General features: G+C 72.0%; 47 protein-coding genes and 1 pseudogene (2 of these 48 cut by a window edge). 23 read left to right on the forward strand and 25 right to left on the reverse strand.

The window, feature by feature from the left end; genetic code table 11:
* Positions 1-69, forward strand: the final stretch of a protein-coding gene (locus tag WMF17_RS43835; protein ID WP_437599512.1) for an amylo-alpha-1,6-glucosidase. Its footprint begins 1989 nt before the window's first position; 69 of the gene's 2058 nt are visible here — the last part of the coding sequence; the start codon falls outside the window, past its left edge; the stop codon is at positions 67-69.
* 66 nt (positions 70-135) lie between these two features.
* Here the strand turns inward: WMF17_RS43835 and WMF17_RS43840 are convergent, their stop codons facing one another.
* From WMF17_RS43840 to WMF17_RS43855, 4 genes are all read right to left on the reverse strand, one after another.
* Positions 136-1131, reverse strand: a complete 996-nt coding sequence (locus WMF17_RS43840; RefSeq protein ID WP_437599513.1) for a C-terminal binding protein — start codon at positions 1129-1131, stop codon at positions 136-138.
* Between the two features lie 27 nt (positions 1132-1158).
* Positions 1159-2937 (reverse strand): IlvD/Edd family dehydratase, encoded by a 1779-nt coding sequence (locus tag WMF17_RS43845; RefSeq protein ID WP_437646839.1) that lies wholly within the window; start codon positions 2935-2937, stop codon positions 1159-1161.
* A gap of 7 nt (positions 2938-2944) precedes the next feature.
* Positions 2945-4090: a glucose 1-dehydrogenase gene (locus tag WMF17_RS43850; RefSeq protein WP_437604373.1), complete on the reverse strand. Its 1146-nt coding sequence runs from the start codon at positions 4088-4090 to the stop codon at positions 2945-2947.
* A 319-nt stretch (positions 4091-4409) separates the two neighbouring features.
* Positions 4410-5021, reverse strand: a complete 612-nt coding sequence (locus tag WMF17_RS43855; RefSeq protein WP_437646841.1) for an NADPH-dependent FMN reductase — start codon at positions 5019-5021, stop codon at positions 4410-4412.
* Between the two features lie 530 nt (positions 5022-5551).
* Between WMF17_RS43855 and WMF17_RS43860 the strand changes: the two genes are divergently transcribed.
* On the forward strand, positions 5552-7486 hold the full coding sequence (locus WMF17_RS43860; RefSeq protein WP_437646843.1) for a hybrid sensor histidine kinase/response regulator: 1935 nt from the start codon (positions 5552-5554) through the stop codon (positions 7484-7486).
* 37 nt (positions 7487-7523) lie between these two features.
* On the opposite strand, the gene WMF17_RS43865 is transcribed toward WMF17_RS43860, so the two are convergent.
* Positions 7524-8237: an HAD family hydrolase gene (locus tag WMF17_RS43865; protein ID WP_437646845.1), complete on the reverse strand. Its 714-nt coding sequence runs from the start codon at positions 8235-8237 to the stop codon at positions 7524-7526.
* A 382-nt stretch (positions 8238-8619) separates the two neighbouring features.
* Here WMF17_RS43865 and tam point away from each other — a divergent pair, with 382 nt between their 5' ends.
* Positions 8620-9390 (forward strand): trans-aconitate 2-methyltransferase, encoded by a 771-nt coding sequence (tam, locus tag WMF17_RS43870; protein ID WP_437646847.1) that lies wholly within the window; start codon positions 8620-8622, stop codon positions 9388-9390.
* 40 nt (positions 9391-9430) lie between these two features.
* Here the strand turns inward: tam and WMF17_RS43875 are convergent, their stop codons facing one another.
* Positions 9431-9808 carry a hypothetical protein gene (locus WMF17_RS43875; protein WP_437646849.1) on the reverse strand — a complete coding sequence of 126 codons (378 nt, stop codon included), beginning with the start codon at positions 9806-9808 and terminating at the stop codon, positions 9431-9433.
* Between the two features lie 278 nt (positions 9809-10086).
* On the opposite strand from WMF17_RS43875, the gene WMF17_RS43880 reads away from it, so the two are divergent.
* Positions 10087-11016, forward strand: coding sequence for a hypothetical protein (locus WMF17_RS43880; protein WP_437646851.1), 930 nt, complete (start codon positions 10087-10089; stop codon positions 11014-11016).
* Between the two features lie 215 nt (positions 11017-11231).
* Here WMF17_RS43880 and WMF17_RS43885 read toward each other — a convergent pair whose 3' ends face one another.
* On the reverse strand, positions 11232-11726 hold the full coding sequence (locus WMF17_RS43885) for a MarR family winged helix-turn-helix transcriptional regulator (protein WP_437599521.1): 495 nt from the start codon (positions 11724-11726) through the stop codon (positions 11232-11234).
* 50 nt (positions 11727-11776) lie between these two features.
* On the opposite strand from WMF17_RS43885, the gene WMF17_RS43890 reads away from it, so the two are divergent.
* Positions 11777-12460, forward strand: a complete 684-nt coding sequence (locus tag WMF17_RS43890; RefSeq protein ID WP_437599522.1) for a DUF4336 domain-containing protein — start codon at positions 11777-11779, stop codon at positions 12458-12460.
* Between the two features lie 608 nt (positions 12461-13068).
* Here the strand turns inward: WMF17_RS43890 and hisC are convergent.
* A complete protein-coding gene (gene hisC / locus WMF17_RS43895) occupies positions 13069-14169 on the reverse strand; it encodes a histidinol-phosphate transaminase (protein ID WP_437599523.1) in 1101 nt (366 codons plus the stop codon).
* Between the two features lie 203 nt (positions 14170-14372).
* On the opposite strand from hisC, the gene WMF17_RS43900 reads away from it, so the two are divergent.
* Both WMF17_RS43900 and WMF17_RS43905 read left to right on the forward strand, forming a co-directional pair.
* Complete coding sequence (locus WMF17_RS43900) at positions 14373-14930, forward strand: glycine cleavage system protein R (protein WP_437646853.1); 558 nt, start codon at positions 14373-14375, stop codon at positions 14928-14930.
* Between the two features lie 34 nt (positions 14931-14964).
* Positions 14965-15903, forward strand: a complete 939-nt coding sequence (locus tag WMF17_RS43905; RefSeq protein WP_437646854.1) for a hypothetical protein — start codon at positions 14965-14967, stop codon at positions 15901-15903.
* A gap of 71 nt (positions 15904-15974) precedes the next feature.
* On the opposite strand, the gene WMF17_RS43910 is transcribed toward WMF17_RS43905, so the two are convergent.
* Positions 15975-16757 (reverse strand): HAD family hydrolase, encoded by a 783-nt coding sequence (locus tag WMF17_RS43910; protein ID WP_437646856.1) that lies wholly within the window; start codon positions 16755-16757, stop codon positions 15975-15977.
* A 185-nt stretch (positions 16758-16942) separates the two neighbouring features.
* Between WMF17_RS43910 and WMF17_RS43915 the strand changes: the two genes are divergently transcribed.
* The 5 genes from WMF17_RS43915 to WMF17_RS43935 all read left to right on the forward strand — a co-directional run bounded on the left by WMF17_RS43915 (position 16943) and on the right by WMF17_RS43935 (position 20125).
* Positions 16943-17731, forward strand: a complete 789-nt coding sequence (locus WMF17_RS43915) for a Uma2 family endonuclease (RefSeq protein ID WP_437646858.1) — start codon at positions 16943-16945, stop codon at positions 17729-17731.
* Positions 17732-17822: 91 nt separating this feature from the next.
* The gene (locus WMF17_RS43920) at positions 17823-18092 is read left to right on the forward strand and encodes a DUF2277 domain-containing protein (protein WP_437599528.1); all 270 of its coding nucleotides are present in this window, start codon (positions 17823-17825) and stop codon (positions 18090-18092) included.
* A gap of 88 nt (positions 18093-18180) precedes the next feature.
* Entirely contained in the window at positions 18181-18759 is a 579-nt protein-coding gene (locus tag WMF17_RS43925; RefSeq protein ID WP_437646860.1) for a Uma2 family endonuclease, read from the forward strand.
* 71 nt (positions 18760-18830) lie between these two features.
* On the forward strand, positions 18831-19784 hold the full coding sequence (locus tag WMF17_RS43930; protein WP_437646862.1) for an esterase/lipase family protein: 954 nt from the start codon (positions 18831-18833) through the stop codon (positions 19782-19784).
* Entirely contained in the window at positions 19784-20125 is a 342-nt protein-coding gene (locus tag WMF17_RS43935; protein ID WP_437646864.1) for a hypothetical protein, read from the forward strand. Before WMF17_RS43930 ends, WMF17_RS43935 begins: the two co-directional genes overlap by 1 nt.
* 13 nt (positions 20126-20138) lie before the next feature.
* Here the strand turns inward: WMF17_RS43935 and WMF17_RS43940 are convergent, their stop codons facing one another.
* Positions 20139-20864 carry a helix-turn-helix transcriptional regulator gene (locus tag WMF17_RS43940; RefSeq protein WP_437599532.1) on the reverse strand — a complete coding sequence of 242 codons (726 nt, stop codon included), beginning with the start codon at positions 20862-20864 and terminating at the stop codon, positions 20139-20141.
* 83 nt (positions 20865-20947) lie between these two features.
* On the opposite strand from WMF17_RS43940, the gene WMF17_RS43945 reads away from it, so the two are divergent.
* On the forward strand, positions 20948-21685 hold the full coding sequence (locus tag WMF17_RS43945; RefSeq protein WP_437646866.1) for a glutathione S-transferase family protein: 738 nt from the start codon (positions 20948-20950) through the stop codon (positions 21683-21685).
* Positions 21686-21744: 59 nt separating this feature from the next.
* On the opposite strand, the gene WMF17_RS43950 is transcribed toward WMF17_RS43945, so the two are convergent.
* The gene (locus tag WMF17_RS43950) at positions 21745-24057 is read right to left on the reverse strand and encodes a beta-propeller domain-containing protein (protein WP_437646868.1); all 2313 of its coding nucleotides are present in this window, start codon (positions 24055-24057) and stop codon (positions 21745-21747) included.
* Positions 24058-24420: 363 nt separating this feature from the next.
* Positions 24421-26256: a TolB family protein gene (locus WMF17_RS43955; RefSeq protein ID WP_437646869.1), complete on the reverse strand. Its 1836-nt coding sequence runs from the start codon at positions 26254-26256 to the stop codon at positions 24421-24423.
* Positions 26257-26636: 380 nt separating this feature from the next.
* On the opposite strand from WMF17_RS43955, the gene WMF17_RS43960 reads away from it, so the two are divergent.
* On the forward strand, positions 26637-27479 hold the full coding sequence (locus WMF17_RS43960) for a Uma2 family endonuclease (RefSeq protein WP_437599536.1): 843 nt from the start codon (positions 26637-26639) through the stop codon (positions 27477-27479).
* 27 nt (positions 27480-27506) lie between these two features.
* Here the strand turns inward: WMF17_RS43960 and WMF17_RS43965 are convergent, their stop codons facing one another.
* The 3 genes from WMF17_RS43965 to WMF17_RS43975 form a co-directional block, all read right to left on the reverse strand.
* Entirely contained in the window at positions 27507-28601 is a 1095-nt protein-coding gene (locus tag WMF17_RS43965; protein WP_437599537.1) for a hypothetical protein, read from the reverse strand.
* 196 nt (positions 28602-28797) lie between these two features.
* Positions 28798-29820, reverse strand: coding sequence for a tetratricopeptide repeat protein (locus WMF17_RS43970; protein ID WP_437646871.1), 1023 nt, complete (start codon positions 29818-29820; stop codon positions 28798-28800).
* Positions 29817-31058 (reverse strand): hypothetical protein, encoded by a 1242-nt coding sequence (locus WMF17_RS43975; RefSeq protein ID WP_437646873.1) that lies wholly within the window; start codon positions 31056-31058, stop codon positions 29817-29819. Before WMF17_RS43975 ends, WMF17_RS43970 begins: the two co-directional genes overlap by 4 nt.
* Positions 31059-31252: 194 nt before the next feature.
* Here WMF17_RS43975 and WMF17_RS43980 point away from each other — a divergent pair, with 194 nt between their 5' ends.
* Positions 31253-31921 (forward strand): hypothetical protein, encoded by a 669-nt coding sequence (locus WMF17_RS43980; protein WP_437599540.1) that lies wholly within the window; start codon positions 31253-31255, stop codon positions 31919-31921.
* A 173-nt stretch (positions 31922-32094) separates the two neighbouring features.
* On the opposite strand, the gene WMF17_RS43985 is transcribed toward WMF17_RS43980, so the two are convergent.
* Entirely contained in the window at positions 32095-32973 is an 879-nt protein-coding gene (locus WMF17_RS43985) for a DUF4142 domain-containing protein (RefSeq protein WP_437599541.1), read from the reverse strand.
* A gap of 400 nt (positions 32974-33373) precedes the next feature.
* Positions 33374-34177 (reverse strand): methyltransferase domain-containing protein, encoded by an 804-nt coding sequence (locus WMF17_RS43990; protein ID WP_437646875.1) that lies wholly within the window; start codon positions 34175-34177, stop codon positions 33374-33376.
* Between the two features lie 358 nt (positions 34178-34535).
* Here WMF17_RS43990 and WMF17_RS43995 point away from each other — a divergent pair, with 358 nt between their 5' ends.
* Complete coding sequence (locus WMF17_RS43995) at positions 34536-36092, forward strand: FAD-dependent oxidoreductase (RefSeq protein WP_437646877.1); 1557 nt, start codon at positions 34536-34538, stop codon at positions 36090-36092.
* Positions 36093-36181: 89 nt separating this feature from the next.
* On the opposite strand, the gene WMF17_RS44000 is transcribed toward WMF17_RS43995, so the two are convergent.
* Positions 36182-36919 (reverse strand): type 1 glutamine amidotransferase domain-containing protein, encoded by a 738-nt coding sequence (locus WMF17_RS44000; protein WP_437646879.1) that lies wholly within the window; start codon positions 36917-36919, stop codon positions 36182-36184.
* 258 nt (positions 36920-37177) lie between these two features.
* Positions 37178-38176 (reverse strand): SDR family oxidoreductase, encoded by a 999-nt coding sequence (locus WMF17_RS44005; RefSeq protein ID WP_437599545.1) that lies wholly within the window; start codon positions 38174-38176, stop codon positions 37178-37180.
* Between the two features lie 456 nt (positions 38177-38632).
* Here WMF17_RS44005 and WMF17_RS44010 point away from each other — a divergent pair, with 456 nt between their 5' ends.
* Positions 38633-39145, forward strand: a complete 513-nt coding sequence (locus WMF17_RS44010) for a hypothetical protein (protein ID WP_437646881.1) — start codon at positions 38633-38635, stop codon at positions 39143-39145.
* Positions 39146-39219: 74 nt separating this feature from the next.
* On the opposite strand, the pseudogene WMF17_RS44015 reads toward WMF17_RS44010, so the two are convergent.
* A pseudogene (locus tag WMF17_RS44015) lies at positions 39220-39951 on the reverse strand (adenylosuccinate synthetase); the annotation flags it as partial.
* A gap of 390 nt (positions 39952-40341) precedes the next feature.
* On the opposite strand from WMF17_RS44015, the gene WMF17_RS44020 reads away from it, so the two are divergent.
* A complete protein-coding gene (locus WMF17_RS44020; protein WP_437646883.1) occupies positions 40342-46905 on the forward strand; it encodes a DNRLRE domain-containing protein in 6564 nt (2187 codons plus the stop codon).
* Between the two features lie 21 nt (positions 46906-46926).
* Positions 46927-47316: a hypothetical protein gene (locus tag WMF17_RS44025; RefSeq protein ID WP_437646885.1), complete on the forward strand. Its 390-nt coding sequence runs from the start codon at positions 46927-46929 to the stop codon at positions 47314-47316.
* Positions 47317-47414: 98 nt separating this feature from the next.
* Here the strand turns inward: WMF17_RS44025 and WMF17_RS44030 are convergent, their stop codons facing one another.
* The gene (locus WMF17_RS44030; RefSeq protein ID WP_437646886.1) at positions 47415-48698 is read right to left on the reverse strand and encodes an adenylosuccinate synthase; all 1284 of its coding nucleotides are present in this window, start codon (positions 48696-48698) and stop codon (positions 47415-47417) included.
* Positions 48699-48810: 112 nt separating this feature from the next.
* Positions 48811-50232, reverse strand: coding sequence for an ATP phosphoribosyltransferase regulatory subunit (gene hisZ / locus WMF17_RS44035; RefSeq protein WP_437646888.1), 1422 nt, complete (start codon positions 50230-50232; stop codon positions 48811-48813).
* A gap of 150 nt (positions 50233-50382) precedes the next feature.
* Here hisZ and WMF17_RS44040 point away from each other — a divergent pair, with 150 nt between their 5' ends.
* Positions 50383-51102 (forward strand): RNA polymerase sigma factor, encoded by a 720-nt coding sequence (locus WMF17_RS44040; protein ID WP_437646890.1) that lies wholly within the window; start codon positions 50383-50385, stop codon positions 51100-51102.
* Between the two features lie 209 nt (positions 51103-51311).
* Here WMF17_RS44040 and WMF17_RS44045 read toward each other — a convergent pair whose 3' ends face one another.
* Positions 51312-52007, reverse strand: a complete 696-nt coding sequence (locus tag WMF17_RS44045; RefSeq protein WP_437599550.1) for an HAD family hydrolase — start codon at positions 52005-52007, stop codon at positions 51312-51314.
* 185 nt (positions 52008-52192) lie between these two features.
* Between WMF17_RS44045 and WMF17_RS44050 the strand changes: the two genes are divergently transcribed.
* Entirely contained in the window at positions 52193-53245 is a 1053-nt protein-coding gene (locus tag WMF17_RS44050; protein WP_437599551.1) for a hypothetical protein, read from the forward strand.
* A gap of 274 nt (positions 53246-53519) precedes the next feature.
* Here WMF17_RS44050 and WMF17_RS44055 read toward each other — a convergent pair whose 3' ends face one another.
* Both WMF17_RS44055 and WMF17_RS44060 read right to left on the reverse strand, forming a co-directional pair.
* A complete protein-coding gene (locus WMF17_RS44055) occupies positions 53520-54692 on the reverse strand; it encodes an aminotransferase class V-fold PLP-dependent enzyme (RefSeq protein WP_437646892.1) in 1173 nt (390 codons plus the stop codon).
* A 92-nt stretch (positions 54693-54784) separates the two neighbouring features.
* Positions 54785-55537, reverse strand: coding sequence for a helix-turn-helix domain-containing protein (locus WMF17_RS44060; protein WP_437599553.1), 753 nt, complete (start codon positions 55535-55537; stop codon positions 54785-54787).
* Positions 55538-55579: 42 nt separating this feature from the next.
* Here WMF17_RS44060 and WMF17_RS44065 point away from each other — a divergent pair, with 42 nt between their 5' ends.
* Both WMF17_RS44065 and WMF17_RS44070 read left to right on the forward strand, forming a co-directional pair.
* Complete coding sequence (locus WMF17_RS44065; RefSeq protein ID WP_437599554.1) at positions 55580-56773, forward strand: cytochrome P450; 1194 nt, start codon at positions 55580-55582, stop codon at positions 56771-56773.
* Positions 56774-57074: 301 nt separating this feature from the next.
* A protein-coding gene (locus tag WMF17_RS44070; RefSeq protein WP_437599555.1) for a hypothetical protein crosses the window boundary here: on the forward strand, positions 57075-57099 show its 5' portion. It continues 725 nt past the right edge of the window; the window shows 25 of its 750 coding nt (coding positions 1-25); its start codon is at positions 57075-57077; its stop codon lies off the right edge, out of view.

The following is a 57099-nucleotide window of genomic DNA, read 5'->3' on the forward strand; positions in this document are numbered from 1 at the left end:
GGGCGCTGGGGCAGGAGCGACGCCTTCGGCCGCGCGCGTCCGGAGCCGGGCGCTCACAATCGAATTTGACCACGAGTCTCATCGATCATCAAAAGGCATCCGCCATGCCCGCTTTCGCCGACGACGCCGGCGACCTCACGCGGCTTTCAGGTTCACGGGCGACATCGGCTCCTGCCCGGAGAGAACGCGAACGACCTCGTTCGCCGCGAACCGCCGGACGAACTCGAGCGCCTCCTCGGAGTAGTAGGCCGCGTGGGGCGACAGGACGACATTATCGAGCGAGAAGAGCGGGCTCGCCGGCGTCCAGTCGCGCCGCTTCGCCGGCTCCTCGGCGATGTCGTCGAGCCCGGCGCCTGCGATCCACCCCTCCCGGAGCGCCCTGTGCAGAGCGTCGTCGTCGATGATGGGCCCGCGGGCGGTGTTCACGAGGATGGCTGTCGGCTTCATGCGCCGGAGCTCGCGCTCCCCGAGGAGACCACGCGTCTCGGACGTGAGCGGCGCCTGGACGACGACGTAGTCGGAGCTCTCCAGGAGCTCGTCGAAGGACACGGGGATAGCGCCGGCGGCGCGGATCTCGTCCGGGTCGAGAAAGGGGTCGTGCGCCGTCACGCGCACGCCGAAGCTCGCCATCCGCGCGCCGATACCCCGGGCGATCGCGCCGAACGACAGGAGGCCCAGGGTCGCCCCCCGCATCCGGTGGATGGGCCGGCCATCTTGCCAGGACCAGGATCCACCGCGCGTGGCGCGATCGTAAGCGGGCAGCTTGCGGGCGAGCGTGAGCAGGAGCGCCACGGCGTGGTCGGCGACCTCGTCGGCGCACCAATCGTTCGGCGCATTGGTCACCCGGATCCCGCGCTTCGTCGCCGCCGCGACGTCGACGGTGTCGACGCCGGTGCCGTACCGAGCGATGACCCGGCAGCGCTGGAGCCCCGAGATGGCTCGCTCCTTGACCTCTGCGTACTGCGTGAGCACGCCGACCGCGTCGCGCGCGGCGGCCACGACGTCCTCCTCGGTCTTGCATTGCGCGGCGACCACCTCCAGGCCGGCCGGTTCCATGATGGAGCGCTCGATATCGATATCGCCGAAATCGTGGTCCAGCACGACGACCGGCCCCGTCTGTTTCATGCTCATGGTTCTCACCTCAGCTCCCCGAGCCGTTCAGTGCGAGTGGCGAGGCAGCCCGCGAAGCTGAACGAGGTGCTGGTACCGGATGGCCGGCTCGAAGCACGCGCCGGTCGACAGCGGGCCGACCGAGCTCCGGTAGAGCTCCTGCCATGGAGTCTGGTCCTCGCAGTGCGACGGCGTGATGGACTTGCGGCGCTGCTCGATCTCGTCGTCGGAGAGCAGCACGTCCACGCGGCGACGGCGCAGATCGATCTGGATGCGATCCCCGGTCCGGAGCAGCGCGAGGCCGCCTCCCGTCGCGGACTCGGGCGACGCGTTCAGGATCGAGGGGCTGTCCGACGTACCGCTCTGGCGGCCGTCGCCGAGCGTCGGCAGCGACGTCACCCCGCGCCGGACCAGCGCGTCGGGCGGCTGCTGGTTCACGACCTCCGCGGAGCCCGGATAACCAACCGGCCCCGTGCCGCGCATGACGAGGATGCAGCTCTCGTCGATTCCGAGCGACGGGTCGTTGATGCGCGCGTGGTAATCCTCCGGCCCGTCGAAGACGACGGCCCGCGCCGTGAAGACGTCGGGGTGCTCGGGGTCCGACAGGTAGCGGTTGCGAAAGGCCTCGCAGATCACGCTCGTCTTCATGACGGCCGAGTCGAAGAGGTTCCCGCTCATGACGAGCAAGCCTGCCGCGGGGAGCAGGGGCTCTTCGTACGGTCGGATCACGTCGCGGTCGGTGGCGGCGGCGTTCGCCACGTTCTCCCCCACCGTGCGTCCGGAGACCGTGAGGGCATCCGCGTGGAGGCGGCCCGCGCGGAGCAGCTCGTTCATGACGGCGGGCGCGCCTCCCGCGCGATGGAAGTCCTCGCCCAGGACGCGCCCGGCGGGCTGGCAATCGACGAGCAAGGGCACGTCTTGCCCCACCCTCTGCCAATCGTCGTTGGTCAAGTCGACCCCGATATGGCGCGCGATGGCATTCATATGGATCGGACAGTTGGTCGACGCGCCGATCGCAGAGGCGACGGCGATGGCGTTCTCGAACGCCGCCTTGGTCATGATCGCGCTCGGCTTCAGGTCCTCGTGGACCATCTCCACGATCCGGCGTCCGGTCGCGTACGCCATCTGCGCCCGCTCCCGGTGCGGCGCCGGGATCGCCGCGCATCCGGGCAACGACATCCCGACGGCCTCGGCGAGGACGTTCATCGACAGGGCCGTCCCCATGGTGTTGCAGTGTCCCGCGCTGGGCGCGGCCGCGGCGACCATGCCCATGAACTCCGCGTAATCGATCGCGCCGGCCGCCAGCAGCCTGCGCGCCTCCCAGATCACGAGCCCCGAGCCGGCGAGCCTCCCCTGGTAGTATCCGTTCAACATCGGCCCGCCCGAGAGCACGATCGCGGGCAGGTCGACCGTCGCTGCCGCCATCAGGCAGGACGGCGTCGTCTTGTCGCAGCCCGTCGTGAGCACCACGCCGTCGATCGGGTATCCGAAGAGCACCTCCACCAGCCCGAGGTACGCGAGGTTCCTGTCGAGGGCTGCGGTGGGCCTCTTGCCTGTCTCCTGGAGGGGGTGCGCCGGAAATTCCAGCGGGATCCCGCCGGCGTCGCGCACGCCCTCCTTGACCCGGACGGCCAGGCTCACATGGTGTCGGTTGCATGGCACGAGATCGCTCCCCGTCTGGGCGATCCCGATGATGGGGCGGCCGGCCTGGAGCTCTCCCAGGGTCAGCCCGAAGTTCAGGTAGCGCTCGACGTACAGCGCCGTCATCTCCGGATTGGTCTCGTCGTCCCACCACGCCTGGCTTCGCAGCTTTCGCCTCTGGCTCATCGCTCGTTCACTTTCTGCGATCCTGTGGCGCCGCGGCCCGCCCGGGAGCCGGGAGCCCTTCGTCGCGCGTCGCCGTGCCGGCCTCTGCGATCCGGATCACCGTCTTCACGCCGCCCCCTGGCTCTCGCAGCAAGGCCGGCACCTCGTCGAGCGCTACACGTCGCGTGATCACGCGTCGCACGGCGTCTGGAAACAGCATCAGGAACCGCTCGAGCATGCGAACGGCTTGCTCGTAGGACTCGCGGTCAGCGTTCACGGTCCCGAGCATCACCTGGTTCTGCAGGACGAGATCGCGCATCAAACCGGCTGCGTCGAAGCCGATCGCGGGCCTCGGGGCGGGGACGCCCGTGAGGATGAACACGCCGTTGGGCGCCAGCGCGGCAACGGTCTGGAACGCGAATTCGGGCACGCCGACCGCTTCGATGATCACATCGAACCGCCCGGCGCGGCGCACGAGCCCGTGGACGTCGGTGGAGGCGCTCGACACGTAGTCGGCGCCGATGCTGCGCACGAGCTGCGCCCGGTCGTCGTCATCCGGCTCCCTCGAGAAGACGACCGTTCGAGCTCCCCTCGCAACCAGGCCCATCGCCGTGAGCACGCCGATCGGTCCAGCGCCGAGGACCAGGCCCCGCGCCCGGCCATGATCCCATGGCAGGCGCGTCAGGATGGCGTCGAGCTGGGCGAACGCTTTGGCCGTGATGCTCAGCGGCTCGACGAGGGCGCCGAGCTCGCCGACCGCCGGTGGGACGGGAACGAGGTAGCATTCCTCCTCGACGACGAGCTCGGTCATGAAGCCGCCCGCCCCGCAGATACCGCGCTCGATGAACTCGCCCGTCGTGCAAAAGTCCTGACGCCCGGCGCGACAGGCAGGACACTCGACGCGGTGGCAGGGCCGGCGCACGGTCGGCACCACGAGATCTCCGGGACGAACGCGCTCCACGCCCTCACCCGTTCGCACGGCTTCCGCAACTGCCTCGTGTCCCAGCACGAGCCGGTCCGTCCCTGGAGGCGCGGATCCGTAGGCGAATCCCGCGATCTCTCGGTCCGTTCCGCACACGCCGACTTCGAGCATGCGAAGCAGCACGTGCCCGCGCGCCAGCGGCAGGGCATCGGGTCCGTCTTCCTCCACGAGACGCACCACCCTCTCGGCCATGAAGGCAGCAACTGATCTCACGCGTTCCCCTCCCCTGCGAGCATTTGCCCGCGCGCCGCCGCGCGATTGGCTCCATGGGTCGCCCGTACGAACGCGGCAAGCCCCCTCTGGGCAGACGGGTCCGCGACTCCCGGGCGACCGAGCGAATCGGCGACTCGGTCGCTCCGTGCGCGCTCAGCCGCGCCGAGCCGCTCGGCATCGAGACGCGGTCGCTGCTCCTCGCCGCGACCGAGCGCGACGGTCCGAGCCTCGCGTCCCGCGACGAGCACGCGGCCGCGGTCCGGTCTCTCTCCCGGGTTGGAGGCGGACAGTCGGCCGGCTACATTCCGAAAGGATATCGGGTCAGGTTGACTGTGCCGCTTTCGCGGACCTGCTGCAGGGCTTTCCCGTACTGGAGGAGGATGCCCAGCGCGTAGTGGAGCCGCTCGCGGATGCGCCCGTCGTCGGGCGATTGCGGCTCCGCCGGGTCGTTGAGGAGGTCGCGGACGTGGCGCACGATCACGTGGTCCGGGATGTAGCAGAGGTACGTGTTCTTGTAGCTGCTCATGCGCAGCTCGGCGATCGGGTAGGAGCCGCCCAGGCTCGCCGAGACCGCGACGATGAGCGCGGGCTTGTGCGCGAGCTCGCCCTTGGAGCAGAGGAGGAAGAAGTTCTTCAGCGCCGCGGGGACCATGCCGCTCCACTCCGGCGTCACGATCACGAAGGCGTCGGACGCGGTGAGCTCGGCGGAGATGGGGGACCAGAGGCGCTCCCATTTCTCCGAGGGCTGCCATGCCTCCGGGTCCCAGAGCGGCAGCGGGTTGTCGGCGAGATCGAGCACGTAGGTGGAGGAGACCTCCGCCGCCGACGTCAGCTGCTGCTGCACGTAGCGGGCGACCTTCCCCGATTCGGAACCATTGCGGTGACTACCTGAGATGACAGCGAGCTTCATGGGGCGTTGCATGCGGCGGGCGAGGGATCGCGCGGCGCTCCTGGCTATCGGTGGATTGAGGCGCGGGATGCTACCCCGGCCTCGCGCGTCGCGTCGAGTCGAGGATTCCGTCGGCGCGCGAGCTTTCGCCCCGCCGCCGCGCGCCGTCCACCGAGCGGCGGCGGTCGCGCTGGCCGGAGGGCGCCTCCGTGAAGGTGAGAAGATGGGAAGATCATTGAGCTTTCCCCCGCCTCCCCGCTCCCTGCGCGGCGCCGATCACCGCTGTCGAGAGGCGCTGTATCGAGCGGAAGTGGACGCGCGCGCAGGCGAGAGGCGACTCCGACCCACGGGGAGCCGCCGCCGCGCCGGCGCTGCCGAGGCGGACCGCGCCGGCTCGTTTCGGCAGCTGTCAGCGGCGCGCCGTTTGGTCTACGATGGCCGCGAAGCGCGCCGGACCGCCGGCACGCCGTTCGGCGGTCCGGCGGGGCGTCGCCGGGGGAGGGCGGGTGACAGCGACTCGAGATGAGCGGAAAGGCGCAGAGAATCCATCGATGTCCGGGGCAGGGAGCTCCGGCGAAGGCGGACCTCGACGCGAGCTCGACCGGGCTTCCGCGGAGCTGTTGGGCGAGCGCGACCTTCACCGCACGCTCGAGCTCGCGGGCGTGGCCGTCGCCACCGGGGAGCCGCCGACGGCGAGGATCCTCGCCGTCAGCCCGGAGTTTTGCGCGCTGACGGGCTACTCCGAGGCGGAGCTCCTCGAGCGCACCTTCGTCGACCTCACGCACCCCGATGATCGCTCGCGGGATCTCGCCATCTACCGCCGGGCGGTCGGCGGCGCGGATCGCGAGTGGCGCAGCGAGAAGCGGTTCGTCCGGAAGGACGGCGGCGTCCGGTGGGTCGTGGTTCGCGGCGTGGTGTTCAGGGACGAGCGCGGCAACGCGGTGCGCGCGGTCGGCGTGATCGACGACATCACCGAGCGCAAGCAGGCGGAGGAAGCGCTGCGCCGCAGCGAGGAGCGCTTCCGCGCGGCCCAGGAGCTCTCGCTCGACGCGTTCTTCGTGCTGCGCGCGGCGCGCGACGAGGGGGGCCGGGTCGCCGACTTCGTGTTCGAGTTCGCGAACCCGGCCGCCGGCCGGCTCCTCCGCAGGCCCGTGGAGGCGTTCGTCGGCCGGCGGCTCCTCGACGTGCTGCCCGACCAGCGGACGGAGCTGTTCCCGCTCTACGTGCGGGTGGTCGAGACCGGCGAGCCGCACGACATCGAGGTCGGGTACACGGCCGACGGGCACCGCATGTGGGTCCGCAACATGGCCGTGAAGGTCGGCGACGGCGTGGCGGTCTCCTGCAACGACATCAGCGCGCGCAAGCAGGCCGAGCAGGCGCTCCTGGACGCCGACCGCCGCAAGGACGAGTTCCTCGCGATGCTGGCGCACGAGCTCCGGAACCCGCTCTCGGCCATCCAGTTCGCGCTCCGCGTCTCGCAGATGCCCTCGTTGCCCGAGCCGCGGCGGGCGTGGGCGCAGGCGGTCATGCAGCGGCAGCTGGGCCAGCTCGGCCGCATCGTCGACGATCTGCTCGACGTCTCGCGGATCACCCGCGGCAAGATCACGCTGAAGCAGGAGCCGCTCGATCTCGGCCATGTCGTTCACCAGGCGGTGGCGGCGGTCGCGCCGCTGATCGACGCCTCCAAGCACGAGCTCACGCTCGACGTGGGGCCGCGGCCGCTCTCGGTGTTCGGCGACACCGCGCGCCTGGAGCAGGTGATCGTCAACCTGCTCACGAACGCCGCGAAGTACACCCGCGAGGGCGGGCGGATCTGGCTCGCCGCGCGCCCGGAGGGGGCGGAGGTCGTCGTCCGGGTGAAGGACACGGGCTACGGCATTCCGGAGGAGATGCTGCCGCGCGTGTTCGACCTGTTCGAGCAGGCGCACCCGACGCTCGAGCGCGCGCGCGGTGGGCTCGGCATCGGGCTCACGCTGGTGAGGCGGCTCGTCGAGATGCACAGCGGCTCGGTGTCGGCCGCGAGCGAGGGCGAGGGCCGCGGCAGCGAGTTCACGGTGCGCCTGCCCGCCGCGGAGCCGCTGGGCGAGCCCGTGGGGGCGCTCGGGCCGGCCGCGAGCGCGCTCGCCCGCCGGATCCTCGTCGTGGACGACAACCGCGACCATGCGCTCGCCCTCGCCCTCCTCCTGGAGCAGGCGGGCCACGTGACCGCGCTGGCCCACGACGGTCCTGAAGCGCTGGAGGCGGCGCGCCGCTTCGCGCCCGAGGTGGTCCTGCTCGACATCGGCCTGCCGAAGATGGACGGCTACGAGGTCGCCCGGAGGATGCGGGGCGAGGCGGGCGCCGGGGCCCTGAGGATCGTCGCGTTCACGGGGTACGGGCAGCAGGACGATCTGCGCAGATCCAGGGAGGCCGGGTGCGATGCCCACCTGATCAAGCCGATCGCTCCCGAGGTGCTGTTCGCGCACATCGCGGGCGGCGAGCGATAGCGGGCCGCGGCGGGGTCGAGCGCGGCCGGGCGCCTCGCTACACGGTGCGCTGCAGCGGGGTCTCCTCGGCCTGGGGAGCGGCGCTCGCGCCCCCGGCGAGGGGCGACGTCTCCAGGTGCGCCAGGAGGTCGGCCGGGCCGTCGTACACGGCGATGGCTCCCGCGAGCGCGCTGTCGGTCCAGCCGCCCGAGCGGAAGCCGATCGTGCGCAGGCCGGCCCGCGCTGCCGCCTCGACGTCGTAGGGCGTGTCGCCGATCATCACGACCTCCCCGGGCGGCAGCCTCAGGTCGCCGAGCGCCGCCTGCACGATGTCGGGATCCGGCTTGGATTGCTCGGCGTCGCTCGACGACGTGGCGCTCTCGATGACCCCGTCGGCGCCGGTGAGCTTGAGGAGCTCGCGGAGCTTCTCCTCCTTGGCCGAGCTCGCGATGACGATCCTGATGCCGCGGCGGTGGAGCTCCTCGAGCAGCTCCTTCGTGCCGGGGAAGGCCCGGAGCTCGGGCAGGAGCTGCTTCATGAAGATCTCCGAGCAGCGCCCGCTGATCCTCTTCCCTTCCGGGCTGTCGCTGGAGATCCCCGTCACCCTGGGGAGGAGCTTGTCGCCGCCCATCCCGATGAGCCGCCGCACCTCCTCGAAATGGACCTTGTGCCCGAACTCCTCCAGCGCATCGATCCAGGCGCGCGCATGCGCGTCGTTGCTGTCGATCAGGGTGCCGTCGACATCGAAAATTACGCCGCGAATGGATGCCATGACCCGGGACCTTTCCTGTTCGCGGCGTGACGGCGGCCGGGTTCCCGGACAGCGCTGCCAGGGGGCCGCTGGACTCCGGGCGGGCATCGAGCAATGCACATGCCGGGCGCGGCGGCGCGGCGCGGGCGCGCGCCGCTCACGTCGCCGCCGTGGCGACCTGGCAGGCTTGTGGCAGATCGCCCCGCGGCAGGCCGGCGGCCGCCGCGGGGACGCGATTGGGAAGCAGCGGTGCGAGCACGGAGCGGGGCGCCGGCGGGCGAGGGGAGTCGAGAGCCGGTTTCGGCGTCGACAGGCGCGACGGGATCTGATGGAAGTAGACGAGTTCGTAAGAGGGGCCGCGGGGGAGCTCACGTGCTGCTGTGCTGGTCCGGTGGAGAGCGCAATGGCGGATTGGGATCCTGCTCAGTACCTGAAGTTCGAGGACCAGAGGGCGCGTCCGGCGGTCGACCTGCTCGGCAGGGTCGACGTCGACGTGCCGGGCGAGATCGTCGATCTCGGCTGCGGGGCGGGCAACATCACCCGTCTCCTGGCGCAGCGCTTCCCGGACCGGGGGATCGTCGGGGTCGACAGCTCGCCGGAGATGCTGGCGAAGGCGCGCGCCGCGCTGCCGGGGGCGCGGTTCATCGAGGGCGATATCGCGCGCTTCGTGCCGCCCGCGCCGCCGGCGCTGATCTTCAGCAACGCCGCGCTCCACTGGCTGGATGACCACCCGGCGCTGTTTCCAGCGCTCCTCGGGCGGCTCGCGCGCGGCGGCGTGCTGGCGGTGCAGATGCCGAGGAACCACGGCGCGCCGTCGCACACGGCGATGGTGGAGGTGAGCAGGGGGCCGCGCTTCCGCGACAAGCTGGCGCCGGTGGTGCGGGAGAGCCCGGTCGCGGCGCCTGCGGTGTATTACAGCGTGCTGGCGCCGCACGCGGCGCGGGTCGACCTCTGGGAGACGGAGTACCTGCATGTCCTCGAGGGCGAGAGCCCGGTCGTCGAGTGGACCCTGGGGACGGCGCTGCGACCGCTGCTCACGGTGCTCGATGAGGACGAACGGGCCGAGTTCCTGGAGGCGTACGGGAGGCGCCTGGCTGCGGCTTATCCGAAGGCCGCGGACGGGAAGACGCCATTTCCGTTCCGGAGGTTGTTCCTCGTCGCCAGGGCGAGGTGAGCGCCGGATTGCGCTGGTGCGGCGCGGGCGCTGCGATGGATCAGCGCGTGTACTCGATGGCGCCGACGCCCTCGGCCTGGGGGAGCACGGTCACGAGCGCCTGCGCCCCGAAGGAGCTCGACGAGAGGGAGGAGCGGACGACGACGAGCCATGTCTTGTCGCCCCTGCGCGCGACGAGGATGGCGCACCGTTCGCCCTGAGGCGTGCCCGCGCGCGCGTCGGCCTCCGCTACGACGCGCGCCTCGGAGGCGGCGCAGCCGTGGACGTCGAACTTGCGGTGCGACAGCGCGGTGAGCGCGACGCTCGCCGCCTTCGTGGCGCTCTCGTCCGCCGCCGGAGCGGCCGGGGCCGGCGCCGGGGCGCATCCGGAGGAGAGCGCTGCGAGGAGGGGGACCCATCGGGCGATCGTGCGTGTCACGGGCGATGTCGTATCGCGGCGGCGGCTCCGGGGGAAGCCCTGGTCGCGAGGGGGCCGGTCGGCGTCGCGCGAGATCTCTGGAGGGGAGCGCCAGGGCATTGCGGCCGCCGGCCTGCGGCCGCGGCGGAAGCGCGCGCTGGGCCGGTGCGCGCGAGACCGGACAGGCTTTTACGTGGTCGAGCCGTGATTCGTTTCACTCATTCGCATTTACGGGAACCAGGGTTGGAAGCCCTGCGCGCAGCTTGCCCATCTCCATAGCTCGCAGTAGCGTGCCGCCCATGCCGACGCTCGAGCACAACGGTCTCGTCGACATGTTCCGCGAGAAACCGTCGCTTGCGCCTCACTTCCTCGAGATCCTCTTCCATCTGGATCTCCCACCGTACACAACGGTTGCGGTGGTCGAGGGCTCGCTGGATCAGCTCGTTCCGGTCGAGTTTCGCGCCGACCTGGTGCTCGAGCTCCGCGATGGCAGCGGGGCGGTGGTGCTCTCCATCGTCCTCGAGGTTCAGCGCGACATCGATCGGCGCAAGGGCTACTCGTGGCCCGTCTACGTTGCGGTCGTGCGGGCGCAGAAGGAGTGCCAGGCCATCGTCCTGGTCGTAGCACCCGACGCCGAGGTGGCCGCCTGGGCCGCGCAGAAGATCGATCTGGGCCTGGGGCTTGGAACGGTCCAGCCGCTGGTGCTGGGGCCGGCGATCGTTCCTGAGGTGACGGATCAGGACGAGGCGGAAAAGGAGACGGAACTCGCCATCCTCTCGGCTGCGGCGCACGGCAACGGAGCGAACGGGCTCGCCGTGGTTCAGGCTGCGCTCGGCGCGCTCGGACGGTTCGACCACGAGCACGCGGCGGTGTACTTCCAGATCGTCTACAATGCGTTGCGTGAGCCCATGCGGAGGGCCCTGGAGGCGCTGATCATGGAACGGCAGACAGAAGGCAAGGCAACTTTCCCCCCGTTCGCCCAGCAGCTCATCGAGCGCGGCCGGATCGAGGGCATCCGCGAGGGCATCCGCGAGGGCAAGCTCGAGGGCATCCGCGAGGGGGAGCTCAACGGGAAGCGCGACACCTTGCTCAGGCTGGTCGCTCGTGCAGGCATTGCGCTCACCGACGACGACCGCGCGCGCATCGAGGCTTGCACGGATCCGGCGACCTTCGATCGCTGGGTCGATAACGTCCTCGGGGCAAAGAAGGCTTCGGACGTGCTCTCCTGACGCACCGGGGAGCCTCGCGGGTACCCGGACCTCTCCGTGCGTTCCCGCGCCGCGCGCTGGCTCGCCTGCTCCCGCTCCCCGCGCCGGCTGCAGAGAAAGGCCTCCAGGAGCGCCATTTCGAGAGCTCCAGTGTTTCGTGCGCCCGGTCCGAAATCCGCGCCTGACCCCGTTCTGCACGCGCCTGACGAGCATCCGCCAGGCCGACGTCGACGCGCTCACCCGCCCTCGGGTGGCTCCGGCGACTCCAGCGCCGCGAGCAGCGCGGTGAGCCCCTTCTTCAGCGAGGTCATCTGCTTCTGGCCCAGCGACCGCGTGAGCTCCTCCTCCAGCTCCTGCAGCACCCCGAGCCCGTGGAGCAGCGCCTTGAGCCCGTACGGCGTGAACCGCACCCGCTTCGCCCTCCGGTCCTCCGGATCGGGCGTCCGCTCCACGACGCCCATCGCCTCGAGCTCCTCCACGAGCTGACCCACCGCCTGCTTCGTCACCCGGGCGCGCTCCGCCAGATCGGTCAGCCGCGTGCCCTCGAGATCGATGTACGGCATGAGCGCGGTGTGCGCCCGGCGCACCCCGGGCGCGCCCCGCCGGGCGACGCGCGCCACCGCCCGCTCGTCGAGCAGCCGCGCCGAGCGAAGGAGGAGCTGGCCGAGGCTCGAGCGCTTGCGCTGGGCGAGCTCGGCGAGATCGCTGGGATCGAGGTCGTGCTTGGTCATAATGGTAAAGTTGCTTGACTAAATGGTCAAGCAACTTTACCAATTGGAGCATGCTGCGACAACTCGATCAAGCCCTCTGGGCCGCGGAAGACACGTTGAAGCTGCCAGGCCTCGGCATCCATTTCCCGGTGCGGTCTCCGGTCGTGCGCCTCGGGGACGGCGGGCTGATCCTCTTCTCGCCGCTCCCGGGCGTGGAGCAGGTGGCGGGCGAGATCCGCGCGCTCGGGGAGGTGCGGGCGATCGTGGCGCCGAACCTGATGCACCACCTCGGCCTCGCGCCGGCGGCCCGGGCGTTCCCGGGGGCGCGGCTGTACGGCCCCCGGGGGCTCCGCGAGAAGTGCCCGGACGTGACGTTCACGGGCGTGCTCGACGGCGCGCCGGACCCGCTCTGGTCGGCGGAGATCGACCAGGTGGCGGTCGGCGGGGTGCCCAGGCTCGACGAGGTGGTCTTCTTCCACCGGCCCAGCAGGACGCTGTTTCTCTGGGATCTCTGCTTTCACATCACGCAGAGCGGGCACTTCCCGACGCGCCTCTTCATGCGCCTGAACGGGGCGTACGGGCGGTTCGGTCCGTCGCGCGTCGCGCGCTCGATGATGCGCGATCGCGCGGCGGTGGGCGCGGCGGTGAAGCAGATGCTCGCGTGGGCGCCGGAGCGCATCGTGGTGGCGCACGGCGACGTGATCGAGCGCGGCGGGCGGGCCGCGCTGGAGAGCGCGTTCGAGCGGATGCTGTGAGCTCCAGGGGCACGGGAGGCCACGGGGAAGCCACGCCGCGAATGCTCGCTGGCAGCGCACCCGGACACCGGCGCGTGGCCACCCCTCGGATGTCCGGGCCTACGCGGCCGTGAAGCGGCTTCGGGCCGAGGGGCGCGACACGTTCGCGGGGTCGATGACGGCGTTCTGGGTGCGTGAGCTGGTCGGGCCGAGGGGCGGCTCGGGGCCGCTCGCAGGCGCCCTGGTCGCGGCGCATCTTAGTCCGATCCGCGCAGCCAGCGCGACCGGCGCAGGCCGCCGCGGGCGCGCGTCCGGGACGACGGGCGCCAGGGCAGCGCCGCCTGCGGTCGCCGGTGACCCGATGAGCTTCCCTCAGTGTACCGGTCGCGGTCCGGCACGGGTAGCCGAGCTTTCCTCCGGCGTCGGAGGCGGTCCGGAAGCGGCTCCCGGCAAGCCCGCGGCCCCGCCCCAGGCGGCGGCGTTCGACAGGATCCTCCTCGAGATCGAAGTACTGAGCCCGGATCGGCTCATCTCCATCAAGATCGACATTCCTCGCGCCGGCTCCCAGCTGCTCGGCGTCCTGCCAGGCCTGCTCGCGCTGCGCCCCGCCATCGCCGGGGCCGCTCAGCTCATGATCCTCGCGCGGCCCCGGCCGCCGCGCGAGACACCTCGGCGATCGCCCCGAGCAGCGCGTCGCTCTGCTCCGGTGTGCCCACCGTGATCCGCAGCTTGTCGTGGAGGCGCGGCGCGTCCCAGTACCGCACGAAGATCGCCCGGTCGTACAGCGCCCGGTACATCGCCTGCGCCGACAGCCCCCCCGCCGGCGGCGTCGCCAGGACGAAGTTGCTCTGGCTCGGCGCCACCGTGAACCCCTGCGCGCGAAGCGCCGCGGTGAGCCGGGCGCGCTCCGCGATCACCCTCTCCCAGCTCGTCCTCGCCTCGTCCCGCGCGGACAGCGCCGCGATCGCCGCGGCCTGCGAGAGGATATCCGTGTTGTAGCTGTCGCGCGCCTTGTCGAGCGTCTCGATGAGCCGCGGGTGCCCGAGCCCGTACCCGAAGCGGAGCCCCGCGAGCGAGTACCCTTTGCTCAGCGTCCGCAAGAGCAGCACGTTGTCGAGCCCCCGCGCCGGGTCGAGCAGCGGCGTCGCGTCGGCCTCCGCGAAGTCGACGTACGCCTCGTCGATCAGGAGCACGCCGCGGAACGCCCGCGCGACGCGCTCGAGCTTGTCCAGCGGCTCGCGCCGCCCCGACGGCGCGTGCGGGTTGACGAGGAGCGCGAGCCGGCAGCCGCTGTCGTTCAGGCGGCTCGCGAAATCCTCCGGGACCGACCAGTCCTCCTCGAGCGGGACCTGGGTGAACGCCGTGCCATGGATCTCCGCGAGCACGTCATAGAGCGAATAGGTCGGGTACGTCTCGCCGAGGCCGCGGCCGCCGGGCTCGCAGAACACCGTCACCGCCATGCGCAGCAGCTCGTCGCCGCCGTTCGTGGCGATCACCTGCTCGGGCGACAGGCCGTGGAGCCTCGCCGCCGCCTCGCGGAACTGCTGCGCCCGGGGCGGCGGGTACCGGCGGAGCTGATCGGCCGAGACGCCCCGGATCGCCTCGAGCACCGCGCTCGGCGGCGGGTACGGGTTCTCGTTTGTGTTCAGCTTGACCACGTCGGCCCGCTGCGGCTGCTCACCGGGCGTGTAGGGCGTGAGGCGGTGGATGTTGTCGCGTTCGTACAGCATGGGGATGGCCGTCCTCTCGCCCACCGTCTCGCCGGAGACAAGCGCCTCGTCGGGCGCGGCGCGCGGCCGCTCGATCCGGTCGTTCCCCGCGGAGCTCGCCGGCGGATGTGGACGGCGCTGCCCGGGTGCTCGTCGTCCCGGACGCGCGCGCGGCGGCCTGCGCCGGTCGCGCTGGCTGCGCGGATCGGACTAAGATGCGCCGCATGACCACGACGCCCGAGCCCGAAGCCTTCCTGGTCCTCTCCTGCCTCGGCCCTGACCGGACGGGCCTCGTCGCGGAGGTGACCCATTACCTGACCGAGCGCGGCGCCAACGTGGAGGACAGCCGCATGGCGGTGCTCGGCGGCGAGTTCGGCATCCTCCTGCTCGCGTCGGGGCCCCCCGCCGCGGTCGAGGCGGTCGAGCGCGACACCGGATCGCTCACCCGGGCGACGGGGCTCACGGTGCAGAGCCGCAGGACCAAGAGCCCCGAGTCGCACCGGCGCGCGGCGACGATCCCCTGCGTCATCTCCGTCGACGCGCTCGACCACGAGGGGATCGTCCGCGCCGTGTCGCGTGCGCTCCACGGCGCCGGCGTCAACATCGTCTCGCTCGAGACCTCCGCCTACGAGGCGCCCGTCACCGGCTCGCAGCTCTTCCGGATGGAGGCCCACGTCGACGTCCCCGTCGGGGTGTCGCTCGCCCAGCTCCGCAAGGCGATGGACGCCGTCGCGGAGTCCGAGAACCTCGACATCGAGGTTCGCTCGCTCATCAAGGGCTGACGCTGCCCCGTGAGAACCGGTATCTTCATCGGCCATGCCCTTCAGCAATCTGAGCTCCCCCCGCAAGGTGCACGGCCTCGACGCGGAGATCCGAGGCGCCGCGTTCCTCGCGAGCCCCGGCCTGGTCGCGATGGTCTCGACCGATCCCGTGCGCCTCGGCGTCTGCCCGATCGGCGGCGCCGGCGCGAAGACGACGAACCTGTCGCTGTCCTCGGCGCACGACGTGGCGCTGCTCTCGAAGGACGTGGCCGTCGTGCGGAGCGAGGACGCGGTCTGGGCGCTGCTCGGCATCACCCACGGCCCGAAGCTCGATCAGGTCGGCCGGGACGCGCGGCACCTCGCGACGCGCCCGTCCGGAGAGACGGCGCTGGCGCTGGGCTGGGACGGCGGCGCGACGGAGCTGAAGCTCGACCGGACCGAGGTGAACGGCCGCACGTTCGCGGTGCGCGGCTCGGCGCGGGCGTTCGACCTGACCGAGACCGAGACGCACGCGGTGATGGACGTCGCCGGGGAGGGGGGCGAGCTCCGCGTCCACCCCGGCGCGACGCCCGAGCCGGGCCCGACGCTGCGCGCCGCGCTGCCGCGCGCGGCCCAGAACCTCGACCGGGTGCGCGGCGGCCCGAAGCTGACGGCGGTGTACAAGCGCGGCGCGAGCGCGGTCTGCGCGATCGTGCGGTCGTCCGGCAAGCTCGCGGCGAAGATGCTCGCCTTCGCCGATCCGGTCGCCGACGTGGCCGTCCTCGAGTCCAGCCTGTTCGCGTGCTTCGCCGACGGCCGCGTCGCGCTGTTCGACGGCGCCGCCATCGAGGCCGCCTCCGGCGCGCCGCTCGCGCCGACGGCCAGCGTCACGCTCGGCGCCCGCGGCGAGCCCGCCGTGCTCGTGGTCGCCGGCAAGGGGTCGCCGACCCTGTGGGTGGGCACGAGCGCCGGGGAGATCTGGAGCCTCGCCGTCGTGCGCAAGCAAGGCGGCTGAGGCGCGGCGCGCGCCGACGCCGGGGCGTGCTGCGCTGTGATGCGCGCGGGGCTCACGAGGCGCGCCTCAGCTCACGCCGCGCGCGCCGCGATCCGCCCCTCGACAAGCGCGTCCGGATCGACCTCGTCGAGCGTCGTCACGACGCGATCGGCCCCCGCGGCGGCCAGCAGCGCGTCGTCGGCGAGCCGCGCCACGCCGAGCGCGGTCATCCCGGCCGCCTTGGCGGCCTGCACCCCGGAGGGGGCGTCCTCGACGACGAGGCAGCGCGCCGGCGGCACGCCGAGCGCGCCCGCGGCGGCCAGGAACAGGTCCGGCGCCGGCTTTCCGTGCGCCACCGCAGCGCCGCAGAGGTCGGCGTCGAACAGGTCGAGCAGCGTCGCGCCCGGCGCGACGGGCGGGCGGCGGATGCGCTGCTGCTCGGCGAACGTGTCGGCGCGGATCCTCCGGAGGAGCTCGCTTGCGTTCCTGGACGACGACGCCGCCGCGATGGGCACGCCGCGCGCCTTGAGCCCCAGGATCAGCCGCATCGCGTCAGGGAAGACAACGAACTCCCCCGCCTCGATCTTCAGGAGCAGCATTGCCTGCTTGCGCTCGGCGTAGACCCGCGCGCGCGCCTCGGTGTCGGGCACGCCGAAGTAGTCGAGCGCCGCGCGCGCGCCGCTCTCGCGCGCCTTGCCGGCGACCTCGCCCTGGTAGACGGCCGTCGTGAACCGCTCGGGCGCGTAGCGCGTCTCGGGCGCGATCGCGCGCCACTCGGTCGCCATCAGCGCCTCCAGCGCCTCGCGCCAGGCGCGCTCGTGCGGCGAGTCGACAACCACCCCGTCCACGTCGAAGAGGACCCCCTCGAAACGCATGCCGCCGACATGGCGCCGGCGCGCCGTACCGGGAGCCCCGGGGCGCCCTGGCGATCCGATCGATGCGCCGCCTGCGCCGCCCGCGCCCGATCGCGCCTGCCTGCGTCAGCGATGCGCCGGCCGACGCCGCCAGCGGCGCCCGCCCGCCTCCCGCCGCCGCGCCGGGGGTGCTACCTTGGAAGCTCGTGCCGCCTGTTCGCACCGGAGCCCACCCCCACGCGACGCGCCTGCCGCGCGCGCTCGTCGTCCGCGACCCGGAGCCCGAGGAGCTCCGCGCGACAGTCGACTGGTCGGACTGGTACCTCGACGACTCGGACGGCATCGGCGCGTGGGGCGAGCACGACGAGGTCTCCCGCCTGCTCCTGTCCTCGATCGCGCAGCTCGCGCGCGAGCGCGGCTGGACCGACCACCACGCCGGCTCGGAGCGGTTCTTCGCCTGGGTGCGCGAGGAGCCGCTCGTGCGCGTCTCGCCGGACGTCTACCTCCTCGATCACCGGCCCGCGCCGCCGCTGCCCAAGCAATGGCAGACCTGGCTGCCCGGCCACCGGCCGCCGCGCTTCGCGCTCGAGATCGTGACGAGCGACTGGCAGAAGGCCTACGAGGATATCCCGCTCAAGTACTGCCAGCTCGGCTGTCCCGAGCTCGCGATCTTCGATCCGCAGGCAGCCGCGCAGCGGCCGCCCGCCGGCAGGGTGGCGCTCCAGGCCTACCGGCGCGACCCCGACGGCGCGTACGTCCGCGTCTACGCGGGCGCCGGCCCCGCGTGGAGCCCGGCGCTCGACAGCTGGCTCTGCGTCGTCGGCAGCGCGGCCGAGGCGCGGCTCCGGCTCGCGCGCGCGGACGGCAAGGGCGAGCTCGTGTCCACCCAGGAAGAAGCCGCGGCGACCGACGCGCGCGCCCGGGAAGCGGCCGAGGCGCGGGTGCGCGAGCTCGAGGCGCGGGTGCGCGAGCTGGAGCAGCTGGATCCGCGATAACGCTCGTCGCGCGGAGCGCGGCGCCACAGCGCTGGACAGGAGCGCCGCGCCGGTTTTGGCGGCGCGCCGCGTTCGGCGGTAGGCTCGCGGCATGTGTCGAAACATCCGTCTTCTGTTCAACTTCGAGCCGCCGGCGACGGAGGAAGAGATCCGGGCGGCAGCCCTGCAGTACGTGCGCAAGGTGAGCGGGACCCGCAGCCCGAGCGGCAAGAACGTCGCCTGTTTCGAGCAAGCCGTCGACGACATCACCGCCGTCACGCGCCGGCTCGTCGAGTCGCTGGAGACAACGGCGCCGCCCAGGAACAAGGAAGTCGAGGCCGCAAAGGCCCGCGTCCGCAACGCGCGCCGCTTCGGCGCCTGACGCGCCGGTCCGCTCCCCTCGGGCGGCCGGCCGCAGCCCGGGCCGCCGAGCCTGGCTCTGGCCCTGCTGTTACGTTATGTTCGCGCGCATGGGCGACGCCGCCACCACCCGGCGCATGAGCGCTGCCGAGTATCTCGAGTGGGAGCGCGAGCAGGACGCGAAGCACGAGTATCACCTCGGCGAGGTCTTCGCGATGGCAGGCGGCAGCCCGCGGCACAACGTCCTCTCGAACGCTGTGGGCGCGGAGCTCCGCGCGGCCGTGCGCGGCAAGCCGTGCCATGTCCTGTCACCGGAACAGCGGATCTCCGCGAAGCAGGGGGAGCGCTACGTCTATGCGGATTCCGTCGTTGCGTGCGGCGGTGTACGGATGGAACCCGGCACCAGCGACGTGCTCGCGAATCCGAGCGTTGTCGTCGAGGTCCTGTCGCCCAGCGCCGAGGCGTACGACCGCGGTGAGAAGTGGGCAGCCTACCAGCGCATCCCGTCCCTCACGGACTACCTGCTCGTCTCGCAGCTCTCGGTACGCGTCGAGCACTTCCGGCGCGAGGCCGACGGGTCCTGGCGCTACCGCGTGATCGAGGCGGGAGGCGCGATCACGCTCGCGAACGGCGCCACGTTTCCGGTCGATGCCATCTACGAGGGCGCCTTCGAGCTCGACGCCGGCTGAAGGGTGAGCGCGGCGGGCGCCCGGCGTCGCACCCGCCGCCCATCCGTGCCAGGATGCGGCCGGATCGTCGCATGGGAAACAACCTGGAGCGGGTCGTCGGGGTGCTCAACGGGGTCCTCGGCGACTACCTGAAGCGGACCAGCAACGGCCTCGCGACCGAGATGCGGCTCGTCCCCGACGGACACCCCGTGTCGCTCGCCAGGGCGGTCGCCGCGGGCGTCTCTGCCCAGGCCACGTCGCGCGTCGTCGTGCTCGTGCACGGGCTGATGAGCACCGAGGAGATCTGGACGATGCCGGACGGCGAGACGTACGGATCGCTCCTTGCGCGCGACCTCGGGTACACGCCGTTTTACGTGCGGTACAACAGCGGCCTCCGCGTCTCCGAGAACGGCGAAGCCCTGGATGTCCTCCTCGAGCAGCTCGTCTGCGCCCATCCTGCTCCCGTGGAGGAGCTGGTCCTCATCGGCCACAGCATGGGCGGCCTCGTCGCGCGCAGCGCCGCGCACGCGGCGAGCGACAGGGATCGAAGGTGGCTGCCCCTCGTCAAGCGCGCCTTCTATCTCGGCACACCGCACCTCGGCGCCCCGCTGGAGCGCTTTGGCAACGTGGTCACGTGGGCGCTCGCGAGCATCGACAATCCGTATACGAAGCTCATCGCCGACATCGTGAACCTCCGCAGCGGCGGGATGAAGGACCTGGCTCATGCCAACCTCCGCCGCGAGGACTGGGAGGGCGCCGGCGCGGACGCGTTGCTCCAGAATCGCCGCCATCCGGTGCCCCTGCTCCCCCACATTCGCCATCACCTCATCGCCGGCGCGCTCACGGCCGACCCGAGGCTCTCTCTCCTGTTCGGGGACGCGATGGTCTCGCTGCGGAGCGCCACGGGCCGGGCGGTCGCCGACGACCGGTGCTCGCCCTTCCCTCAAGAGCACGCGCGGGTCATGCCGTCGCTCGGACACCTGCGCCTGGCCCACGACCCGGACGTCTACGCGCAGATCCGCGCGTGGTGCGAGGAGGCGGTGTGATGGACCGGTGGCGCGGCCTGAAGGACCTCGTGCAGGACGCGGTCGACCACGGCTCCCGGAGCGTGGAGCGCCTGCAGAAGCACGCGGCGAAGCTGCCCTTCGACCTGCTGGAGCAGATTCCCCCGATCAAGACGCCCGTGAGGGGGATCCGCCTCATTCACGATATGACGGTGTCCGGCGTCCACGGGGCGATCCGCCTCGTCAACCGCGCCGTGGGGGGCACGGTGGATGTGGCCCTCTTCCTCGTGGAGCAGAGGACACGGCCGGCGGAGGCGCCGGACGGCAGCGCGGGCGCCGCGCCGGACGCGCCCTCCCGGAGCCCGGACGACGAGGTGACGTGAGCCCGGGCCGGGATCACCCCCTGCTCGACGGCGCGCGGATGCCCTTCGGCGGCTCGCCGCGCCTCGGCAGGGTCGCGCGCCACCGCGCGCGCAGGGCGCTCGGCTTCTCGCCGTAGCGCTCCTTCAGGAACGTGGCGCCAACCACGCGGTCCGTGCGGAAGGAGCGGAAGTCCTGGCGGAGCTCGCACCATGCCATGAGCATGCGCGTCGACTCGAGATACCCCACCACGACGGGCCACACGACGCGCTCGCTCTCGCGCCCCGCCTCGTCGCGGTAACGAAGCGCGATCTTCGTGCCGGCGCGGATCGACGCGCGCACCTCGGCCAGATCGAGCGCGTCGGGGGCCTGGTCCCACGCGGGGGGCGCGCCCGTCGCCGGCTCGAGCACGAACGGGCGCAGCCGCTCGGGGACCGTCGCGGCGATCTTCGCGATGAGGTCCTGCGCTGCCCGCTGCAGGGCGGCGTCCCCGCGGTGGGCGACCCACTGCGCGCCGAGGACCGCGACCTCGATCTCGTCGGGCGTCAGCATCAGCGGCGGCATGTCGAAGCCGCGCTCGAGCACGTAGCCGGTGCCCGCCTCGCCCCGGATCGGCACGCGCTGGGCGAGGAGATCCGCCACGTCGCGGTACACCGTGCGCTTCGACGTCTCGAGCTCCTCGGCGAGCGCCGCCGCGGTGACCGGCGACCGCTGCCGGCGCAGGATCTGAAGGATCTGGAACAGTCGATCGGCGCGTCGCACGAGGATGCTGACACAAGGTTGTCAGCAGGGCGGGGCTACATCAAGCGAGGTCCACGACGGACCCAAGCTCTCGGAGATTGCGCATGATCATCCTGTACGGTTTCGGCCCCCTGTTCGGCTTGCCGGAAGCCAGCCCCTACGTGACAAAGACAGAGGTCCAGCTCAAGCTCCTCGGCCTGCCTTACAGGAAGGAGCAGGCGCGGCTCGAGCAGTCGCCGAAGGGGCAGCTCCCCTTCATCGACGACGGCGGCGCGCGCATCGCCGACTCGCACTTCATCCGCGAGCACCTCGAGCGCAAGCACGGCAAGGATCTCGACGCCGGCCTCGACGCGCGGCAGCGCGCCGAGGCGTGGGCCATCGAGCGCATGCTCGAGGACCATTTCGCCGCGACCTCGGGGTACGCGCGCTGGCTCATCCCGGAGAACTTCGCGAAGGGCCCGGCGCACTTCGTCGACGGCGCGCCGGAGGAGCTGCGCCCGAAGCTGCGCGAGGAGCTCCTCGCGCGCGTCCGCGAGTCGTTCCGCGCGGTGGGCGTCGCACGGCACTCGGACGAGGAGGTCGTCGAGCTCGGCGCGCGCTCCCTGACCGCGCTCTCGGTGCTGCTCGGGGACAGGCCGTATCTCTTCGGCGGGCGCCCTGCGGGCGTCGACGCGACCGCCTTCGCGGTGCTGGCCGGCATTCTCACGCCGTTCTTCGACTCGCCGCTGCGGCGCAGGGCCGAGGGCTTCGCGAACCTCGTCGCGTACGCCGCGCGGCTGATGAGGGAGTTCTACCCGGATCACCCGTGGGAGGCGCCCCGGCCGGCGCGGCCGGGGGCCTGACCGCCGCGGCGCCCCGCGCGATGGGCGGGGCGCCGCGGCCTGCGTTCCGCCGCCCGGCGCTACTCCTCGGCGGGGGGAGCCGGCGCGGGCTCGGTCGGCGTGGGCGAGCCCACGGCGCCGCCGCCGCAGGCGGACCCCCACGAGGCCGGGGCAGGCAGGGGCAGCGACGCCACCGGCGTCGCGAGGTCGTCGAGCGCGTTCGCGATCACGCCGCCGAAGGAGATCGAGTAGACGTGGTCCTCGATGAACACGCCGCGCCGCACCCCGGCGCCGCCGTAGTAGCACCCCGACGTCGCGCTGAAGAAGCCGCTGTGGTCGACCGCGCCGAGGTGGCTGAAGCCGTCGGCGATATCGACGTCGAAGAGCTCCAGCGTGCTCGCGACAGCGCCGGTCTCCCGATCGTAGCTCACGACCGGGAAGGCGAGCACGTCGCGCTCGCCGTAGTACGTGAACGCCTTGTGGTTGTGCTCGGCCTCCGAGTACGTGTAATCCCCATCGAGCGTCTCCTTGTGCAGGAGCGCCGGCGCCGACGGGTCCGTGACGTCGAAGATCTGCAGCGCCAGGCCGGTCACCACGCCGTTGTCGTCTCCATCCCTGCCGATCGCGAGGAGGTGCCCGTCGCCGAGCGGGTGCATGTACTCGCTGAAGCCGGGGATCTTGAGCTCGCCCGCGACCGAGGGCGACGCCGGGTCGGAGAGGTCGAGCACGAACAGCGGGTCGACCCGGAGGAACGTCACGACGTAGCCGCGATCCCCGAAGAACCGGGTCGACTGGATTCGCTCGCCGGGGGCCAGGTCGGTGACGGCGCCGATGCGCGCGAGCTCGGTCCCTTGCGCCTCGAGGACGAACACGCTGTTGCTGGTCGTCCACTCGGTCGCTGACCGCATCCTCGCGGTCGTGGAGACGCGGAGCTTGCCGTTGTGCTCATCGAGCGAGAACTGGTTGAGGATGTGGCCGGGCACCGAGCCCGACGCGACGTAGCGGGGCTGGCTCGGGTCGGCGACCAGATCGAACTTGTGCAGGTGCGTGGAGTCCGGGCTAACGCTCTCGTCGCCCTCCGGCGACGTCGGCTCCTGCCAGCCGCGCGCGGCGACATAGAGGGCGTCGTGGCTCGAATACACCGTGTCGGTGGCGCCGATGATCGAGGTCGACTCCGGCGCCTCGTCGAGGTCGGCGAGGTCGATCGACTCGATCTGCGTCAGGCCGTACGACGTCGTGCCCGCCTCCGGGACGTAGAAGTCCGCGCAGCTCGCGCCGAGCTCGGTGACCGTCTCGCCCTGCTTCTCGAAGCGGTACGGCAGCCACGCCGACAGCGGAGCGTCCTCGATGAGCGCCGTGTTCTCGGCGCGGAGCTGCTCGAACGCCGCGGTCCACGCCTCGGCCGTCTCGGGGTAGACGGTCAGGTTGGAGGGCCAGTAGTTGAGCGCGGGCCCGTGGGCGCCGCCGGTCAGCACCGTGCGGACGTTCTCGCCCGTGCGCCGCGCCGAGGCGTGGCCGCCCTCGAAGTAGAGCTCCTTGACCACGCTGGGGGCGCCGCTCGCGAGGCTCAGGACGGTGAGCTTCGTGAGCGGGGCGTAGACGTCGGGCGGCGGGGCGAAGTCGGTCGCCGGGTCCTCGGGGCTCGCGTCGCCGTCCGGCGGCACGGGCTCGGTCGGCGTCTCGTCGCCGTCCGGCGGCGGGGGCGCCGGCTTGTCGTCGCCGTCCGGCGGCGGGGGCGCCGGCATGTCGGCGCTGTCCGGCGGCTCGGCGCCCCCCGGAGACGGCATCGAGCCGCCGCCCTCGGCGGGGACCGGCGCATCGTCGTTTCCCGTCCCGGCGTTCGGCGAACCGGCGTTTGCGGGCACGCCGGCCATGCCGATGTCGATGAGCCGGTAGTCGTAGTACCCCGGCCGCGGCTCGACGCCCGCTGCCTCGTAGATCGGTGTCCCGTTGACCGACGAGTAGACGACGACCTGGTCGCCCGCCACGAACATCTCGAGGGGGCTGCCCTCGATCGCCAGCGAGCTGCCCACCGCGAGCGACGACGCGGGCCACGCGGCCAGCGTGTAGAAGCTCTCGCCGTGGAGGATGTAGAGGTTGTTGCCGTCGGTCTTGACGATATCCGCCTCATCGACGCCGGCGACCTGGGTGTTCGTGTCGGAGTGGGCCGGGCCGGCGCTGTCGTCCGCCGCCGCGCCCTCCCCGCTGCTTGCCCCGCTGTCGGACTGGGGCGGCGCCGGGGAAGGCGCGTCGGTGGGCGCCTCCGCCCCCCCGGGCGTCGCGCCGACGCCGCCTGCGTCGAAGCCGCCGCCGCGGATGTCGCCATACACGGCATAGCTCGCGATCATGGCGTCGATCTGGCCGTTCATCTTGGCGAGCGCGTCCTGCTTCAACAGCGCTTCGAGGTCGTCGCACGACTGAGCGCGGTGGAGCGGCGCGCGCTGCGACGTGGTCTCAGGTTCGCCGGACGAGGACCCCGCATCGCATCCGGCGGCGAGGAGGCCTGTTGCGATGAGAAGCCAGAGGGAGGAGTGGGCGCGGTGTGTTCGCATGGTGCCCGGCACCATGGCAAGGCCCGCGCCATCCGCCCGCTCGCTCGGATGGCCGCGAATCGCGGCGATCCGCGCGCCTGCGGGCTTGCCGCGCCGCGGCAAGCACGACATGCATGCACTGGCGAGGTCCGTCTGGCACACGTGTGCCATGGGGAGGGTGTGACTGGTTACTTCCACCGGCACGCGATGAGGCGGCCAGCGCGCTCAGAGGGGAACGGGCGCGGGGGGGATCTTGAACACGTCCCATGCGGGCGTGTGGTTGCTCGTGCCCGTGGTCTGGTTCCAGAGGTAGATCGACGGGTACGTGCGCACCGTCGTGCCCTCCACGACGACGCCGGTCACGTAGAGCTGCGAAGCCTTCTTGTTCGAGTCCTTCTGGAGCGTGTAGCCGTCGCGGGACGACGAGAAGATGACCCAGTAATAGGTCTTGCCGTCGACGGTCGTGGCCTCCGGCGACCACCTGGGCCAGCTGTTGTGGATCCCCGGGCTCGAGACCCCGAGGCAGGCCGGCGGGTCGTTGGCCGCGAGCCGCGTCGCCGCGCCGCCGGCGGAGGGGATGACATGGATGTCGGACGCGGGGTTATAATACATCTCTCCCGGGCCCGGCGTCCGGTTGAACGCGACAAGCTGGTCGTCGGGCGAGAAGGCCGGGTAATACTCGTTGAACGCCGGCTCCGCGGCGCCCTGCAGGGGTGTCGCCGCGCCGCCCTGCCGGTTGTTGTAGGGCACCGTGTAGAGATCGCCTGAGCCGGCGGCGATCCGCCCGTCCTTGCCGGCGTCGGTGGACACGTAGACGAGGGTGTTGCCGTCGTGGCTCCAGTCCGGCATCAGCGCCCCGCGCGGATCGCCCTCGCGCGCGATGAACCCGTAAGCGGTCCCCTCCGCGGCGGCCATCTCTTGCTGGACCAGGTTGGGGTTGGCGTCGAGGGGATAGGTCGGGACGGGCGACTCCAGGTCGAACCACGCGAGGCGCGCGTTCGGCATGGTGCTGTACGACCCGCCGTCCCAGACCGTGCCGCGATCTCTGCCATAGGAGGTGACGACGATGCGGTCTCCGGGGGAGAAGTGCGCTTGGGACATCTTGGGCGCGCCGAGCCAGGCCTGGGCCATCGCCTCCGAGCCGCCCGGCGTCACGTACGGGGGGACCTCGCCCACGGTGTCCTTCTGCACGGAGGCGATGGCGAGGCCCCAGGGCCAGTGATCCGTGAAGATGACGGACTCGCCGTCCGGCGTCGACGTGTGGCACCCGATGCACTTCACCGCGCCCTGGTCCCGGAGGCCGCCGTTCTCGGTCCTGCGGCCGCCCTGCTGCACCTGCTCGACCTTGAGCGCGTTGACGACGCCCTCCTCGCCCACGCCGAACCCTTCCAGCCACGCGTCCGCGGGCCCTTCGCCGATCGCCGCCCAGTACACCATGCTGCCGCCGGCCGGGGCCGGGGCGATGGTGATCGGCCCGGAGGTGCCCATCAGCGGCGCGCCCGGCGCGCTCGTCGACACCGAGCGGATCGTGAGGGTGATCGGCTCGTTGCGGACATGCGCGGCGAGGTTCTCCCACATGTCCTTGGGCATCTTCCATTCTCTGTTCGTCGTGTAGACGACCAGGTCGTTCTTCTCCCGGTCGGCGTGCACGCGGATCTCGAACAGGTCCTGCCCCTGCGGCGCGGTCCACCGGAACCGCGGCCGCAGCCAGTTGCTCGGGAAGAGCGCCCCGATCTCCGGCTCGGCGAGGCACGGCCCGCCCGGCGCGCCGCTGGCTGGATCGCCGAACAGCTCGGGCGCGTTCGCCGGCGGCGGCGTCCCGCGGTCGTCGAGCACCGGGGCCGCGGGGAAGTCCTCGCACACGTCACAGGGGGGCGGCTCGACGGGGCCGCCGCTGCCCACGTCGAAGATGTTTCCCGTCCCTGTGCCGATGTCGTCCGGGATCCCGCCCGAGCCGCCGGTGCCCTGGGGCTGCGGGGAGCCCCCCGAGCCTGCCGCGCAGGCGACCGCGCAGACAGAGCCGACAAATAGAGTCCCGATCCGTTGCTGCAAGGTTCTCATTCAGGTTCCTCCGTGCGCGCGCCCAGGGCTCGGTCCGCCCGGACCAGCACACCGCCCTGCCGGAGCGGTGATGCCGTCGGGATCCGCGGGTGCTCGCCTCCTCGCGCGCCCGAAGCCGGGCTGACGCGATGGTCGCGTGGGTACCGTGGTGCTGCTGCTTCGCCGCCGAGCTCCAGGGTGGACCAGCAGCGGATCGCGAGATCGCTCAGCGCGAGGCGCCGCCCCTTCCCGGCATGGACGATATGAAGAAAGATCTGAGCAGGTAGGAAGACAGGAACCTTTGTCCCTGTCAAGCCTGTCGCAGGACCCTGTCGTCCGAGGAGGGGCGTCGCGTTGTGGGTCATCGCGCCGCGGGCCCGCCGGGGTGCTAGTTTCCTCGAGTGGCATCGTCGAATCGGATCGGGTTCCCGCTCAACCCCCGGCGGTCGCCCCGCGCGCTCGTGCTCCGCGATCTATCGCCGGAGGAGGCCAGCGCCGCGATCGACTGGTCCGGCTGGTACTTGCCCGACGACGCGGAGCGCCATGGCAAGGCCGAGCGGTCCGGGATCGTCCGCCTGCTGCTCTCGGTGCTCGCGCAGCTCGCGCGCGAGCGCGGCTGGGTGGACTGGTACGCCGGCACCGACCACGCCTTCGCCTGGGTGCGGGGCGAGCCGCTGGTGCGCGTCCTGCCCGACCTCTACGTCCTCGAGCACCGCCCGTTGCCGCCGCTGCCGCGGCAGTGGCAGACGTGGCTGCCGGGCCATCGCCCGCCGCGGTTCGCGCTGGAGATCGTCTCCGGCGACTGGCGCCGGGCGTACGAGATCACGCCGGCCAAGTACTGGCAGCTCGGCTGTCCCGAGCTCCTGCTCTTCGATCCCGAGGCGGCCTCTGTCCGCGTGCCGCTCGCGGAGGAGCGGGTGCCGCTGCAGCTCTACCGCCGCGATCCGGACGGCACCTACCTGCGCGTCCACGCCGGCGCCGATCCTCTCTGGGTCGAGGCGTTCGACGCGCACGTCGTCGTGCTGAAGGATGGCCAGCACCCGACGTTGCGCGTCGCGCGGACCTCCCGCGCGACGGATCTCGTGCCCGCCGAGGAGGAGGCCCTGCGCGCCGAGGGCGAGGTGCGCGCCCAGGAGCAGCGCGCCCGCGTCGCGGAGCAGCGCGCCCGCGCCGCCGCCGAGGCGCGCGTGCGCGAGCTCGAGGCGCGCGTGCGCGACCTGGAGGCCCGCGTCGCGCGCCGGTGAGCGGCGCTCGTCGGCGCGGACCGGGCGCTACGCCGGCCGCAGGATCTGGCGCACCGAGTCCACGTCCGCGACCCGGTGCAGCACCGGCTGGAGGCCGGCGCCCGAGGCCTCGCCGAAGGCGCCGCTCGCGGCGACGGCGCGGGCGCGGGGGCCGTCGAGCACGAGGAACACGTCCCGGAGGCCTCCGGCGCCCGGCGCGTCGATCACGTCGACGATGCGCGAACGATCGAGGTGCAGCTCCTCCTCGCCCCGCTGGATGAGCACGCGCCGATCGGTGATGAGGTACCGCGTCCGCGCCGCGAGCCGCGCGGGGCGCACAACCGACGCATAGAGCATCGCCGCCCCTGCGGCGACGAGCAGCACGATCGTGAGCGAGAGGGAGGCGACGAGCGCCACGAAGGACACGCTCTCCCGATCCATGCCCGCCGCGGTCACGATGCGGATGCTCCGCACCGCGTGCGCCGCCGTGACCACCGCGAAGCTGCCGAGGAGCACGCCGAGCAGCACCGAGCCGACGCCGCGCAGGCCGCTCGGGAGCCACTTGTGCCAGCCGTCGGCCGGGTGCGCCGACCAGAGCACCCGCTCGCCCTCGTCGAGGCGCTGCGAGAGCAGCCGGTGACCGTCGCCCGCGGGCGCCGACGGGACGACGCCCCGCAGGATCGCCCAGACGCGATCCGGGGCGGCGACGCCGTTCAGCACGATCGACAGGCGCCGGCGGAGCGCGCCCGTCGGCACCGCCCTCACGAGCTCGAGGTCGCCGACGCCAGGGTGCTTCGGATGCCAGTGGATGCGCGCGTAGCTGATCGACCGCCGCTCGATGGAGCGCCGGAGCTTCCCGCGCTGCACCACGATGTGCAGGTCGGTGAGCTGGTACTCGAGCTCCGAGCGCCACCAGCGCGGCAGGTAGCTGAACGCCACCGTGAGGCTCGCCATCCAGGCCGCGAAGGCGAGCAGGTGGGTCGGCGACGCGTCGAGCGCCTTGCTCACCACGATGGCGGACGCCGTGCTGATCGCGGAGGTGACGCCGCAGACCACCGCGCCCACGACGTAGAGGAGCGGCGTCGCGACGACCTTGGGACGTCCGGACCAGATCACCGTCTCATTGAACACCGAGTCGCGCATCTCGACGGTTCTCCGTTCGGGGTGAGCTGGCCGGCGCCGCCCCCGCGCGCGAGGGCGACCTCGGTAGGGTGAACCCGCCGGGCAGGGTCGTAAAGGGGCGTCCTCGCCTGCCGCTGCAGCGCGATCGGAGCGCGACCGGAGGCGATGTGCGGGAGCGACGTGCGGCGGCCCGTACGCAGCTGACCCGCGCCTCGGCTCAGCGCCGCTGCGGTGGGCCGTGCGCGGGCTTGCGCAGGCGCTTCAGCGTCTGCTCGCGCTCCCGCTCGCACTGCACGCGCCGCGCCTTGGCCAGCGGCAGCCAGTGATCGTTTCCCGGGGCGCGCGCGATGTACGACGCCCACGCATCCACGGCCCGCAGGTAGGCCTCCGCGCGCGCGGCGCCGAGCTCGGCGCTCCGCGCTGCGGCCCAGTGACCGACCGCGGCATACCAGGCCTCGTCGTACGGAGGCACGTAGAACCAGCCCGAGCCGTTGATCTGCTGGTCGTTCCGGTCGTAGGTCCTCGCGAGCCGGATGTGCTCGAGGGCGCCCTCCAGGTCGCCCGACCGGTCGAGCGCCACGGCGAGCCCCCAGAGCGTCGTCACGCCGTAGCGGAACATGTCGAGCGAGCCGAGCGCCGCCAGCGCGGCGCGGTAGCCCTCGACGGCGGAGGTGATGTCGCCGAGCGCCATGTACGCCTCGGCCTGGTTGGCCAGCAGCAGGGCCCGCGACGCCGCGTGCGGCTCGAGCGCGAGCGCCTCGTCGTACGCCTTGATCTCCTCCGTGTACCTGCCGAGCCGCGCATAGCAGACCGCGAGCGCGTGCCACGCGTCGGCCCGGGAGGGCGCCGGCGGGTGGGTGCGCAGGAGCCCCTCGAGCGTCGCGACCGCGCCCTGCACGTCGCCGAGGTGCTCCAGGATGTCGGCGTAGCGCAGCCGCACCGACGGAGCGCGCGAGGTCGCCGCGCCGGCGCGCTCGTACAGGGCGCGCGCCTCGCGCAGCCAGAGCGGGCCGATCTCCTCGACGCGCTCCAGGAGCGGCGAGCGCCGGAGCTGGTCGTACCGGGTGAGGAGCGCGTCGGCCTCGGAGATGAGCTCCGCGCGCTCGTCGGCCGCCGGATCCAGCGCGCGGGACCAGACGGTCGGCGCCGCGTGGAGGGGCGCCGCCGCGAGCGCGAACGAGAGGAGCGCCGCGAGGCCGGGCAGGCGCGGCCGCCCGGGCAAGCGCGGCCGCCGGCTCATCGCGCGCCCCCCGCGTTCGGCCCGGGCGGGGGAGCCGCGCCGCGCTCCCGCGGGGCGCGCGCGGCCGGTCCCCCCGCCGCAGCGCGCGCGGGCCGGTGGTCCCCTCCGCCGCCTCTCCGGAGCGCGTCGAGGCGCGCGCGCGCCGCCGTGGCCCACGCCCCCTGGCCACCGGCGCCCGACAGGTAGGCCTCCCAGCGCGCGATCGCCGCCGCCGTCATGGTCCGCTCCAGCGCGAGCGCCTCGAGGGCGAGCCTGTCCTCCGGGACCGCGAGGTAGTCGAGGGTGCGCAGGCGCGCCGCCGCGCTGGCGAGGTCGTCCGCGGCGTGCTCGCGCGCGGCGGCGCCGGCGTGCGGGTCGGCCGCGCGGGCGCGAGCCGCCGCCTGGGCGCGGTGGTCGGCCGCGCGGGCGCGGGCGGCCTCGGCGCGGGCGCGGGCGGCCGCCTGGGCGCGCTGATCGGCCCCGGCTGCCGCGTCGCCCGCGTCGCCTTCGAGCGCGGCGTCGGCCTGGGCCTTGTCGCCGGCGCGGTCGAGCGCGAGCGCGAGCGACAGCGTGACGTCGCGGGCGAGCTGCGTCTGCGTGCGCTGGCGCGCCTCGCGCAGGTAGGCGATCGCCTCGTCGAGGTCGCTGCGGGCGCCCTCGGCGGGCGCGCCGGCCGGCGGCTCCGTGGCCGCGGCGGCCATCGACAGGTGCGCCGCCTCGAGCAGCACGAGCGCGCGCTGGTCGGCGGTGCCGAGCAGGTCGATCCGCGGGACGAGCGCGCGGTAGATCGCGATCGCCTCGTCACGCTTGCCGGTGCGGGCGAGCGACCGGGCGAGATCGTGCAGCGTGTGCGGGTCCTCGACGCTGCGCGGGTCGATGCTCCGCGCGCGGTCGAAGGCGCGCGCGGCGTCCGCCGGCGAGCCGAGGGCGAGGGCGGCGCGCGCGAGCAGGACCTGCGGCGCGGCGCGCCCCGGCAGGATCTGGTCGGCGAGGCGCGCCGACGCGCGCGCCGCCTCGGCGTCGCCGCCGAGCTGCGCCTGACCGCGCGCGAGGAGGTCGCAGTAGCGCGGGAGCTCCGGAGCGCGCGCTCTCTCCCAGACGGTGGGTCCACGTGCGATGGCCCGGCGGGTCCGCGCCGAGCACTCGGGCGGCCGCCCTGCCGCCGCGGCGGCGGCGACGAGATCGCCGCTGCCCTGTCCGCCGTGCGCGGCGAGCGGGAGGGCCAGCAGGGCCGGGAGCAGCAGCGAACCGAGGTGCACGGCGGGAGTGTACCAGCGACGCCCACCGGAGGCCCACGTCGGACCCGAGGCGGCGGGCTGGGATCCGGTTGATCGGGCGGGCGATGGTCCGTTATGGTGCCCGGGGTGACAGCGCAACGGGGGGCGTTCGCGGGTCGTGTATCGCCGGACTCCGCAGCCTTGGTGCCTCGTGAGGCCAGAGGAGGATCGACATCATGGGCGAGGTGATTCGCAAGGATGCGCCTGCGGACGACATCATCGGTGACGTGCGCGCGACGCTCCAGAGCGCTTCGGCGAAGGGCGGGTCCCTCCGGGAGCTCGCCGAGCAGCGGCTCGTGCCCGTGCTGACGCTCTTCGACGGGGTGGAGGCCCAGCGCAACGCCGCGCGGTCCGAGGCGGAGCCGCTGCTCGCCAAGGTGGAGGCCGAGTCCGCGCGCGCCGACGACGCGCTCGGCAAGGTCGCCGACGACGTGTGGAACGCCGTGGGGCGCCCCTCCGCAGATCCTGCGCTGTCGATCCTGTTCCCCGGCGGCATGGCCTATTTCGCCGACCACGAGGACGGCGACATCACCGGGCAGCCGGATCGGCTGGAGGTGCTGGCGCAGCTGCTCGGCTCCGGGATTCACCCGAAGCTCAGCCTGGACAAGGCGCAGGCGGCGGCGGCCGAGGTGAAGTCGGCCGCCGCGGCGCTGCGCTCGACGGTCGAGGCGACCCGGCTCCCGCTCGAGCGGCTGAGCGTGCTCGATCGCATCCGCGCCGCGGTGGCGAAGAGCGCGCACATCGAGCTCGTGCACCTGAAGCGCCTCTACAAGGCCGCCGGCTTCAGCGAGCCGGAGATCCACGGCGTGATCCCGGATCGCGGCCGGGCGCGGCGCCGGCTGTAGTACCTCGTCGCTCACGCTCGTCCCTGGATCCGGGAGAAGGCAGGCCCGAGGAGCCCGTCATTCGTCGTGCGGCGCGGGGGGGGGCGCGCCGGCTCGACGGTTCGGCCGCGCCGCGGCCCGTCAGACAGCGCCAGGCGTGGGCGTGCGCGGCGTTCGCTCCCTGCTGGCCAGGCTCACGGGCGATGGCCGGAATACGGGGGATACGGGCTGGGCGCGCCGGAGCCGAGCGACGTGCTGCGCCCGTAGGGCCCGTAGGGCGTGCGTGTGGACGAGTAAGGCGAGCTGCCGCCGTAATAAGGCGAGCTGCCGCCGTAATAAGGCGAGCTGCCGCCGTAATAAGGCGAGCTGCCGCCGTAATAAGGCGAGCTGCCGCCGTAATAAGGCGAGCTGCCGCCGTAGTAAGGCGCGCGAGTCGAATTGCCGTGCTCCGAGACGTACGGGGTACCGAGGAGCGGGAGGAGCGATATGGCGAACGTGAGGTGCCGCGACGTGGCGCTCCGGATATCGGGGACGAGGTGAGAGATCCCCGGGTGCAGCTCGGGCCCGACGACGACGATCTGCTCCTTGAGATGGACGAGGAACTCCTCGTGTCGACGGATCTGGAGGTTGACGTACGTCCAGTCGAATTGGCCCCCTGTGAGCCCTTCGAGGAACTGTTGATCCGCCGTGCCCTGCTCGATGACCGCCCGGCTGATCGAGTTTTCCTGCGGCACCACGCCGGTCTGTCCGAGCGCGGCCAGCAGCTGCTGGCTTGCGGCGGTGTGGTGCTCGAGCAGCTCCTGGGCGAGCTCGATGACGTACGCGTCCGTCGCGTGGATCAGGGCGGTCTGCGCCTCCGCGATCTGGAGCGCATCGAAGGCGGCGATCACCGCGGCGAGCTCCGGGATCGAGAGCGTGAAGGCCTGCGAGGCGGACTCGACCGCCTCTTCCGCGCGATCCTCGTCCGCCGCTGCGAGGTTACCGTCTTCCACCGCGACGGAGCAGGCGCTGGCTCCTCCGAGCGCCAGGCCTGCGATCCATGCAAAACGAAGAGAATCGATTCGAATGCTCATACTTCCCCCATGTCATTGACGGAAGCGGTGCCGGCGCTGGAGCGCTTGGCGGTGATGCCTGGCCCGCCCCGTCATGTATCTTGAGCTGCTCTGGGGATATGCAAGCGCGAGCTCATCAAAACGATGATTCTCACCAGCGCACAGGATCGGTTGAACCCTCCGCACCGCGCGACGGACCGGCGCGCAGGTGCCACTTCTCGAGGTCGCTGAACGGACGCCGTCGCTGCGGGGGCGGCGGCGACGGCGTCGTCACGGGAGGGCTGGCAGGGGCCGGGGAGCGGCGCTGTCGGGGGATCGGCGTGATGCCGTGCCCGATCTCGACGGAGGCGGCAGGGCGGACATCAACGCTTTTCCTGGAGGAAGGGTCGGAGCTCGGGCTCCCGGCGACCCGGGCGGGACGTCAGTCCGCGGACCTGGCCGGTTTGCGCGCCACGACGCCGACGGCGCCGTAGTAGATGCCCCACGCCGCCGGGTCGGCCGCGAACCGGGCGTAGCCGGCGAGATCTGCCTCGCTGATCCGCCCGGTGGCGAGGTACCTGTCCTGGAGCTGGGCGGCCGAGAGGCTCATGATCTCGGACAGCGGGTGGCCGCCCGGGCACAGCGGCACCTCGTTCTCGACGGCCTCGATGGCGAGCCCTCGCGACGTCAGGATCGCGGGCAGGCGCAGGCCGAGCCCCGGGTCCTTGCCGTCCGCCTGGTACATCGCGAGGATCGACTGATTGACCCGATCGAAGGCCTCGATATCCTGGCCCGACGCGCCCCTGGCCGCGGTGAAATCGGGCTCCTCGAGCACGAGGCGGCCGCCGGGCTTCAGCGCCGCGAGCATGGCGTCGAGGAGATCCTGGAAATCGGCGTTGTGGATGAGCACGTAGCGGGCGTGCACAAGATCGAAGCGGGCTGCGTGGAAGTTGAGCTGGCGGATATCGCCCTCGATGATCCGGACGCCCGGCAGCCGAGAAGCATCCATGAACCCGACATCGAGGTCGACCGCGACCACCTCGCCCTCGTGGCCGACGCGCTCGGTCATCCAGGAGGCGATCGACCCGGCGCCGGCTCCCACCTCGAGGCAGCTCCAGCCGGGGCCCATCCCGGACGCCTTGAGCAGGCGCCAGGTGCCGGGGTCGAAGAACCCCTCGATCCGCCGCAGGCGCTCCAGCTCTCGCGCACGCTCCGAACCCGCAAACACGTAGCTGCTCTGGGCCATAGGAATGGACATAATAGTCGATTCCGTGAAGGAAGAAGCGAACTTCTCCCGGCGTGTCTCGTCCGGGTACCTTCCGGTCGATCTGTTGAGCGACACACAGAGGGTGAGCTGTTCGGCGCAGGCTGAGCAGCCGCGCTCGTCCCGGGAATACGTCCAGGCGAGGGCCTTCACGGGGCCTGGAGGGCCGCGGGGGTGGGCGCGGCCCGGCGGCGCGCCGTGCCCGTGCGCCTGCTGCACACGACGGCGTCGTCGCCCTCCGGTCGGCCGCGCTCGCCGGCGCCCGGGGCCGCGCGCGCCTGGTGACGAAGTCGCCCGTCGAGCACCCGTCATGCGGGCATCGCGCTTGCGAGGCGCCCGCATGATCGGCTGGAACATGATCCCGGACCAACCCTCCGCTCCTGACACAATCGGCCCGCGCAATCCCTGCGATGCGGATCGGCTGCCGGACGGGGCAGCCCGGCGCGTGCTCGTGATCGGCGGAGGCGTCGCCGGGCTATCGGCCGCGCTGGAGCTCGCCGAGCGTGGGTATCAGGTGACGCTGAAAGAGGCCGCGGCTGTCCTGGGCGGCCGGCTGCACACGCGCGACGAGCGGCTGCGCACGGGCGCGTTCCGCGTGGAGCACGGACTCCACATGTGGTTCTGGCAGTATTACAATTCCTTCGACATCATCCGGCGCCTCGGTCGCGAGCGCTATTTCCGTCCGCTCGTGGAGGTCTACTACCAGTTCAAGACGTACAAGCCGGAGATCGTCCGCAGCGTCGGGCCGTATCCCTTCAACGTCCTCAATGTCGTAAGGGAATCGCCGAACCTGAGCGTCCTCGACGTGGCCGGCGCGCGGGGCGCGCTCGGCGAGCTGGTCGGGTACAACCACGACCTGAACTACCGCCGGTTCGATGACGAGACGTTTGACGCGTGGGGGAGGCGCACCCGGGTGAACCGCAGGTTCTGGGACATCGTCATGGGCCCTGTCGCGTCCGTGACGCTGAACGATCCGGCGAGGATCAGCGCGGCCGAGATGCTGCTCTACATGCACCTCTTCTTCCTCGGCCATCCGAAGGCGTTCCGGCGTTCGGTCGCGACCGTCGATCACGGCACGGCGCTCATCGATCCGTGGGGCGCGCGGCTCCGCTCGCTGGGAGCTTGCGTGGAGGTGAGCGCCCCCGTGGCCGGGCTGCGCCTCGAAGCGGGCCGCGCTGTCGGCGAGGTCGGCTCGCCGGGGCGCTACGACGCGGTCGTGCTCGCGTCCGACGTCGGAGGCCTCCACCGGATCCTCGCTGGGTCCGTGCCCTTCGACGCTGCGAGCGCGGCGGCGCTCACCGCCCTCCGCGCCCGCCTTGGCCGGCTCGCCGTCGCGCCCGCGTACCACGTGCTCCGCGGCTGGTTCGACAAGCCCATCCGCCGGCGTCGGGTCGAGGCCGTGATCGAGACGCCGCAGCACCGCCCCATCAACCTGATCGCGATCTTCAGCATGCTGGAGGAGCAATCGGCCGCGTGGGCCCGCGAGCGAGGCGGCTCCGTCGTCGAGCTCCACCTCTACAACACTCCATGGCTCGGCGGCCTCGGCGCCGATGTCATTTACGAGTCCATCCGCGGCGAGGTGGAGGATGTCCTCCCCGAGCTCCGCGGAGCGCGCGCGCTCGACTTCTCGCTGGGCGCGTTCCAGAACTTCACCTCGCTCGAGGTGGGGCAGGGAAAGCAGCGCCCGACCAGCGACTTTGCGCTCCTCGCCGGCGTGCGAAACCTCGCGCTCGCCGGCGACTGGGTTCACACGAGGTACCCGTCCGCCCTCCTGGAGAGGGCTGTATCGACGGGGCGTGAAGCAGCGAATCACATCCTGTTCGCCGATCGCGTCCGGGAGGCGCCGCTCGCGACTGCCAGGAAGCACGGCCCTGGCCTCTTCCCGCGATTCGGATGAGCCAGGCCATTCAATGGTGGGCCGACGGTAGGCCCCCGGAGAGGGCGTTCGTCGGGCGGGGCGGGGAGGGTCGATGTCCGAGCTTCACGTCACGGGAGCACCCGGCGCAGCGCGAACACCGCCAGCCCGCCCACCGCGAGCGTGGCCGCGCCGCTCAGGATCTTCCGCGCCCTGGAAGGCGCCGGCAGGAACGCCGTGGCGCCGAGCGCCGCGAGCGGGGGCGACGTGCGCGCCGGCGACGACTCGGCGGCCAGCGGCGACGCGGCGGCGTGGATGGGCGAGGTCTCGGCGAACAGATCGAGCATCTCGCGCACGAACGCGGGCAGATCCTGCGGCCCGCGGCTCGACAGCCAGTTGCCGTCGCGCACCACCTCCTCGTCGCGCCAGACGCCGCCCGCGTGCACGATGTCGTCGCGGATGCCGGGCCAGGACGCGAGCTGCCGTCCGTTCACGAGCTCCGCCGACGCGAGCACCCAGGGGCCATGGCAGATCGTCGCGATCGGCTTCCGGAGGTCGTCGAACGCGCGCACGAACCGGCGCGCCTCCTCGCTCTGCCGGAGGAGATCCGGGTTGATGAACCCTCCCGGCAGGAGCAGCCCGTCGTACTCGGCCGGATCGGCCTCGGCGAGCGTCCGGTCCACGCGCACCCTCGCGCCGAGCTCGTGGAGGTTCATCCCGCGGATCTTGCCGTGACGGAGCGAGACGATGTCCACCGTCGCGCCCGCGGCGCGGAGCGCCTTCATCGGCACGGTCAGCTCGATCTGCTCGAACCCGTCCGCCACGAGCGCCGCGATGCGTTTGCCTGCAAGCTTCTTTCGTTCCCTCATGCTGCCCTCAACGGTTGGTCGATTGTGTCTTTGTGTCGTTCGGATCGCGCCAGGAGGTGCCTGATCGTACTGCCCTCTTTGCCCTTCGGACATGTCTCCTCCGACGCACCCTAGAGCCGGCGCCCCGCTCCGCAACCGAGGCCAGCGCAGATTTCGTGGCCTGTGCGAGCCCAGCTGCGGGTGTCGCCCGCGGCTGACACACACAGCGTGTGTCGCTTCGCGACAGGCGGCTCATGGGTCCAGGCGGCGGGGGCGCCGTCACCTCGACAGGATCAGCCTCGGGCGGAGCCACAGGAGGCCCAGCACGGCGGGCACGAGGGCCGAGAGGCCGACGATCGCGGCGCGCAGGAGCCGCTTCTTCCCGCGCGGCTTCCATCCGCCGCTCACGGTGGTCCCTTCCGGCAGCGGCGTGAACAGGTTGCCGTTCGTCGCGTAGGCCGCGCGGTCGTGCTTCAGGTGCAGCCGGTCGACGCTCCGCGCGAGCAGGCGCTCGGCGAGGTCCGGCGCCACGAGGGACAGCAAGGCCAGCTGCCGGGCCGTGCTGCCCACGAAGACCTCCCGCCGGGGTGTCCGTGCCGTACGCACGATGGCGCGCGCCACGCGCTCCGGTGGGTACACCGGGGGCATGGCTATCGGCGTGCGCCCCGTGTAGTTGCCCGCGTGCTGGAAGAACGGTGTGTCGATGGTCGCGGGCAGGACGGTGGAGACGTGGATATCGCGGGCACGGAGCACCTCGAGCTCCTGCCTCAGGCTCTGGGAGAGGCCGCGGATCGCGTGCTTCGAGGCGACGTAGGCGCTGACGTAAGGCTCGGAGAGCCTCGACACCATCGAGCCGACATTGATGAGCACGCCGCTGCCCTGCCGCCGGAACTGGGCCAGGGCGGCGCGGGCGCCGTGGATGGTGCCGAACAGGTTGGTCTCGATGACGCGCCGGTAGGGCTCGGAGGGGGTCTGTTCGAACAGCCCGAAGAGCGTCACCGCCGCGTTGTTGACCCACACGTCGATCCGGCCGAACGCCTCGGTGGTGCGCCGCGCGATCTCCTGGACGGCGGCCTCGCTCGTCACATCGGCGACAACGACGAGGGCCTTGCCCCCGGCCTGCTCGCACTCGGCGGCGAGCTCGCGCAGCGGCTGCTCTCGCCTGGCGGCCAGCGTCACCGCGGCTCCGCGCCTGGCGAACTCCAGCGCTGTTGCGCGGCCGATGCCGCTCGATGCGCCCGTGATCACGACGACCGTATTCCGGAACTTTTCGCGCATGCCTCACCCCCTCCTCTGCGCCGCGTTGCGACGTTGCGCCGCGCGGCGAGCGGCCGCGCGCGGGCGCGGCGTGCTTTGCGGTCACAGGTGGTCCTGGCTTCATGCAAGCGCCGGGCAAGCCGCGTCCAGCCGTGAGGGCGGTTTGCGCCGCGCGGGCATCGACTCGCCCGCTCCGTTCCGTGCGCGGGCCAGCGCCTGCCGTCGAGCGCGCCCGCTCACGCCGGCCGGCGTCCGGGGGTCAGTCTGCGTCTCGAGCGCGCAGCGGTGCTCGATCGGGCGTGGCCCGATGCGCCGTTCCGGCCGTGTCTCGATCCCGACGGCAGGATCCGGCTCCAGCATGTCGAGCGTGGGACGCTACGCGGCCGGGCCCTTGGGTGGCCCTCGCGCGCATGGACGCGTCCGCAACGACGGCGGCTCGGCACGGGCCGCAAACGCAGACGACCTGGGGGACACATCATGCGAAGCATGTTTCTGGTAGTCATGGCCGCGCTGCCGCTCATGGCCTGCGGAGGCAGCCATCGTGGCGGACAATCGACCTCGCCGGGGGCCGGGCAGACGGGCGGAGAGACGCCCGGCGGCACCGAAGGAATGGGAGCACCCGAGAGCGGAGCTCCCGGCACGGAGACGACGCCTGAAGGAGAGATGGGAGCGCCGGAGGGAGGCGCCCGGGGCGGTGCAGGCACCCAGGGCGGCACGCACGAGTGGGGCAGCGGAACCGGCACGCCGGGCGGGACGACCGGAGGCACGCCGGGCGGAACCGGCGCCACGCCGGGCGGGACGACCGGAGGCACGCCGGGCGGGACGGGCACCCAGGGCGGCGGCTCCCGTACACCGGGCAGCGGTACCCACGACGGCAGCGGCACCCACGACGGCAGCGGCACCCACGGCGGCAGCGGCACCCACGGCGGCAGCGGCACCCACGGCGGCAGCGGCACCAAGGGCGGTAGCCGCACGCCGGGCGGCGGATAACGTCGGTGAGCCGGCGCTCCCGTTAGCCCGCGATCCGCCGCGCCTGTCCCGGACCGAGATGCCGTAGCGCGCTGCTACGCGAATGCGTTGCGCCGCACGATGGTCGCCTCGCGGTCCGCGCCGACCGACACCACGTCGACCGGCACCCCCGTCTCCCTCTCGACCAACTCCACGTACTGCCGCGCCGCCGCCGGCAGCTCGGTCATCGACCGCGCGCCGTCGATCGACTCGCTCCACTCGGTCACCGGCTCGAGCACCGGCATCGCCGTCGCGATGTCGTCGATCGGGAACTCTCGCGTCCGCCCCGACGGCGTGTCGTAGGCGACGCACACCTTGAGCTCCGGCATGCCCGTCAGCACGTCCAGCTTCGTGAGCGCGATCCCGTCCAGGCCGTTCACCCGCGCCGCGTAGCGCAGCGCCGGCAGGTCGAGCCAGCCGGTCCGCCGCGGGCGACCGGTCACCGAGCCGTACTCCCCGCCGACCGACCGCAGCCGCTCGCCCAGCGCGCCGCCGAGCTCCGTCGGGAACGGGCCCTCGCCCACGCGCGTGCAGTACGCCTTCGCCAGGCCGAGCACCCGGCGGATGCGCGTCGGGCCGACCCCGGCCCCCACACACGCGCCCCCGGCGATCGCCGACGACGACGTGACGAACGGGAACGTGCCGTGATCGATGTCGAGCAGCGTCCCCTGCGCCCCCTCCAGCAGCACGCGCTCGCCGCGCCGGAGCGCCCCGTCGATGAGCTGCGACGTGTCGGCGAGCAGCGGCGTGATGCGCTTCGCCAGCGGCGTGAGCTCCTCGAGGATCGCGACATGCATGCGCTCACGGCGCAGGCGCATTCAATGGCGCCCGTGGACGCGGCATCGAGACATTGGGCTTCGCTTCGCATGATGAATCGCGGAACGCACTTTCTTGTTGAATGCGGAGCACCCCGAGCGATATGTAAGATGTGCTTCCTAGCGCGGTCGGCCTACTACGCGCCTACTACGGGCGCTCGCGAAAAACTCAGTGACGAGGCACAGGGGCAGACGACGCCTCGTTGGGGCTCTGCGGTTGAATGCGTCCACTTTCCTGCGTGACGCTCTGCAGCGCTTTCTTTCATAAGGAGCTCTTGGGTGAAACATCACGATCCATCATTCCTTCGCGCGCTGGGACTCTTCAGGCTCCCACGCGCGCCTTGGCGGAAATACTTCCTGCTGATGGGGGGCACACTCTTCAGCGCTATCGCAACCGGCGCCTCCTGCAGCTCGAACGCTCCGGACGAGGAGCTGCACGGCAAGGCGAAGCTCGCCGTGGAGGGCGAAGGCCCGACCTGCGTCACCATCCAGCGCGGGACAGCCGGCGCGGTGGAGGACGCGACGATCTGGGAGACGTTCCCGACCTGGAGCGATTCGACCGTGCTCTTCCGCACGGGCACCCTGGACGGATTCGGCGTACGGCACGCCGTCATCCGCTTCGACCTCTCACCGGTGCCCACCGCCGCGACGGTCGTCTCCGCGACGCTGCGGCTCGAGCAGATCTACCGGGACGACACCACCTCGAGCACCATCAACATTCACCGGCTGCTCTCGCCGTGGACCGAGTCGACGGTAACATGGCAGAACCTGGGAAACGGGAGCGACTTCGACCCGGCTATCGCGGCCTCGTTCCAGTCGATGCCCGGCGCCGGGATCCGCACGGCCGATCTGACCTCGCTCACCGCGGCGTGGCTCGCGGGCACCGTCCCGAACCACGGCATGCTGCTGGAGGAGCCGCCGGTTCTCACGACGAGCTTCCGGAGCAGCGACGATCCGCAGGTCGACGACCGGCCGAGCCTCGAGGTCTGTTACACGACTGCGACGACCTGCGCCGGCACGCTCGACGATAACGACGCGTGCACGACCGATACCTGCGATCCGGTGCTGGGCATTCTGCACACGCCCATCTCGACCGACGACAGTGATCCGAGCACGATCGATACGTGCGATCCGGGGACCGGCGCGGTGACGCACGTGGCCTGCCCGGCGCACGACCCGACCGTGGCCACGCGGCTCATCGACGCCGTGGGCTGCATCTACCAGGGGCTGAACGCGCCGCAGACGGGCGTGACAGCGGCGCTCGATCCGGCCTCGGTGGCGGTGGTCAAGGGCAAGGTCGCGACGCGCGCGGGCGTGCCCATCTCGGGCGTCAAGGTGAGCGTGCTGCACCACGGCGCAGGGGACGCGGAGAGCTACGGGCAGGTGCTCACGCGCGCGGACGGGGCGTTCGACCTGGTCGTGCGGGGCGGCAAGCCGCTCACGGTGAAGTACGAGAAGGCGGGCTATCTGCCGGTGCAGCGGCAGGTGGGGACGCAGTGGCAGCACTGGTCGGATGCGCCCGACGTGGTGATGATCGAGAGCGACCCCGTGGTGACGCCCGTCGCGCTCGGAAGCACGACGGAGGTGCAGGCGGCTCGCGGGAGCGTGCAGTCGGACGAGAGCGGCACGCGGCAGGCGACGCTGCTGTTCCCTCCGGGCACCACGGGGACGATGACCGTGCCGGACCCGAACGGCACGCCGGGCGCGACGACGACGGTGGCGCTTCCGGCCGAGGTGCACGTGCGCGCGACGGAATACACCGTCGGCCCGGCGGGACCGAAGGCCATGCCGGGGACGCTGCCGCCGACCAGCGGGTATACGTATGCGGTGGAGCTCGGGCTGGATGAGGCGGTGGCCGCCGGGGCGACGACGGTCGAGTTCAACCAGCCTGTTCCGTTCTATGTGGAGAACTTCCTCGACTTCCCTGTCGGTATGGCCGTGCCCCTCGGCTATTACAATGCGCAGAAGGGCGTGTGGATTCCAGAGGACGACGGCCGCATCATCGAGATCCTCGATGTGAGCGGCGGGGTCGCCTCGGTCGATGTCGACGGCGACGGCGTGGCCGACGACGCGAGCGCGCTGGGCGCGCTGGGGATCAGCGACGAAGAGCTGGAAGAGCTGGCCCTCTTGTATACGGCGGGGACGAGCCTCTGGCGGGTTCAGGTCACGCACTTCACCGCGTGGGATGCCAACTGGCCATTTGGCCCGCCCGCCGGCGCAGGCGGGCCTCCAGGCGGCCCTGGCGGCGGCGGCCCGGGCGGGGGCTCGGACGGCCCATGCGCGGAGTCTGGCTCGATCATCGAGTGCGAGAATCAGGTGCTCGGCGAACGATTGCCCGTGAGCGGCACGCCGTTCGAGCTGCGTTACCAGAGCGATCGAACCGTGGGGCGCAGAGAGGGCTATCGTCTCCCGATCCAGCTTACGGAGGGAACAGTGCCTTCGCCTCTCAAGAGGATCGAGCTCTCCGTGACCGTAGCGGGGCGAACATTCCCAACGAGCTTTGAGTGCCCCTGCGAGCCCAACCAGCAGCACCTTTTCGAGTGGGACGGCAAAGACGCGTTCGGGCGCGTGGTCGTCGGAAAACTGCCTGTTACGGTGGACATCGGGTATGTGTACGATGGGGCTTACGCGGTGCCGGCGTCAACGGCGAACGGGCGCTCGTTCGCTGTTGCTTCGGACGTGTTCATCACGGGGAGCATATCGCGGCAAGAAGTCACGCTGAATCGCCGCTGGGAGAGCTTCATCGGAGGAGCTGGCATCAACGGCTCCGACGCGCTCGGAGGCCTGAGCCTCAGCGCACACCATGCTTACGATCCCAATGCAGCCGTCCTCTATCGAGGCGACGGCGGACGGCGCACCGGTCGCACCTTGCCGAACAGCCTACACCGGGTGGCAGGCGAGATCCCCGCGAGCAGCGCCGCATCGGCGGACGGTATCAGCGCCGCGTCGGCGTACATCGGCATCCCGCACGGCGTCGCGGTCGGGCCAGATGGGAGCATCTACTTTTCTGATCGGTATAGCCAGCGCATCCGGAAGATCGGCCCCGATGGGCTCATCAGCACGGTCGCCGGCGTGTACAATCAGTTCGGGTACAACGGAGACAACCGGCCTGCCGTGGGAGCGACCTTGGATCACCCGAATCACCTCGCGATCGGGCCGAATGGAAGCATCTACTTCAACGACGGTTCGAACCACCGCATCCGGCGCGTCGCCCCCGACGGCATCATCTCTACCGTCGCCGGAAACGGCTCCAGCAACGCCCCCTCTCCGGACGGCGTGCTCGCGACGTCCGGCGGCCTCGGCGGCGGTGTCCATTCCATCTCCGTCGCTCCGGACGGCAGCCTGTACTTCGCCTCGTCCACCCGTGTTCGAAAGGTGGCCCCTGACGGGATCATCACCACGGTGGCAGGCGCGGGAGTGGTCGGCAACTCCGGCGATGGCATTCCAGCCGTCGAGGCTCAGTTCACCTGGATCACCTCCGTTGTCGCAGCGCGTGACGGGGGCTTCTTCCTCGCCGAATCCGTCGGTGTTCCAGGTGCCATTGGAAATCGCATCCGGCGCGTCGATCCCAACGGAATCCTGACCACGGTCGCGGGCGCTGGCGGCGGTACACAGCAGACGGGCGACGGGGGCCCGGCGACGTCGGCGCTCCTCGGATCCCCGCAGGCGCTCGCGCTCGGGCCCGACGGCAGCATCTACTTCACAACCCAGCAGCTGGGCGACCACGACTATCCGACTCTGCGCCGTATCGCGCCGGACGGCATCATCTCGACGCTCGCGGGCAATCGTGCCATCCCGCCGTCGTGGTGCTTCTCTGCGCACTGCGGGCTCGGCGGGCCAGCGCTCAAGGCCTGGTTCATCAAGCCGCGCAGTCTGACCGTGACGCCGAGCGGGGAGATCGTCGTCGCCGACGGCCTTTCGCTGGAGGGCTCTCTTCTCGTCCGCTTGAAGGCGCCGCTCCCGCGTATGGGTGTCGGCGATTTCGTCGTGGCGAGTGATGACGGCAAGGAATACTACGTGTTCGATGAGAAGGGGCGCCACCTCGCGACGAAGGACGCTCTCCTCGGGTCCACGCGCTACCAGTTCGGCTATGACGCCGGCGGGAGATTGACGACGGTCACGGATGTCGACAACCAGGTGACGACCATCCATCGCGACGCGGCCGGCGCGCCGACCAGCATCGTGGCGCCCACCGGGCAGACCACGACGCTCGAGCTGGACGCCGAGGGGTATCTCTGGAGGGTGACCAACCCGGCGAACGAGACAACGACGCTGGAGTACTATCCGGGCACGGGCCTGCTCAGTGCCTTGATCGACCCGCTCGAGCGCCGTCATGAGTTCGAGTACGACGCAGATGGCCGCCTCACGAGGGATACCAACCCGGCGGGCGGCTTCAAGGAGCTCAACCGGACGCCCACGTCGTCAGGCCACAATGTCACGATCACGACGGCGATGGGGCGGGCTCGATCTCATGTGCTCGAGTCGCGTTCGGACGGGGGGAAGCGGCGGGTCCATACCGGATTCGACGGACTGTCGACCGTCGTGGAGATCAATCCGAACAGCACCACGAGCACGACGAGGCCAGACGGCACCGTGGTTTCTACGGAGACGAGCGGTGATGCGCGCTTCGGGATGCAGTCGCCGATCGTCGGCAAGGAGACCACGGTCACGCCTCTCGGGCGGACGAAGCAGGTCACCCGATCGCGCTCGGTGGTGCTCGCAGCGCCAGACAACCCCCTGAACGTCACCTCGGCGACCGATCTCCTGAGCGTCAACGGAGACACGTTCTCCGAGGTGTTCGACAAGGCTACGCGGACGATCGTCGGCACATCCCCAGAGGGCCGTCAGTCCACGGTCACGCTCACGGCCAATGGACGGGTCCAACGCGTCGAGACGCCTGGGATCTTGCCGATCGATATTGCGTATTATTCGGACGGCCGACTGCACACCAAAACTCAGGGCCCCAGGACCTGGACCTATACGTACGAGGACAACGGCTGGCTCACGACGGCGACGGATCCGCTGCTCCAAACGACCTCGTTCCTGCACGACCCGGTGGGGCGGGTCACGCAGGTGACGAGGGCTGACGGCGAGATCCTCGCCACCAGCTACCATCCCGGCGGGAAAATTCATACGGTGACGCCGCCGGGGCGGACAGCGCACACGTTCAGCTATACCTCGGCCGATCGGCTCGAAGGGTATCTGGCTCCGGCCGCCGGAGGCGATCCGACGGCGAGCTCCTGGTCCCATGATCTGGACAGCCTGCTCACGAGCTCGGCACGCCCTGGAGAGCCTGCCGCGACGTTCACCCGGGACCCGTCGACGGGCCGTCTCAATCAGGTGGCCTTGCCGCTGGGGATGGGCACGCTGGACTACAGCTACAATCCGACGACAGGCAAAGTAGCGAGCGTCACCGGCCCTGCGGGGATCTCGCTCGCCTACGGCTACGACGGCGCGCTGCTGATGAGCCGAACGTGGACAGGCGCCGGGTTCGGCGGCGGCTCGCGCACCGTGCAGTGGATCTACAACAACGACTTCCGCATCCAGAGCGAGACGGTCAACGGCGGCGCGGCGCTCAGCTTTGATTATGACGACGACGGCTTCCTCACTCAGGTGGGTGGGCTCACCCTGACCAATCATCCCCAGAGCGGGCTGTACACCGGGAGCAGCATCGGGATCGTAAGCGATACCATCACACACGACCCCTATGGAAGCGTGCAGACGTATGTCGCGCAAGCGGGCAGCTCGGCGCTGTTCGACGTTACGTACACGCCAGACGCCCCCGGGCGTATCGGCACTCAGACGGAGACGTTGCTCGGAGCGGCGCACACCTACGAGTATGAGTACGACCTCGCCGGCCGGCTCACGGACGTGTACCGGGACGGCGTGTTCGCGGCCCACTACGACTATGACCCGAACGGGAACCGCCTGGCCAGAACGTCGCCGGCGGGCACGGAGAGCGGGACCTATGATGATCAGGACCGGATCCTGACGTACGGGACCAAGACGTACGACGTGAGCCCGGCGGGGGACGTGACGAGCGTGACCGACACGGCGACGGGAGATACGATGACGCTCGCTTACGACGCGCGTGGCAACTTGCGACAGGTGGAGCTTCCCGACGGCACGGATATTGATTACCTGGTCGACGGCGAGGGGCATCGCGTATGGAAGCGGGTGAACGGGGTGAACGTGCAGGGGTTCCTCTACCGGAGCGAGCTCCAGCCCGCGGCGGAGCTCGACGGGGCGGGGAATGTGGTGGCGCGCTTCGTCTATAGGCACGAGCGGAACGTGCCGGATCTGATGATCAAGGGTGGCTCCACGTACCGCATTCTGGCGGACCACCTCGGCAGCCCGCGGCTCGTGGTGCACACCGCGACCGGTGCGGTGGCGCAGCGGATGGACTTTGACGAGTTCGGCCGCGTGCTCTCCGACACGAACCCCGGTTTCCAGCCCTTCGGGTTCGCCGGTGGGCTCTACGACCGCGATACCGGGCTGGTGAGGTTCGGGGCCCGAGACTATGATGCCGAGACGGGAAGGTGGACGAGCAAGGACCCCATTGGGTTCAATGGTGGGGACTCCCTACTCTATGCGTACGCAGGGAACGACCCGATCAACCGCGTCGATCCGCAGGGTAAAGCATCGCCGTGTTCGCTCGCGAAAGACCTTGGTCTTGTGGGGCTCGGGTATGCCTGCTCGCAACTGAAGGAGCCGAGGCTGATGCTCGCCTGTGCCGCTCTGGCGGCCGTGGCGTCATACGGATTCGAGAGTGGTATATGCGACGACCCGCCGCCGGCTCCACCGCCGGCTCCGCCGCCTCCGCCGCCGCCTGGTCCGGATCCGGATCCTGGTCCTGGTCCTGGTCCTGGTCCTGGTCCTGGTCCTGGTCCGGAGCCTTGTAATCCGGAGACTGCGTGCTGCGAATAGGATTCGGACCCCTGGTACAGTATGAAGACCCGCTATCAAATTTGGTCCAACGTCGGGATCGTGGCGATATTAGTGCTGGGTGTTGCCGTGTATGAGGAGGGACGTTCGCTGTCAGGACCATCGTCCGATCTGGCGCTGCTGATCGGCTCCCTCGGCGTCTACTGTGCCGTGGCATCTCTGGGCTGGCTTGCTTTCGGAGCGAGCGGCCCAGGGAAGAAGGTGGGTCTTGGGCTCTTGGCGGCGGCTGGCGCGGGTGTTGCAGTCGGCGCTGCGTCGATGGAAGGCGACTTCGCGCGGCGCATTGCCGCAATGCTGTGCATGTCCGCGGTGCCGCTCTCGATCTTCGGCGCTTCTCTTGAGGTGCGCCGCCGTCGTCAGGCCGGTAGCCGGGGAGGTCCGCCAAAGCCGTAGGCAGTCGTCGGGCGGGCGCTCCCTCCCCAGTGGCGGGGCGCCCTCTCCAGCGGCGGGGCGCCCTCCCCGGCGACGGCGCCCTCACCCGCCCGCTCTCCTCAAGCGAACGCGTTGCGCCGCACGATGGTCGCCTCGCGGTCCGCGCCGACCGACACCACGTCGACCGGCACCCCCGTCTCCTTCTCGACCAGCTCCACGTACTGCCGCGCCGCCGCCGGCAGCTCGGTCATCGAGCGGGCGGCGTCGATCGACTCGCTCCACTCGGTCACCGGCTCGAGCACCGGCTTCGCCGTCGCGATGTCGTCGATCGGGAACTCCCGCGTCCGCCCCGACGGCGTGTCGTACGCGACGCACACCTTGAGCTCCGGCATGCCCGTCAGCACGTCGAGCTTCGTGAGCGCGATCCCGTCCAGGCCGTTCACCCGCGCCGCGTAGCGCAGCGCCGGCAGGTCGAGCCAGCCGGTCCGCCGCGGGCGGCCGGTCACCGAGCCGTACTCCCCGCCGACCGACCGCAGCCGCTCGCCCAGCGCGCCGCCGAGCTCCGTCGGGAACGGGCCCTCGCCCACGCGCGTGCAGTACGCCTTCGCCAGGCCGAGCACCCGGCGGATGCGCGTCGGGCCGACCCCGGCCCCCACGCACGCGCCGCCCGCGATCGCCGACGACGACGTGACGAACGGGAACGTGCCGTGATCGATGTCGAGCAGCGTCCCCTGCGCCCCCTCCAGCAGCACGCGCTCGCCGCGCCGGAGCGCCCCGTCGATGAGCTGCGACGTGTCGGCGAGCAGCGGCGTGATGCGCTTCGCCAGCGGCGTGAGCTCCTCGAGGATCGCGTCGAGCGACGGCGGCTCGCCGCCGAGCGCGCGCAAGGTCGGCGTCCACGCCTCGATCGAGCGCGAGACGAGCTGCGCCAGCCGCTTCATGTCGCGCAGGTCGCCGAGCCGCGCCCCGCGCCGGGACGCCTTGTCCTCGTAGCACGGGCCGATGCCGCGCTTCGTCGTCCCGAGCCGCGCGCCGTCCGCCGCCGCCGCCTCGCGGAGCGAGTCGACGAGCGGGTGGTACGGCAGGATCAGGTGCGCGCGATCCGAGACGAACAGCCGCCCCTGCGTCGAGCAGCCCCGCGCCTCGACCGCGTCGATCTCGGAGACCAGCACCCCCGGATCGACCACCATGCCCTGCGCCATCACGCACCGGGCGTTCGCGCGCAGGATGCCGCTCGGGATGAGCCGAACGATCAGCTTCTCCCCGCCCACCACCAGCGTGTGTCCGGCGTTGGGCCCGCCGGCGTAGCGCACCACGAGGTCGGCGCTCTCCGTGTAAAGGTCGACGACTTTGCCCTTGCCCTCGTCGCCCCACTGCGCGCCGACGATCACGATCGCGGTCATTCCGAAGCTCCTCCCGGATCACCTGGCCCGTCATCGGCCCGCTCGTACCTCCGAGCGGCTCCGTCCGGGTCCACGTCCGCCTTTACCCCAGGCTCGCTTGCCGAGCGAGCGTCTACTTGCCGCCCCGACGCGGCGCCCCCGTCTTCAGCACGATCGCCCGGGCCGCCGCGGCGTCGTCGAGGCCCGCCGGGACCACGCCCGCCTCGGACGCCCCGCCGCGCGGCGCCGCCTCGACAACGAGCGCCCCGTCCCGCTCGCGCACGAGGTGAGAGAACCGCCAGGACAGCGCATACCCCTCCGGATCCTGGTCCTCAGCGTGCACCACGACCGGGACGGCGAGCCCCCGCAGCGCCGCCGCGAGCGGCTCGGCGCGCTCCGGCGGCACCGAAAGGAGCACCCGCAGCGCCGGCTCGTCCGCCGCCCCCGCGACGTCGCGCGCCCAGGCCACCGCGTCGAGGTTCAAGGCGAAGCCGACGGCCGGCATCGGCAGGCCGAACCGGGAGAGCAGCCTGTCGTAGCGCCCGCCCGCCACGATCGGCTCCCCGGGGCCGTCGGCGAGCACATGGAAAATTGCACCCGTGTAGTAGGCGAGGCCGCGGAGCTCGCCGAGGTCGACCCGGAGCGCCGGGCCGAGCTCGGGGCTCTTCCTCGCCGCGTCCCAGAGCGCGCGCAGCTCGGCGAGCGGCGCCTCGGCGGGCGTGCCGGCGAGCAGGCCCGCGGCCCGGTTGAAGACCACGGCGCCGTCCGGGTCGGCCTCGCCGCCGCCCGCGAGGTCGGGGAGCGCGGCGATCGCCGCGACGATGCGGCGCGGAACGTCGGTCGCCCGCGGGCTGGCGAGCACGGCGGCGAGGCGCGACGCGTCCTTCAGCTCGAGCACCTCCGAGAGCTCGGCCGCGAGCCCCGCCGGGACCGCGTCGAGCAGCGCGCGCGCGATCATCGCGTGCCCGAGGTCCACCACGAAGTGCTCGAGGCCGGCCTCCCGCACCGCGGAGGCGGCCAGGCGGAGGATCTCCAGGTCGCCGCCGAGCGTGCTCACGCCGTACAGCTCGACGCCGGCCTGCGGGATCTGCCGGTGGCGCCGCGCCCGGCCCTGGCGTCGCCGCAGGACGGTGCCCTCGTAACAGAGGCGGATCGGGCGGGGCGCGTCGGCGAGGCGCGTGGCCACGAGCCGGGCGATCTGCGGGGTCATGTCCGGGCGGAGCGCGGCGACCTCGCCCGACTCGGGCTCGATGAAGCGCAGCACGTCCGCGGCCTCGAGGGTGCCGAGCCCGCGCTCGAGCACCTCGGCGAACTCGAACGCCGGCAGCGAGACCGGCTCGTAGCCGTACAGGACGAAGTGATCGAGCACGCGCCTGGCGAGCGCGCGGCGGCGCTGCGCCTCCTCCGGGAGGAGATCGCGCATGCCGGCGGGCAGCGGGTGCGCCAGCGCGCGCGGCGGCGCGGAGACGGACGGCGCTGGCCGGTCCACTTCGGGCGTCGGAGCGTGGCGGTCTTCCCCCTCGGGGGCTTCCCATCGCGGAGCGTCGCTGGACATCGTGGCCCCGCTTATACCGGCTGAGCACGCGGTGCGCACGCGGCGCGCACGTCCGTTGAGCTTGCCGTGGCAAGCCGTTTGCTGATCGGAGCGCACCACCGGGCCCGTGGGCCGGAAGCGCACGCGGCGCCCTCGACGGAGAGATGGCTCATGGCTCTGACCGCCGTTCCGACCGATGTTCCGAGCGCCAGCACGAGGCCCGAGACTCCTCTGGCGCCGTGCCGTCTCACCCCGTCCGGCGCGGTCGGGCCGCGCCCGGCGTCCCGGGCCGCGAGCGCGGGCCCGCTGGCCGAGGTGATCTGCAGGGCGAAAGAGGGGGACCGGGAGTCGCTCGACGAGCTCACGCGGCTCATCCGCCCGCACGTGGAGCGGCAGCTCGCGCGCTACCCCGTGTCCGACGAGGACCGGCTCGACCTCGTGCAGTCGACGCTGCTGCAGGTGGTGCGGACGATCCGCTCGTTCCGCGGCGACTCGAGCTTCACGACGTGGCTGTTCCGGGTGACGGCGAACGAGGCGCTCATGCTGATGCGGTCGCAGCGGCGGCAGCGCGCGCGCATCATCGAGGGGCTCGACTTCGAGGAGCTCGGTCTGCTCCCGACGATGCGCAGCACGATCGGCGAGGACGACGCCGCGTCGGCGGCGGAGCGGGAGGCGTGCGTCCGCGAGGCGCTGTGCGAGCTGCCGGAGGACTACCGCGACGTGGTGCTCGCGCACTACCACGAGGATCTCGGCCTGCAGGAGATCGCGCAGAAGCTCGCGGTGAGCGAGAGCGCGGTGCGCTCGCGGCTCCACCGGGCGCGCGTGCGGCTGCGCGCGATCCTCAACGCGACCGCGTTCGGCCGGGAGATCGCCGAGGGCGTCGCGGCCTGAGGGCCGGGCGCGGGCGGGGCGCGGGCCGGCCGTGCGCGAAGGCTGACTGTGCGAAGGCTGACTGTGCGACGGCTGACTGTGCGACGGCTGACTGTGCGAAGGTTGACCGCTGCGAGGCCTGAGCGCTGCGAGGCCTGAGCGCGTGAAGCCTGACCGCGTGAAGGCGGACCGTGCGCCCGGCTGTGTGGGGGCTGACCGCGCGTGCGGCGCTAGCGGGTGGCGGAGATCCTGGCGGTCGCCTGGCGCCAGCGGCGGAGGACGTCCCAGAGCTCGTCCAGGGTGCGGAGGAGCACGTCCGGACGGGCGTCGAGGATCTCCTGCTCCGAGGCGAAGCCGCCCAGGACGGCGATCGACCGCGCGCCTGCGCGGCGCGCGCACTCGATGTCCTGGGGGCCGTCGCCGACCATCACCAGCCTGCGCGGCTGGATGTTGAGGAGCTGTGCGAGGTAGAGCAGCGGCGCGGGCGACGGCTTCTTGTCGGCGACGTCGCCGCCGGCGACCACGGCGTGGAAGCGCGCGCCGACCCCGAGCGCGGCGAGCACCGCGTCGGTTGTCGAGCGCGGCTTGTTCGTGCAGACGCAGATCGACAGATCGCCCACGTCCGCGAGCCTCTCGATCACGTCCTGCGCGCCCGGCATCCAGCGGGTGAAGTCGAGCGGGTGCTGCTCGTAGTACGTGAGAAAGTGCCGGAGGACCTCCTCCACGTCCTCGGACGACTCGGGGAGCTTGGCGGCGCGCGCGCACAGCGCGCGGGCGCCGTCGCCCACGTACTGGACGATCACCTGCGCCGGCAGCGGGGCCCGCCCGGTCGCCTCCAGCGCATGGTTCACCGCCGCCACGATGTCGCCTCGGCTGTCGATCAGCGTGCCGTCGAGATCGAACACGACCGCCGTGGGAGCAACCATCGTCCCAGAGCCTACGCCGGCGCCCTCGCTGACGGAAGGTGTGGCGAGCGCCGACGTCGCAGGTCGAGGAATGAAATGTGGCGGGACGATTCGGGCGTCGCTGCCGCCGACGGCTGAGCCCGCGAGGCGGTCGCGCGGCCAGGCCTGGGCCGGCTCCCCCGTCAGGGCGTAGGATGCCGGGCACCATGGACGGTGCGGCACGCATGCTCGCGTGGTTTGACCAGGCGCTCGCGCGCCACCAGCCGGACGACGCGCTCTCGTTCACCGAAGCGCAGGCGAGCTTCACCTCGGTGCTGACGGGCCTCATCGCGGTCGAGCGCGGCGGCGGCATGCTGTTCGGCATGGTCCTCTCCGGCGAGCACGTCGACGCGCTCGTGCGCGCGGCGCTCCCGGCGCTCTCGGAGGCGGTGCAGGCCTGGCGCGCGCACTTCGAGCGGCGCTACGGCGCGCGCGGCCGCAAGGAGGTCGCCCGCATCGCCGCCGCGCTCCGCTACGCGCCGTTCCTCGACCGCGGCCCCCTCCGCGCCGACCCGGCCGTCGACGAGGCGCTCGCGCAGCTCATCGCCGCTTGCCTCGACCCGCGCCGCGCCGCGCCGGGCGCGGGCGAGCCGGACGCGGCGCCCGCGGACGACGGGCTCGGCGACACGCTCCGCGGCGCCCTGGCGCGGGGGAGCGCCGCCTCCTCCGCGCCGCGCGCCGGCTGGTCCGTCGCGGTGAAGCCCCCCTCTGCGGATCGCCGGCGCGAGGTGGCCGAGGTCGAGGCGCTGCACGGGGCGCTTCACCCGCAGATCGAGGCGCTCTATGCCTCCCTCGACGGCCTCGCCCTGGTCGAGCCGGCCTCTGCGCCTTCCCGCGTGCCGTGGCCCGCTGTGTTCCCGTCGGCGGCGCTCGTCCTCGTGTCGCCGCTCGACTCGGTGATCGTCATCCGCAAATCGAGCTCGTCGAGCCCGATGGGAGAGATGCAGCTCCTCAAGCTCGCCCAGCTGCCAGGGCACCTCCTGTGCACGGAGTCCGACCGCGGCGTCGAGGTCAAGTGGACCGTGGCCATGTATCTCGCGGTCCGCGTGGGAACAGCGGAGATCTACCTGTCCGACGGTGACTATGGCTCTCCGACGCGCTTGCTCGCGCCCGATCTGGTGAGCTTCCTGCGCGCGCTCCGCGGCGCGGCGCCGCGGCTGGACGGCGTCCTCGCGGCCCTGGCGGAGGTGCTCGGCGGCGGGCCGTCGAACGCCGGCTGAGCCGCCGGCCGCGCCGACCGCGGGCCGGGCTCGTTCACCCCGAGCCGGCGCCGCCCGAACCAGCCTCGTCGCCGGCGCCGCCCGGGCCGGCGGGCTCCTTTTCCGCAGCGACAGAGCCGCACGCGGCGAGCAGGCCAGTCGCGCCAACCAGAAGTGTCGTGACCCAAGAACTCACGAGCGTTCGCATTGCGCGATGTTCGCCTGGCCCGCACACGCCGGGATCGCCGAGCACGAAGCGGACGCGAGGCGCCGCGCGGACGGGCGGCGAGCTCCCTCAGGCCGCGGCGAGCGCGGCGACGAAGCGGTCGATCTCGGCCTCGTCGTTGTAATAGTGGACCGAGGCGCGCACCAGATCGGGGATCCCGCGCGCCTCGAAGTCGAGCAGCGTCCCCGAGGCGGTCGACACGCTGACGTGGATCGCCTGGGCGCCGAGCCGCGCCTTGACGGCCGCGGCGTCCTCGCCGTCCCGGGTGAAGGTCACGATGCCGCAGCGCTGCTCCCCGAGGTCGCGCACGGCGACCCCGGGGAGCTCGGCCAGCCGCATGCGCAGGCGCTCGGCCAGCAGAGAGACCCTGTCGCGGATCGCGGGCAGGCCCAGCCGGAGCGCGTACTCGGCGGCTGCGCCGAGCCCGAGCCGGCCGGCGACGTAGCTCTCCCAGTTCTCGAAGCGCCGGGCGTCGGGCCGCAGCTCGTAGCGGTCCGGCGCGGTCCAGCGGGCCGCGTGGAGGTCGAGGAACGGCGGCTCCAGCCGGTCCAGCAGCGCGCGCCGGACATAGAGAAAGCCGGTGCCGCGCGGCCCGCGCAGGTACTTGCGCCCCGTCGCCGACAGGAGATCGCAGCCGATCGCCTCGACGTCGATCGGCAGCTGCCCCACCGACTGGCAGGCATCGAGCAGGAACGGCACGCCCGCCGCCCTGGCGCGGCCGCCGATCGCCTCCGCCGGGTTGACCAGCCCGCCGTTCGTGGGGACGTGGGTGATCGCGATCAGCTTGACCCGCTCGTCGAGCAGGCGATCGAGCGCGGACAGCGAGACCGCGCCGCGCTCGTCGCTCGGGATCGGGACGATCTCGGCGCCCGTGCGCCGCGCGACCTGCAGGAACGCGATGTAGTTCGAGGCGTACTCGGCCCGCGCGGTCAGGATGCGATCGCCCGGGCCGAAGCGGAGGGAGTAGAACGCCATGTCCCAGGCCCGCGTGGCGTTCTCGACAAGCGCGATCTCGTCCGGCGCCGCGCCGATGAGCCGCGCGATCGCGCCGTAGACCGCCTCGATCCGCTCGCCCGCCTCCGCCTCGGCCGCGTAGCCGCCGATCGCCGCCTCGCGCCGCAGGTGCTCGACCACCGTGTCGACAACGACCGCCGGAGGCAGCGACGACCCCGCGTTGTTGAAGTGCAGGACGCCGGCGCAGCCCGGGGTGTCGCGGCGCAGCGCGGCGATATCCATCGTCATCACGTCATCTCCTCGGCAGGCCGACACGCTGCCGGCTGGCCGGCACCACGTCAATCGCGGCGACCGCCGGCCGCGGCCGCCGGCCGCGCCGGCTACTCCATCAGCCCGCTGCGCAGCTCGGTCGGGGAGTAGCCGAGCATGCGGCGGCAGGTCCGCGAGAAGTGCGCCAGGTCGGCGAACCCTGCCGTGTGGGCGGCGCCCGTGGCGTCGAGGCGCGCGAACGCCGCCAGCGCGACGAGGAGCCGGCGCCAGAGCTGGAACGTGCGGATCGGCAGCCCCACGTCGCGCACGAACAGCGCCTGCAGGTGCGCCTCGGAGATCCCGGCGCGCGCGAGCGCGAGGCGCCTGTCCGCGGCCGGATCGCGCAGCGCCTCGAGGACGCGGGCCACGCGGCCGTCCGGGGCGCGGGGCGGCGACTCCCGCGCGAGCCAGGCCGCGATCTCCCGCGCGAGGCCATCGAGGACGTCGGGGCGCGACAGCGACGCGCGGTGCGCCGCCACGGCCGCCTCGACGCGCGCGAGGAGGCGGCCCTCGAGCGGGCAGGCCCCGCCGCGCAGGCGCGCGTAGCTCGCCACGCGCGGCATCTCCTCGGGATCGACCAGGAGCCCGATCGTGGGCCCGGGGCTCGAGGCGGCGTGCCACCGATCCGGCGGCACCACGACCACGCGCCCGCGCACGACCGCGCCGCCCGGCTCGGGCACGGTCACCGTCACGTCGCTCTCCAGCCCGACCAGGACCGCCGCGCCGTGCTCGGCGTGGAGCGTCGACGCCATCGCCGTCGAGGCGCGCACCGCGAAGGCCTCCGCGATCACGGCGCCGATCCGGGTTTCGTTCAAGCGGCCCACGGCCCGGAATCCTACCCTGGCGCGCGAAGGAGGTCGTTAGAGATGAACCTGTTCTCGGACGAGATGCGACGAAACCCTTACCCCCTGTACGACCAGCTCCGGAGCGGCTCTCCGGTGCTCCACTATCCGCCCTCCGATGCGTGGATGATCTTCGACTACGAAGGGGTGAAGCGGGCGCTCCACGATCATGAAGCGTTCAGCTCCGTCGTGTCGCCGCCGGGCAACAGGACCTCCGAGTGGCTCATCTTCTCGGACCCGCCGCGCCACACCAAGCTGCGCGCGATCCTCCAGCGGGCCTTCACCCCGCGGGCCGTGGCGGCGCTCGAGCCGCGCATCCGCCAGCTGTCGCGCGGGCTCCTGGACCGCTCGATCGAGCGTGGCGAGATGGACCTTGTCGAGGACTACACGGTCCCGCTCCCCCTGCTCGTCATCGCCGAGATGCTCGGCGCGCCGATCGAGGACCAGCCGCGGTTCAAGCGCTGGAGCGACGTGATCCTGGACCTCGGCACCACGGTCTCGGGCAGCGAGGAGGCGGCCCGGGCGATCGCCGAGTTCGCCACGGTGACCGCCGAGATGCAGGCCTACCTGAGGGGCCTGCTCGCGCAGCGGCGGGCGGCGCCGCAGGACGATCTCCTGACCCGGCTCATCGACGCCGAGGTGGACGGAGAACGGCTGAACGAGGACGAGATCCTGGGCTTCTTCCAGCTCCTCCTCGTGGCCGGCCACGAGACGACAACGAACCTGCTCAGCAATGCCATCCTGTGCTTCCTCGAGCACAGGACCGAGCTCGCCCGCCTCCGTGCCGAGCCCGATCTCCTGCCCTCCGCGATCGAGGAGGTCCTGCGCTACCGCTCGCCGGTCCAGGTGATGTTCCGCGTGACGAAGCGCGATGTCCCGATGCACGGCCAGGTGATCCCGGCCGGCAAGCCGGTGCTGGCGATGATCGGCTCGGCAAACCGAGATCCAGAGCATTTTCGCGATCCTGGCCGCTTCGAGCTCGCGCGCGATCCCAACCCGCACCTCGCGTTCGGGCACGGGATCCACTTCTGCCTCGGGGCCCCGCTCTCGCGCCTCGAGGCCAGGATCGCGCTGTCGGATCTCGTCGCGCGGCTCACGGACCTCGAGCTCGCGAGCGACGCGCCGTGGGAGCCGCGCCGGGCGATCCACGTGCTCGGCCCGACCCGCCTGCCGATCCGCTTCGCGCCGGGGACGCGCCTCGCCCCGTCCGAGGAGTGAGCGCGCGTGCGTCGCTCGACGCGCGGCTCGCCCGGCTCTCCTGAGGTCTGCCGCTCTGATGCCTCCCGGCCGCACCCGCTGCGCGATCCGGCCGGAGCGGCCGTGCCCCCCATCACCGTCGGGACCGCGGCGCCGCTCGACCGGGGCCAGGCCGCGCGGCGTGGGCGCCGGCGGCGAGGCCTGGCCGTCGAGGGCACGAACGCGGGGTCTTCGCCGCGTTTCCCACCGCTGGCACCGCCATTGCTGATGCAGATCCCGTGCAGTCGAGCGGCCGACAGGACGGGCAGGCATGGAGAGCTCGATGAGAGAGCAGGCCTTCATCGAGG

This window comes from Sorangium sp. So ce362, from assembly GCF_051519845.1.
GTDB lineage: Bacteria > Myxococcota_A > Polyangia > Polyangiales > Polyangiaceae > Sorangium.

What these genes read in the sequence shown, in the direction of transcription:
- WMF17_RS43840 (WP_437599513.1), bottom strand. Translation starts at nt 1,131, where the DNA reads ATGAGCATGAAACAGACGGGGCCGGTCGTCGTGCTGGACCACGATTTC.
- WMF17_RS43845 (WP_437646839.1), bottom strand. Translation starts at nt 2,937, where the DNA reads ATGAGCCAGAGGCGAAAGCTGCGAAGCCAGGCGTGGTGGGACGACGAG.
- WMF17_RS43850 (WP_437604373.1), bottom strand. Translation starts at nt 4,090, where the DNA reads ATGGCCGAGAGGGTGGTGCGTCTCGTGGAGGAAGACGGACCCGATGCC.
- WMF17_RS43855 (WP_437646841.1), bottom strand. Translation starts at nt 5,021, where the DNA reads ATGAAGCTCGCTGTCATCTCAGGTAGTCACCGCAATGGTTCCGAATCG.
- WMF17_RS43860 (WP_437646843.1), top strand. Translation starts at nt 5,552, where the DNA reads ATGTCCGGGGCAGGGAGCTCCGGCGAAGGCGGACCTCGACGCGAGCTC.
- WMF17_RS43865 (WP_437646845.1), bottom strand. Translation starts at nt 8,237, where the DNA reads ATGGCATCCATTCGCGGCGTAATTTTCGATGTCGACGGCACCCTGATC.
- tam (WP_437646847.1), top strand. Translation starts at nt 8,620, where the DNA reads ATGGCGGATTGGGATCCTGCTCAGTACCTGAAGTTCGAGGACCAGAGG.
- WMF17_RS43880 (WP_437646851.1), top strand. Translation starts at nt 10,087, where the DNA reads ATGCCGACGCTCGAGCACAACGGTCTCGTCGACATGTTCCGCGAGAAA.
- WMF17_RS43885 (WP_437599521.1), bottom strand. Translation starts at nt 11,726, where the DNA reads ATGACCAAGCACGACCTCGATCCCAGCGATCTCGCCGAGCTCGCCCAG.
- WMF17_RS43890 (WP_437599522.1), top strand. Translation starts at nt 11,777, where the DNA reads ATGCTGCGACAACTCGATCAAGCCCTCTGGGCCGCGGAAGACACGTTG.
- hisC (WP_437599523.1), bottom strand. Translation starts at nt 14,169, where the DNA reads ATGCTGTACGAACGCGACAACATCCACCGCCTCACGCCCTACACGCCC.
- WMF17_RS43900 (WP_437646853.1), top strand. Translation starts at nt 14,373, where the DNA reads ATGACCACGACGCCCGAGCCCGAAGCCTTCCTGGTCCTCTCCTGCCTC.
- WMF17_RS43905 (WP_437646854.1), top strand. Translation starts at nt 14,965, where the DNA reads ATGCCCTTCAGCAATCTGAGCTCCCCCCGCAAGGTGCACGGCCTCGAC.
- WMF17_RS43910 (WP_437646856.1), bottom strand. Translation starts at nt 16,757, where the DNA reads ATGCGTTTCGAGGGGGTCCTCTTCGACGTGGACGGGGTGGTTGTCGAC.
- WMF17_RS43920 (WP_437599528.1), top strand. Translation starts at nt 17,823, where the DNA reads ATGTGTCGAAACATCCGTCTTCTGTTCAACTTCGAGCCGCCGGCGACG.
- WMF17_RS43925 (WP_437646860.1), top strand. Translation starts at nt 18,181, where the DNA reads ATGGGCGACGCCGCCACCACCCGGCGCATGAGCGCTGCCGAGTATCTC.
- WMF17_RS43930 (WP_437646862.1), top strand. Translation starts at nt 18,831, where the DNA reads ATGGGAAACAACCTGGAGCGGGTCGTCGGGGTGCTCAACGGGGTCCTC.
- WMF17_RS43935 (WP_437646864.1), top strand. Translation starts at nt 19,784, where the DNA reads ATGGACCGGTGGCGCGGCCTGAAGGACCTCGTGCAGGACGCGGTCGAC.
- WMF17_RS43945 (WP_437646866.1), top strand. Translation starts at nt 20,948, where the DNA reads ATGATCATCCTGTACGGTTTCGGCCCCCTGTTCGGCTTGCCGGAAGCC.
- WMF17_RS43955 (WP_437646869.1), bottom strand. Translation starts at nt 26,256, where the DNA reads ATGAGAACCTTGCAGCAACGGATCGGGACTCTATTTGTCGGCTCTGTC.
- WMF17_RS43965 (WP_437599537.1), bottom strand. Translation starts at nt 28,601, where the DNA reads ATGCGCGACTCGGTGTTCAATGAGACGGTGATCTGGTCCGGACGTCCC.
- WMF17_RS43970 (WP_437646871.1), bottom strand. Translation starts at nt 29,820, where the DNA reads ATGAGCCGGCGGCCGCGCTTGCCCGGGCGGCCGCGCCTGCCCGGCCTC.
- WMF17_RS43980 (WP_437599540.1), top strand. Translation starts at nt 31,253, where the DNA reads ATGGGCGAGGTGATTCGCAAGGATGCGCCTGCGGACGACATCATCGGT.
- WMF17_RS43985 (WP_437599541.1), bottom strand. Translation starts at nt 32,973, where the DNA reads ATGAGCATTCGAATCGATTCTCTTCGTTTTGCATGGATCGCAGGCCTG.
- WMF17_RS43990 (WP_437646875.1), bottom strand. Translation starts at nt 34,177, where the DNA reads ATGGCCCAGAGCAGCTACGTGTTTGCGGGTTCGGAGCGTGCGCGAGAG.
- WMF17_RS43995 (WP_437646877.1), top strand. Translation starts at nt 34,536, where the DNA reads ATGATCGGCTGGAACATGATCCCGGACCAACCCTCCGCTCCTGACACA.
- WMF17_RS44000 (WP_437646879.1), bottom strand. Translation starts at nt 36,919, where the DNA reads ATGAGGGAACGAAAGAAGCTTGCAGGCAAACGCATCGCGGCGCTCGTG.
- WMF17_RS44005 (WP_437599545.1), bottom strand. Translation starts at nt 38,176, where the DNA reads ATGCGCGAAAAGTTCCGGAATACGGTCGTCGTGATCACGGGCGCATCG.
- WMF17_RS44010 (WP_437646881.1), top strand. Translation starts at nt 38,633, where the DNA reads ATGCGAAGCATGTTTCTGGTAGTCATGGCCGCGCTGCCGCTCATGGCC.
- WMF17_RS44020 (WP_437646883.1), top strand. Translation starts at nt 40,342, where the DNA reads ATGGGGGGCACACTCTTCAGCGCTATCGCAACCGGCGCCTCCTGCAGC.
- WMF17_RS44025 (WP_437646885.1), top strand. Translation starts at nt 46,927, where the DNA reads ATGAAGACCCGCTATCAAATTTGGTCCAACGTCGGGATCGTGGCGATA.
- WMF17_RS44030 (WP_437646886.1), bottom strand. Translation starts at nt 48,698, where the DNA reads ATGACCGCGATCGTGATCGTCGGCGCGCAGTGGGGCGACGAGGGCAAG.
- hisZ (WP_437646888.1), bottom strand. Translation starts at nt 50,232, where the DNA reads ATGTCCAGCGACGCTCCGCGATGGGAAGCCCCCGAGGGGGAAGACCGC.
- WMF17_RS44040 (WP_437646890.1), top strand. Translation starts at nt 50,383, where the DNA reads ATGGCTCTGACCGCCGTTCCGACCGATGTTCCGAGCGCCAGCACGAGG.
- WMF17_RS44045 (WP_437599550.1), bottom strand. Translation starts at nt 52,007, where the DNA reads ATGGTTGCTCCCACGGCGGTCGTGTTCGATCTCGACGGCACGCTGATC.
- WMF17_RS44050 (WP_437599551.1), top strand. Translation starts at nt 52,193, where the DNA reads ATGGACGGTGCGGCACGCATGCTCGCGTGGTTTGACCAGGCGCTCGCG.
- WMF17_RS44055 (WP_437646892.1), bottom strand. Translation starts at nt 54,692, where the DNA reads ATGACGATGGATATCGCCGCGCTGCGCCGCGACACCCCGGGCTGCGCC.
- WMF17_RS44065 (WP_437599554.1), top strand. Translation starts at nt 55,580, where the DNA reads ATGAACCTGTTCTCGGACGAGATGCGACGAAACCCTTACCCCCTGTAC.